Annotated in this window: 45 protein-coding genes and 1 pseudogene (1 of these 46 cut by a window edge); 18 read left to right on the forward strand and 28 right to left on the reverse strand. The window is 65.2% G+C overall.

The window, feature by feature from the left end; genetic code table 11:
- From RhoFasB10_RS05390 to RhoFasB10_RS05410, 5 genes are all read right to left on the reverse strand, one after another.
- On the reverse strand, nt 1–298 hold the 5' end (the start) of the coding sequence (locus tag RhoFasB10_RS05390; protein ID WP_167675532.1) for an FAD-dependent monooxygenase. The gene continues 1,286 nt to the left of window position 1, outside the view; the window shows 298 of its 1,584 coding nt (coding positions 1–298); its start codon is at nt 296–298; its stop codon lies beyond the left edge, outside the window.
- A 116-nt stretch (nt 299–414) separates the two neighbouring features.
- On the reverse strand, nt 415–1,185 hold the full coding sequence (locus RhoFasB10_RS05395) for an SDR family NAD(P)-dependent oxidoreductase (protein WP_167675493.1): 771 nt from the start codon (nt 1,183–1,185) through the stop codon (nt 415–417).
- A gap of 4 nt (nt 1,186–1,189) precedes the next feature.
- Complete coding sequence (locus RhoFasB10_RS05400; protein ID WP_240930904.1) at nt 1,190–2,524, reverse strand: MFS transporter; 1,335 nt, start codon at nt 2,522–2,524, stop codon at nt 1,190–1,192.
- A 40-nt stretch (nt 2,525–2,564) separates the two neighbouring features.
- A complete protein-coding gene (locus RhoFasB10_RS05405; protein WP_068427208.1) occupies nt 2,565–4,013 on the reverse strand; it encodes an FAD-dependent oxidoreductase in 1,449 nt (482 codons plus the stop codon).
- Nucleotides 4,006–4,830, reverse strand: a complete 825-nt coding sequence (locus tag RhoFasB10_RS05410) for an SDR family oxidoreductase (protein WP_068427145.1) — start codon at nt 4,828–4,830, stop codon at nt 4,006–4,008. Before RhoFasB10_RS05410 ends, RhoFasB10_RS05405 begins: the two co-directional genes overlap by 8 nt.
- 208 nt (nt 4,831–5,038) lie before the next feature.
- Here RhoFasB10_RS05410 and RhoFasB10_RS05415 point away from each other — a divergent pair, with 208 nt between their 5' ends.
- A complete protein-coding gene (locus tag RhoFasB10_RS05415; RefSeq protein WP_240930920.1) occupies nt 5,039–5,701 on the forward strand; it encodes a helix-turn-helix domain-containing protein in 663 nt (220 codons plus the stop codon).
- On the opposite strand, the gene fahA is transcribed toward RhoFasB10_RS05415, so the two are convergent.
- The 5 genes from fahA to RhoFasB10_RS05440 form a co-directional block, all read right to left on the reverse strand.
- On the reverse strand, nt 5,698–6,864 hold the full coding sequence (gene fahA, locus RhoFasB10_RS05420; protein ID WP_068427149.1) for a fumarylacetoacetase: 1,167 nt from the start codon (nt 6,862–6,864) through the stop codon (nt 5,698–5,700). The two genes, RhoFasB10_RS05415 and fahA, sit on opposite strands and share 4 nt — an antisense overlap.
- Before the next feature lie 55 nt (nt 6,865–6,919).
- On the reverse strand, nt 6,920–7,711 hold the full coding sequence (locus RhoFasB10_RS05425; protein WP_308115302.1) for a hypothetical protein: 792 nt from the start codon (nt 7,709–7,711) through the stop codon (nt 6,920–6,922).
- Entirely contained in the window at nt 7,708–8,901 is a 1,194-nt protein-coding gene (locus RhoFasB10_RS05430; protein ID WP_167675497.1) for a homogentisate 1,2-dioxygenase, read from the reverse strand. The genes RhoFasB10_RS05425 and RhoFasB10_RS05430 overlap by 4 nt, the downstream gene beginning before the upstream one ends.
- 79 nt (nt 8,902–8,980) lie before the next feature.
- Nucleotides 8,981–9,508, reverse strand: coding sequence for a MarR family transcriptional regulator (locus RhoFasB10_RS05435; protein ID WP_167675499.1), 528 nt, complete (start codon nt 9,506–9,508; stop codon nt 8,981–8,983).
- Nucleotides 9,509–9,550: 42 nt separating this feature from the next.
- On the reverse strand, nt 9,551–9,964 hold the full coding sequence (locus tag RhoFasB10_RS05440; RefSeq protein ID WP_167675501.1) for a nuclear transport factor 2 family protein: 414 nt from the start codon (nt 9,962–9,964) through the stop codon (nt 9,551–9,553).
- Between the two features lie 137 nt (nt 9,965–10,101).
- On the opposite strand from RhoFasB10_RS05440, the gene recC reads away from it, so the two are divergent.
- Genes recC through recD form a run of 3 tightly spaced genes read left to right on the forward strand, consistent with a single transcriptional unit; the run spans nt 10,102 to nt 18,505 of the window.
- A complete protein-coding gene (recC, locus tag RhoFasB10_RS05445; protein WP_167675503.1) occupies nt 10,102–13,371 on the forward strand; it encodes an exodeoxyribonuclease V subunit gamma in 3,270 nt (1,089 codons plus the stop codon).
- Complete coding sequence (locus RhoFasB10_RS05450; RefSeq protein WP_167675505.1) at nt 13,320–16,643, forward strand: UvrD-helicase domain-containing protein; 3,324 nt, start codon at nt 13,320–13,322, stop codon at nt 16,641–16,643. The genes recC and RhoFasB10_RS05450 overlap by 52 nt, the downstream gene beginning before the upstream one ends.
- Nucleotides 16,640–18,505 carry an exodeoxyribonuclease V subunit alpha gene (gene recD, locus RhoFasB10_RS05455; RefSeq protein WP_167675507.1) on the forward strand — a complete coding sequence of 622 codons (1,866 nt, stop codon included), beginning with the start codon at nt 16,640–16,642 and terminating at the stop codon, nt 18,503–18,505. The genes RhoFasB10_RS05450 and recD overlap by 4 nt, the downstream gene beginning before the upstream one ends.
- Here the strand turns inward: recD and RhoFasB10_RS05460 are convergent.
- The 3 genes and pseudogenes from RhoFasB10_RS05460 to RhoFasB10_RS05470 all read right to left on the reverse strand — a co-directional run bounded on the left by RhoFasB10_RS05460 (nt 18,467) and on the right by RhoFasB10_RS05470 (nt 22,349).
- On the reverse strand, nt 18,467–19,333 hold the full coding sequence (locus RhoFasB10_RS05460; RefSeq protein ID WP_206030543.1) for a hypothetical protein: 867 nt from the start codon (nt 19,331–19,333) through the stop codon (nt 18,467–18,469). The two genes, recD and RhoFasB10_RS05460, sit on opposite strands and share 39 nt — an antisense overlap.
- Before the next feature lie 117 nt (nt 19,334–19,450).
- A pseudogene (locus RhoFasB10_RS05465) lies at nt 19,451–20,813 on the reverse strand (sulfite reductase subunit alpha).
- Nucleotides 20,814–20,888: 75 nt separating this feature from the next.
- A complete protein-coding gene (locus RhoFasB10_RS05470) occupies nt 20,889–22,349 on the reverse strand; it encodes a DUF2079 domain-containing protein (RefSeq protein ID WP_346764357.1) in 1,461 nt (486 codons plus the stop codon).
- A gap of 202 nt (nt 22,350–22,551) precedes the next feature.
- Here RhoFasB10_RS05470 and RhoFasB10_RS05475 point away from each other — a divergent pair, with 202 nt between their 5' ends.
- A complete protein-coding gene (locus RhoFasB10_RS05475) occupies nt 22,552–22,776 on the forward strand; it encodes a DUF2510 domain-containing protein (protein ID WP_068427164.1) in 225 nt (74 codons plus the stop codon).
- Between the two features lie 7 nt (nt 22,777–22,783).
- Here the strand turns inward: RhoFasB10_RS05475 and RhoFasB10_RS05480 are convergent, their stop codons facing one another.
- Nucleotides 22,784–23,776 carry a S1 RNA-binding domain-containing protein gene (locus RhoFasB10_RS05480; RefSeq protein ID WP_068427211.1) on the reverse strand — a complete coding sequence of 331 codons (993 nt, stop codon included), beginning with the start codon at nt 23,774–23,776 and terminating at the stop codon, nt 22,784–22,786.
- Between the two features lie 74 nt (nt 23,777–23,850).
- Here RhoFasB10_RS05480 and RhoFasB10_RS05485 point away from each other — a divergent pair, with 74 nt between their 5' ends.
- Nucleotides 23,851–24,828, forward strand: coding sequence for a sigma-70 family RNA polymerase sigma factor (locus RhoFasB10_RS05485; RefSeq protein WP_167675512.1), 978 nt, complete (start codon nt 23,851–23,853; stop codon nt 24,826–24,828).
- Between the two features lie 42 nt (nt 24,829–24,870).
- Here the strand turns inward: RhoFasB10_RS05485 and RhoFasB10_RS05490 are convergent, their stop codons facing one another.
- Nucleotides 24,871–25,278 carry a VOC family protein gene (locus RhoFasB10_RS05490; RefSeq protein WP_167675513.1) on the reverse strand — a complete coding sequence of 136 codons (408 nt, stop codon included), beginning with the start codon at nt 25,276–25,278 and terminating at the stop codon, nt 24,871–24,873.
- A gap of 203 nt (nt 25,279–25,481) precedes the next feature.
- Between RhoFasB10_RS05490 and RhoFasB10_RS05495 the strand changes: the two genes are divergently transcribed.
- Complete coding sequence (locus tag RhoFasB10_RS05495) at nt 25,482–26,219, forward strand: SDR family oxidoreductase (RefSeq protein WP_167675514.1); 738 nt, start codon at nt 25,482–25,484, stop codon at nt 26,217–26,219.
- A gap of 94 nt (nt 26,220–26,313) precedes the next feature.
- On the opposite strand, the gene RhoFasB10_RS05500 is transcribed toward RhoFasB10_RS05495, so the two are convergent.
- The 7 genes from RhoFasB10_RS05500 to RhoFasB10_RS05530 all read right to left on the reverse strand — a co-directional run bounded on the left by RhoFasB10_RS05500 (nt 26,314) and on the right by RhoFasB10_RS05530 (nt 32,292).
- Nucleotides 26,314–26,577: a hypothetical protein gene (locus tag RhoFasB10_RS05500; RefSeq protein WP_068427171.1), complete on the reverse strand. Its 264-nt coding sequence runs from the start codon at nt 26,575–26,577 to the stop codon at nt 26,314–26,316.
- Between the two features lie 354 nt (nt 26,578–26,931).
- Entirely contained in the window at nt 26,932–27,693 is a 762-nt protein-coding gene (locus tag RhoFasB10_RS05505; RefSeq protein WP_114332155.1) for an aldolase/citrate lyase family protein, read from the reverse strand.
- Between the two features lie 14 nt (nt 27,694–27,707).
- Nucleotides 27,708–28,664: an aldo/keto reductase gene (locus RhoFasB10_RS05510; RefSeq protein WP_068427175.1), complete on the reverse strand. Its 957-nt coding sequence runs from the start codon at nt 28,662–28,664 to the stop codon at nt 27,708–27,710.
- Entirely contained in the window at nt 28,661–29,500 is an 840-nt protein-coding gene (locus RhoFasB10_RS05515; RefSeq protein WP_068427176.1) for an ATP-binding cassette domain-containing protein, read from the reverse strand. Before RhoFasB10_RS05515 ends, RhoFasB10_RS05510 begins: the two co-directional genes overlap by 4 nt.
- Complete coding sequence (locus RhoFasB10_RS05520; protein WP_068427178.1) at nt 29,497–30,342, reverse strand: ABC transporter ATP-binding protein; 846 nt, start codon at nt 30,340–30,342, stop codon at nt 29,497–29,499. The genes RhoFasB10_RS05515 and RhoFasB10_RS05520 overlap by 4 nt, the downstream gene beginning before the upstream one ends.
- Nucleotide 30,343: 1 nt before the next feature.
- A complete protein-coding gene (locus tag RhoFasB10_RS05525) occupies nt 30,344–31,276 on the reverse strand; it encodes an ABC transporter permease (protein WP_068427215.1) in 933 nt (310 codons plus the stop codon).
- A complete protein-coding gene (locus RhoFasB10_RS05530; RefSeq protein ID WP_240930905.1) occupies nt 31,273–32,292 on the reverse strand; it encodes an ABC transporter permease in 1,020 nt (339 codons plus the stop codon). Before RhoFasB10_RS05530 ends, RhoFasB10_RS05525 begins: the two co-directional genes overlap by 4 nt.
- A 284-nt stretch (nt 32,293–32,576) precedes the next feature.
- Between RhoFasB10_RS05530 and RhoFasB10_RS05535 the strand changes: the two genes are divergently transcribed.
- The 8 genes from RhoFasB10_RS05535 (at nt 32,577) to RhoFasB10_RS05570 (ending at nt 41,531) form a co-directional block, all read left to right on the forward strand.
- Complete coding sequence (locus tag RhoFasB10_RS05535) at nt 32,577–34,154, forward strand: ABC transporter substrate-binding protein (RefSeq protein WP_068427179.1); 1,578 nt, start codon at nt 32,577–32,579, stop codon at nt 34,152–34,154.
- Between the two features lie 19 nt (nt 34,155–34,173).
- Nucleotides 34,174–35,406, forward strand: coding sequence for an exo-alpha-sialidase (locus RhoFasB10_RS05540; protein ID WP_068427180.1), 1,233 nt, complete (start codon nt 34,174–34,176; stop codon nt 35,404–35,406).
- On the forward strand, nt 35,403–36,077 hold the full coding sequence (locus RhoFasB10_RS05545; protein WP_068427216.1) for an SDR family oxidoreductase: 675 nt from the start codon (nt 35,403–35,405) through the stop codon (nt 36,075–36,077). Before RhoFasB10_RS05540 ends, RhoFasB10_RS05545 begins: the two co-directional genes overlap by 4 nt.
- Before the next feature lie 91 nt (nt 36,078–36,168).
- On the forward strand, nt 36,169–37,350 hold the full coding sequence (locus tag RhoFasB10_RS26245) for a four-carbon acid sugar kinase family protein (RefSeq protein ID WP_068427181.1): 1,182 nt from the start codon (nt 36,169–36,171) through the stop codon (nt 37,348–37,350).
- A complete protein-coding gene (gene pdxA / locus RhoFasB10_RS26250; RefSeq protein ID WP_068427182.1) occupies nt 37,347–38,360 on the forward strand; it encodes a 4-hydroxythreonine-4-phosphate dehydrogenase PdxA in 1,014 nt (337 codons plus the stop codon). Before RhoFasB10_RS26245 ends, pdxA begins: the two co-directional genes overlap by 4 nt.
- Nucleotides 38,361–38,388: 28 nt before the next feature.
- On the forward strand, nt 38,389–39,150 hold the full coding sequence (locus tag RhoFasB10_RS05560; protein WP_254303537.1) for a DeoR/GlpR family DNA-binding transcription regulator: 762 nt from the start codon (nt 38,389–38,391) through the stop codon (nt 39,148–39,150).
- A gap of 49 nt (nt 39,151–39,199) precedes the next feature.
- Nucleotides 39,200–40,366 (forward strand): FAD-dependent oxidoreductase, encoded by a 1,167-nt coding sequence (locus RhoFasB10_RS05565; protein ID WP_068427187.1) that lies wholly within the window; start codon nt 39,200–39,202, stop codon nt 40,364–40,366.
- A gap of 70 nt (nt 40,367–40,436) precedes the next feature.
- On the forward strand, nt 40,437–41,531 hold the full coding sequence (locus RhoFasB10_RS05570; RefSeq protein ID WP_167675515.1) for a hypothetical protein: 1,095 nt from the start codon (nt 40,437–40,439) through the stop codon (nt 41,529–41,531).
- Nucleotides 41,532–41,588: 57 nt separating this feature from the next.
- Here the strand turns inward: RhoFasB10_RS05570 and RhoFasB10_RS05575 are convergent, their stop codons facing one another.
- The 4 genes from RhoFasB10_RS05575 to RhoFasB10_RS05590 form a co-directional block, all read right to left on the reverse strand.
- On the reverse strand, nt 41,589–43,028 hold the full coding sequence (locus RhoFasB10_RS05575; RefSeq protein ID WP_068427188.1) for a gluconate:H+ symporter: 1,440 nt from the start codon (nt 43,026–43,028) through the stop codon (nt 41,589–41,591).
- A gap of 76 nt (nt 43,029–43,104) precedes the next feature.
- Nucleotides 43,105–43,728 (reverse strand): bifunctional 4-hydroxy-2-oxoglutarate aldolase/2-dehydro-3-deoxy-phosphogluconate aldolase, encoded by a 624-nt coding sequence (locus tag RhoFasB10_RS05580; RefSeq protein WP_068427189.1) that lies wholly within the window; start codon nt 43,726–43,728, stop codon nt 43,105–43,107.
- Complete coding sequence (locus tag RhoFasB10_RS05585) at nt 43,725–45,320, reverse strand: D-aminoacylase (RefSeq protein WP_068427190.1); 1,596 nt, start codon at nt 45,318–45,320, stop codon at nt 43,725–43,727. Before RhoFasB10_RS05585 ends, RhoFasB10_RS05580 begins: the two co-directional genes overlap by 4 nt.
- An 8-nt stretch (nt 45,321–45,328) precedes the next feature.
- Nucleotides 45,329–46,600: an amino acid deaminase gene (locus RhoFasB10_RS05590; protein WP_167675516.1), complete on the reverse strand. Its 1,272-nt coding sequence runs from the start codon at nt 46,598–46,600 to the stop codon at nt 45,329–45,331.
- 126 nt (nt 46,601–46,726) lie between these two features.
- On the opposite strand from RhoFasB10_RS05590, the gene RhoFasB10_RS05595 reads away from it, so the two are divergent.
- From RhoFasB10_RS05595 to RhoFasB10_RS05605, 3 genes are read left to right on the forward strand one after another with little or no spacing between them, the layout of a single operon-like run.
- Nucleotides 46,727–47,734: a sugar kinase gene (locus tag RhoFasB10_RS05595; RefSeq protein ID WP_254303538.1), complete on the forward strand. Its 1,008-nt coding sequence runs from the start codon at nt 46,727–46,729 to the stop codon at nt 47,732–47,734.
- Complete coding sequence (locus RhoFasB10_RS05600; protein ID WP_068427192.1) at nt 47,731–48,525, forward strand: IclR family transcriptional regulator; 795 nt, start codon at nt 47,731–47,733, stop codon at nt 48,523–48,525. The genes RhoFasB10_RS05595 and RhoFasB10_RS05600 overlap by 4 nt, the downstream gene beginning before the upstream one ends.
- Complete coding sequence (locus RhoFasB10_RS05605; RefSeq protein ID WP_068427194.1) at nt 48,522–48,923, forward strand: RidA family protein; 402 nt, start codon at nt 48,522–48,524, stop codon at nt 48,921–48,923. Before RhoFasB10_RS05600 ends, RhoFasB10_RS05605 begins: the two co-directional genes overlap by 4 nt.
- A 40-nt stretch (nt 48,924–48,963) precedes the next feature.
- On the opposite strand, the gene RhoFasB10_RS05610 is transcribed toward RhoFasB10_RS05605, so the two are convergent.
- Both RhoFasB10_RS05610 and RhoFasB10_RS05615 read right to left on the reverse strand, forming a co-directional pair.
- Entirely contained in the window at nt 48,964–50,130 is a 1,167-nt protein-coding gene (locus RhoFasB10_RS05610) for a hypothetical protein (protein ID WP_068427195.1), read from the reverse strand.
- A 77-nt stretch (nt 50,131–50,207) separates the two neighbouring features.
- Complete coding sequence (locus RhoFasB10_RS05615; RefSeq protein ID WP_068427196.1) at nt 50,208–51,359, reverse strand: nucleotide pyrophosphatase/phosphodiesterase family protein; 1,152 nt, start codon at nt 51,357–51,359, stop codon at nt 50,208–50,210.
- Nucleotides 51,360–51,749: the final 390 nt, after the last annotated feature.

A 51,749-nucleotide genomic window follows, 5' to 3' on the forward strand; every position in this document is an offset into this window, starting at 1 on the left:
GCATCGCGAAGCCGTAGGGGACGTCCGCGGGCAACGAAAGCTCGATGCGTCCGACCTCGGAGCCGTTCTGGAACATGATCTGCCCGCGCATCATGATGGCCGCGTCGAGAACGGCGTGCAACACACCGATGTTCTCGAACACTTCGAGCGTACGAGGCTGAATGCCAACGGCTTTCGCGTACTGCGGCGGTTCCGTCAGCGGGTCGATCACACGGCACCCTATGCCCCGTCTGCGCAGCTCGATCGCGGCCGTGAGGCCGATCGGCCCGGCTCCTGCCACCAGTACCTCGACGTCCATGTCGCCACCCATCGTCTCGTGGTCCTTCTTGCCCGACATTGTCGAGCGGGGATACGGCTACGAGAGAGGTAAACGCCGGAAGTCATGCGGAACGGGTGAGGAGCCGGACCGGTGGGTCAGAGCTCGCTGGTGATGCGGTGATAGATACCGCCGGAGGTCAGGCCGCCGTCGACGACCATCTCTGTTCCGGTGATGTAGCGGGACGCGTCGGACAGTAGGAACGCAACCGACTCGGCGATTTCCGACGCGTCGGCGACGCGTCCGGCGGGCACCGACTTCAGGCTCGTGTCGACGAAATCGGACGACCCCGAATGCAGCAGGGGAGTGTCGACGAGTCCCGGGTGAATGGAATTGACGCGCACCCCGTGTTCGGCGAACTCGAGCGCGCCTACCTTGGACAGCCCGCGGACACCCCACTTGCTGGCGCCGTATCCGGCCGCGAAGTAGCCGACCATGCCCGCGATCGACGAGACGTTGACGATCGAGCCGCCGTCGCCCCTCTTCAGAAGCGGCGCACAAGCTTTCATGCCGTAGAAGACGCTGGACAGGTTGATGTCCATGACCCGTCGCCAGTCCTCGATCGTGGTGTCCTCGATCCCGAACCGGTGGCTGACGCCCGCGTTGTTGACGAGGCCGTGCAGATCGTCGTCGGCTGAGGCGATACGGGAGGCGAGTTCGGTCCACGACGCGGGTTCGGTGACGTCGAGCTGGAAGAACTCCGCCTGTCCGCCGCCCGAGACGATCTCGTCGACGACGGACAGCCCGGGTTCGACAGCGATGTCGGTGACCCACACCTTGGCGCCACGAGCGGCCAGCATCGACGATTCGACTCGTCCCATACCGCTGCCGGCACCGGTGACGACGATGGATCTGCCGTCGAAGTTCATGGCGCTATCCCGTCTTCAGCTCGGTGCCCCTGGTCTCGGTCACGAAGAAGACCGCGACGAAGGTGAGCAGCGCGCAGAAGACGAAGTAGCCGGCCGGGGCGAGGGCGTTGCCCGTCAGCGAGATCAGCCACGTCGCGATGAACGGAGCCGTACCACCGAGCAGCATGTTGGTGGTGTTGTTGCCCAGAGCGAGACCGCTGTAGCGAACCGACGTCTTCAACATCTCGACGTAGGTGACGTACGACGCGCCGTTGACCACCGAGACCGCGATGAACAACACCGACTGGCCGACGACGGCCTGCCACAGGCTTCCGCCCGCCATCATCATGAACATCGGAACGCCGAGGATGATCGACGCGAGGCTGCCGCCGAACAGCACGGGCTTGCGACCGTACCTGTCGGCCATGTACCCGGCGATGGGGAGCGTGATGACACCGAGCACCAGAGCCAGCGACGTCGACAGGAACGCTGCCTGCGCGCTCTGGCCACCCTCGGTCTTCAGATACGTGGCCGCGTAGACCGAGGCGATGTAGTAGCCGCCCGTGATGAGAGCACCGAGGAAGATGATCTTCACGACGCTTCCGCCGGACGTGCTCAGCAGCTCCGAGATGGGCAGCTTCTTCGTCTCGCCCTTGTCCTCGAGCTCCTTGAACTCCGGGGTGTCGTCGAGCCTGCTCCGAATCCAGATGCCGACGCCACCGATGACGAGACTGAGCAGGAACGGGATGCGCCACGCCCACGAGAGGACCTGCTCTTCGGTGAAGATCGTGTTCAGTCCGAGCGCGCACAGCGACGCCAGCAGCGATCCGAGGTAGGTGCCGGTATTGACCATCGACGTCTGCGTGGCACGCCAACGGGTGGGTGCGGACTCGGAGACGAACGCGTTCGCGCCGCCGAGCTCACCACCCGCCGCGAAGCCCTGCAGGCATCGGCAGAGCACGAGCACCGACGTCGCCCACACACCGAGTGTGACGTAGGTGGGAAGCAGGCCGATACCTGCGGTGGCGATGACCATCAGCAGGATCGTCCAGGACAGGGCGTTCTTGCGGCCGTACTTGTCGCCGATGTGTCCGAAGAAGATGCCGCCGGGCACGCGCAGGAAGAACGCGACGGCGAACGCCGCGAACGTACCGAGCAACGCTGCGGTCGGATCCTCGGATACGAAGAACAGTGCGGCGATCGTGGTGGCCATGTAGCCGTAGATGCCGAAGTCGTAGTACTCGACGACGGTTCCGACGACTGCTGCGCGGATCACCGTCAACGGGGATTGCTTCACCGTGGTCGGCCCATCGGCGTGGTTGCTGTGCTCGGGGTGCACGGCGCTCTCGTTCGTGGTCATGACTGCTTCCTCAAAGGGTCAAGGGTAGGGAGTGCGGGGATCAGATCGCCAGAGCAGCTGCGGTGGACTTCACGAGCGCTGCAGTGCGGCCTGCGATGCGGCCCATCGTCAGCGCGTTCGCGACGGCGTTGCCGCCACCGACGTAGCGAAGGCCGAGAACGCCTGCCCCTGCCTCACCGGCTGCGAACAGTCCGGGGATCGGAACACCGTCGGTGTCGAGAACGGCTGCGTTCCGGTCGATTTCGAGGCCGGCATGGGTGCAGACCAATTCGGCGGGAAGGATGCGTGCGGCGTAGAAGGGCCCTCGATCGATCGGGTCCGGATCCGTCGTACTGCCCTTGTTCGCCAACGTGCGATGGCGAAGGAAATCCGGGTCCTCACCGTTCGGCAAGTTCTGGTTCCACCGCGCGACCGTGGCCTTCAGGGTGTGTGCGGGTACCTGCATCGACGTGGCCAGCTCGTCGAGCGAGTCCGCGCGCAGGGTCCGTCCCGCCTCGGCTTCCTCGGCGACGCGGTCGGCGGCCCAATCGGCATATCCGACAGGCAAATTCAGGCGGGCGTTCTCGTCGAAGACAATCCACGCCGATCCACCCTGATGATCGATGATTCCCGTGGAGACCGCATACGAGGCGTCCTCGTCCATGAACCGTCGACCGGCGGCGTTGACGTAGACGCGCGACTTCGGCGGAAAGCCCGACTGCCAGTGGTGGTACCGCTGGAAGTAGACCGTCGGGAGCATGAGTCCCCAGCCGTCCCCGGTGATCGACGCGTCGACCGCGTCGGCGAACCGCAGATGGTCGCCGCGGCTGCCGTCGGCGGCGACGACGAACAACGATTCGCCCGCTTTGTTCGCAACCGGGTAGTGCTTGTCGACGAACGTCGGATCCTGCGCGAAACCTCCGGATGCGACGACCACGGCACCCGCTCGAAGTTCGACGTCGTCGGCGATCACACCGACGACGCGGCCGTTCTCGGTGAGCAAGGCCTGAACCCGGGTGTCGAGAACGACCTCGATCCCGTGCCGTCGTCGCGCGGCGTCGAGTACCTGGACGAGGCCGTATCCCTGATCCTTCGGCACGTGCCCACGCCAGACGTCCTCGACACCTGCCTGGCTGAGCCCCGGCTGGTGCGCGTTGCCGGACACCTTCGCCGGGATCTCGACACCGAGCTCGATGAGCCACTCGAGCGTCGGGCCCGCGTTCTCGCAGAACGTACGGATCAGTCCGGGAGCCAGCATCCACTGGTTCAGATCCATGTAGTGCTGGAAGAACTTCTCGGCGCTGTCCTCGATGCCGAGTTCGCGCTGGACGGACGTTCCGGCTGCGGTGAACAATCCAGCGGACAGGGCCGTCGAGCCTCCGAGCTCCTTCATCGCCTCGAACAGCAGCACGGACGCGCCGTTCTCGGCGGCGGTGACGGCCGCCGCGAGCCCCGCACCGCCACCACCGATGACGACGACGTCGTAGTCGATGTCGGTCGAATCAGACATGGCGCGATCCACCGTCGACGGCGATGCTGTGCCCGGTCACGTAGCGGGCGCTGTCCGACAGCAGGAACAGAAGCGGTCCGAAGACTTCCTCCGGGGCACCGAGGCGGTGCAGCGGAACCGCGTCGAGAGCCTTCGCGAGGGCCTCGGGATCTTCCTGGACCCACCGCGTCATCTCGGTGTCGATGTAGCCCGGCGCGATGGAGTTGACGCGGATGCCGATGTCGCCGAACTCGACGGCGAGCGACTCCGTCAGATGCGCGACGGCTGCCTTGGATGTGCAGTAGGCGCCGCGACCCTTACGGACGCGCAGAGCCGACACCGAGGACATGTTGACGATGGCGCCGCCCTCGCCCATGTGGCGGGCCGCGGCCTGGGAGCCGAACAGCACTCCTTCGACGTTGACGCTCAGCGTCGCGTTGATCTGCTCGGGCGTGATGTCGGCGGCCAGCGCGAACGGGAAGATGCCTGCATTGTTGATCCAGAAGTCGATACGACCGAACTCGGCCAGAGCCGTCTGCGCAAGAGCTTCGTGGTCCTCGGCAACGGTGACGTCGATGCGGGCGCCGACGACCTTGCCCGGCTCGGAGACGAGCGCGTCGGTGGCCAGCTCGCCGTTCAGCTGCTCCGCTGTTTCCTTCATCTGCGCGTCGTTGATGTCGGCGCCGACGACGTTCACACCGCGAGCCGCGAGGCCCTTGGCGAACACCGAGCCCATTCCGCGCGCCGCGCCGGTGACGACGGCGACCTTGCCCGCGAGTTCGGGGTAGACCGCGGTCATCGTGCGGTCGACGACGCGTCCGGGATTGGTGCCTGTCATGAATTCTCTCCTCGTGCAACAGATGTCTCGATCGGGTCGGTCGTGCGGTCCCGTCGGAGAGGGCTTGCGACGTCCCGAGATGTGTGCGATAATCGCACGCAGCGTGCGATACTATCGAACTGTAGGTGGTCCACCTCACACACGTCAATAGGGGCGACTCATGACTCACGTTCAGCCAGGTCGAGAGGCTGTTCAGCTCGACTCGGGCATGTCCAAGACGCTGCATCACGGCCTCGTCGTTCTGGAATTGCTGGCCGAGCGACCGAACGGTCTCTCGATCACGGAGATCGCCGACGGCATCGGGGTGCATCGCACGGTCGCTCATCGACTCGTGCGGACGTTGGAAGCGCACCATCTGTGTCGGCGCGACGACTTCAAGCGAATCACGTTGGGCGCCGGTCTCGTCGCGCTCGCCGAACCCGTCGAGCAGGATTTGCGGACCGTGGCGCGCCCGGTGCTCGAAGAACTCGCCGATCAGCTCGGCGCGACGGTGCACCTCGTCGTGCGCGAAAACAGTAGCGAGGTACGGGCATTGATGGTCGTCGAGCCGCGCGGAGCGAAGGTGCACGTCGCGTTCAAGGGCGGCCAGGTGGACCCGATCGACCGAGGCTCGGCAGGTTTGGCGATGTTGGCATCGTTGCCGGCCGTGGAAGGCGAGCGCGAGGAAGTGACCCGGGCCCGCGCCGTTGGCTACGCGGTCACCCAGGGTGAGGTCATTCCGTCGGTAGGTGGTGTGTCAGCGGTGATTCCGGGCCGCCGCGGGGACGCGTTGGCAAGCCTCGGCGCATCAGTCTTCGAGATCGACGACGAGAAGCGCCTCGGTGCAGCGGTCGTCGCCGCGGCGGCACAGTTGGGGCGGTTGTTGCGTTAGGCCGGAACGATACGGCCTCGGACGTCACCGAAGCCGATGCGGGGCCCGTTCGGTCCGGGTGCGCTGGCGGCGATGACGACGTCGTCGCCGTCCTCGAGGAACGTACGGGTCTCGTCGCCGAGTGAGACCGGTTCCCTTCCGCCCCAGGTCAGTTCGATGAATGCCCCGCGTTGGTGCTTCTCCGGACCGGAGATGGTGCCCGACGCGAACAGATCACCCGTGCGTGAGGTGGCGCCGTTGACGGTTTCGTGGGCGAGCATCTGGGCGGGGGACCAGTACATCTCGCGGTACGGCGGACGCGCGACGTCGTATCCGTTCCACGTGACCGTCAGATCGATATCGAGTGCCCAGGACTGTGTTTCGCGCAGATACTCGAGCGGCTCGGGATCCTGCACAGGCGTCGAGACACGAGCCGCTTCGAGCGCGAGCAACGGCACGACCCACGGCGAGATCGACGTCGCAAAGCTCTTTCCGAGGTTCGGCCCCAGCGGAACGTATTCCCACGCCTGGATGTCGCGTGCGGACCAGTCGTTGACGATCACAGCGCCGAACACATGCTCCGCGAACCGATCCGGGGTGATCGGTGCATCCGACGGGACGCCGACGACGAAGCCCATCTCGGCCTCGATGTCGAGGCGCGTGCTCGGACCGAAGGTCGGCGACGCCTCGTCGGGCGCTTTACGCTGGCCGTTCGGGCGCGTGATGTCCGTTCCGGACACGACGACGGTGCCGGAGCGGCCGTGGTAGCCGACGGGGAGGTGCTTCCAGTTGGGCATCAACGGTTCCGAATCGGGCCGGAACAGACGACCCAGGTTGCTGGCGTGGTGCTCGGACGCGTAGAAGTCGACGTAGTCGGCGACGTCGAACGGCATGTGCATCGTGACCGTGTCGATTGGATGTACCGCGTGCGCCGGAACCGAATCGCCGGTGATGGCGTCGGTGATCGCGTCGCGAACCTCGACCCATCTCGTGCGACCCTGGGCCATGAACGAATTCAACGACGCCTCGGCGAATACGTCGTCGTCCAGCGCAACGGCGAGGTCGACGACGTTGTCGCCGTAGCGGATTCCCACTCGCCGGTCCGTTCCTGCGGTGGAGAAGACACCGTAGGGCAGATTGTCGATTCCGAACTCGGAATCAGGAGAAATGTCGATGTGTGTCATGAAGGCTCCTTCGGAGCTCGTGAGCAGAAATGTGTAGAGGGCTATACATTCGCGCTCACGTGGGGTCGATGAGTCCTAGTGCGACGAGGTCGTCGAGGGGTTCTTGGATACTGCAGGTACCGAACGACAGAAACACTCGCTCGGTGTCGATCGCAGCGACTTCCTTCGCGACGACGTCAGGATCGCGGATCGCGAGGATGCTGCTCAGTTCGTCCGTCCCGGCGCCCCCTGCCGCGGCCTGCGCTGCCAGCAGCACGTTGAGATAGCCGTGCTGTTCGAAACCGTTGTCAGAGCCGGTGTTTCGGATCGCGTGATGCAAACCTGCAGTGGCTTTGAACCGAATTCCGCGACGCGACGCCTCGGCGATTCCGGCGGCCAGTTCCGCTTCGCCCGGATACAGATCGGCCGTGATGCCTCCGGTACGGAACTTCGCGCGGTAGCCGCGGCGTTCGACCGCGTCCAGCATCTCGGGTCGACGGTCGTCGCGGGGGATCTCGACGTAGACGTCGATGTCGTCACCGACGGCGTCGAGTGCACTCAGGTCGGTGCCGTCGGGAATCGCCACCTCGACAGCGACGACGGATACGCCCGAGATCGACAGCGCCGCTTCGATTCCGGGGACAACGCTCGACGGGCCCCCGGGCGCCGTCAGCGAGACGCGCACCGGCGACGGGACCGACGTCAGTTCACGCAGCCGGGGAATCGGGAACACGAACGGTCCGACGAGATCTGCAAAGGCCGCGTCGCGGTAGCTGAGGTGCTGCGGCACCGCGGCGCCCAGAGGTGCATTGCCGGGCGGGAACAGTGCTGCGTCGTCGCACAGACCACGGAAGACAGCAGGGATCACGACGCGGGTCCCCTGCCTGCCCACGTCCATGCGTACGCGGTGTCCTCGCAGGCGAGCGCGCCTTCTCCGAGTTCGAGCGGCCGGAACGTGTCGACCATGACGGCGAGCTCGTCGAAGAACTCGACGCCGATGCTGCGTTCGTACGCACCGGGTTGCGGGCCGTGTGCATGGCCGCCGGGGTGGATCGAGATCGAGCCCTGTCCGATACCCGAACCCTTGCGGGCTTCGTAGTCACCACCGACGTAGAACATGATCTCGTCGGAATCGACGTTGGAGTGGTAGTACGGCACCGGAATCGACAACGGGTGGTAGTCGACCTTGCGCGGCACGAAGTTGCAGATGACGAAATTGTCGCCCTCGAACGCCTGATGCGCAGGCGGCGGCTGGTGCACGCGACCGGTGATCGGCTCGTAGTCGGAAATGTTGAACGTGTACGGGTACAGGCAGCCGTCCCAGCCGACGACGTCGAACGGGTGGTTCGGGTAGCCGTAGCGGGTGCCGACGATGCCGGTGGAGCCGCGGTGCTTGACGAGGACCTCGACGTCGGTGTCCTCGACGAGCAGCGGTTCGCTCGGCCCGTGCAGGTCGCGTTCGCAGAACGGTGCGTTCTCGAGAAGCTGGCCGTACTTCGACAGGTAGCGCTTCGGCGGCACGATGTGGCTGTTCGCCTCCATCGCGTAGGCGCGGACCTCGCCGTCGGGAACCCAGCGGTGCGTCGTCGCGCGGGGGATGAGTACGTAGTCGCCTTGACGTGCCTGCAGTGCGCCGAAGACGGTTTCGACTGTGGCGCTGCCGGATTCGACGTACACCATCTCGTCACCGATCGAATTGCGATACAGCGGCGACGGTTTCGCTGCGACGACGTACGAGATGCGGATGTCGGCATTGCCGAGAATCAGACGACGGCCGGTGACCACATCGGTCTCCGCGACGACCTCCGGCGGGAAGAGATCGTGCAGCTTCAGGTGGCGCGGCTTGAGCGGGTGGTTCGGCGTCGTCGACTGATCGGACAACTCCCAGACCGTCGCATCGACGATCGCCGACGGGATGTGGCGGTGATAGAGCAACGACGAATCGGAGGAGAAGCCCTCCTCGCCCATCAGCTCCTCGTAGTACAAACCGCCGTCGGGAGTCCGATGCTGAGTGTGACGCTTCGGCGGTACCGATCCGAGTTGCCGGTAGTAGGCCACGGGAATCTCCTAAATGTATCCAGAGCTGATAATAAACACATTAACTAGTTGGACGTGACCCACGCAACCCCTCAGGGCGTCAGTTGCGCCCTCTGACATCGAACTGGCTGCGGTTGGTGATCAGCTTGTTCAGGAGCATCACCAGAATGCGCTGCTCGGGCTCGGTCAGCACGCTCGCCCATGCGTTCTCGCGTTCGTTCTGGTCGGCGAAGGACTCGACCATGCGGGCGTGGCCTTCCTCGGTGAGTGCGAGACGCACCGAGCGGCCGTCCGTTTCGTCCGGGGTGCGTGCGAGCAGGCCGTCGGAGATGAGGGTTTTCGACAGATTCGACACCGCGGCACGGCTCATGCCGGTCAGTTCGGCTGCGCGTTTCGGTTCGATCGGGCCGGCCAGCCACGTCACGAACAGCAGACGGAACGACGACCAGGACCAGCCGCGCGGCCGATGGATGGATGCCTCGAGGTCGTACGTGACGATGTTCGACGCGCGGTTCAGTGTCAGCAGTACCTCGGTGGCGAGCTGGTGCTCGAAACCGTATTCGGACGCGAGCTTGGTGTTGGCGGTCTCGATGAACGACCAGAAATCGGGATCGGCGGAATCGGTCACCCGACCACTGTAGTCAGTGACGGCATTTAGTTAACAGATATATCAAGCGTCGTCGCGCGACACGGTGCGGTTCGCGATGAGCCACCGGCCGTCCCGGAGAACGACGCGATCGTGCACGGCGGTGAAGCGAACGATTCGCGTGTCACCGCCGCGGGGAGTCGCGACGATCTGCAGGTAGCAGTCGACGGTCAGTTCGTCGTCGGTCACGCGGTCGATCGCCAGGTTCGTGATGACGTGGCGACGCCTCTCCTGGGCATCCGCTGCGCTGTCGGAGAACCGTTGCGCGAATGCGGTCAGGGCTGCGGAACCGACCTCGGGTTCGGGGTAGCTGGGCGAATCGAAGACGCCGTCCCCGGTGAACGTGGCGGCCCACTCGGCCGCTCGCCCCGAATCGATCGCGTGACTCTGGCGACCGTAGAGCAGCTGGACGGCGACGGCGGTGGCGGTATCGATCATCGGTGTAGTCCTCGAATCCGACGGCGTTGGTGCGATAAACGCACGCGCAGTGCGATTGAACGCGTCGAGAGTATGTCGGTGCCTCGAGTAGGGTCAAGTAGCCGGATCGGGGAGAAGCGGGAGAGCGGGGAACGACGTTGGTACTGAAGGTTCATCGCGCGGCACGGTCCAGCGCGCTCGCCTCCGGGCTGGTCGAGGTTCTGTCCACCCCGCTCGCCGATCCCTTCGTCGCCGAGGTCGTCGCCGTGCCTGCACGTGGTGTCGAGCGGTGGTTGACGCAACGGCTGTCGATGTCGCTCGGCTCGTCCAAGGCCGACGGAATCTCCGCCAACATCCAATTTCCCTCGCCCGCAACACTTGTCGATCAGGCTCTTGCTGCGGTCGACGGACTCGACGCAGACCAGGACCCCTGGGCCAGAGGCCGGATGCTGTGGACGATTCTGCAACTCGTCGACGAGTCTCTGGGGCAGCCGTGGTGTTCGGTACTGGCTGCCCATCTCGGCCACGGTGTCGACGAGGAGCGAGCGGGACGACGTTGGTCCACCGCGGCGCACCTGGCCGATCTGTTCCGAAGCTACGCCGCCGATCGACCGTCCATGCTCGTCGACTGGGCTGCAGGCGTCGACACCGACGGGCTGCGTGCATCGCTGACGCCGGACCTTCTCTGGCAGGCGGAGTTGTGGCGGGCGGTGCGGGCACGGATCGATTCGCCGAGTCCGGCGGAACGGTTGGAGCCCAGTTGCGCTGCGCTCGTTGCCGATCCGTCGGTTCTGGACTTGCCGGAAAGAATCTCGCTCTTCGGCCCCACCCGCCTGACTACCGATCAGCTTCGGGTGATCGCCGCGATAGCGGATCGACGCGACGTCCACATGTGGATTCCGCATCCCAGCCCTGCGATGTGGGACGGTCTGACCGCGGCGCCCCGACCGCGTCGTCGGCGCGAGGACCGGTCGGCCGTCGCAGTGTCGCATCCCCTGCTGTCGAGCCTGGCACGTGATGTTCGCGAACTGCAGGGGCGACTCACGAGTCTCGACGTCGCGATCGATCATTCCGTCGTGCCGGACGACGCGACGCGTGCGACGCTGCTCGGGCGGGTGCAGTCCGACATCGCACACGACCGGACGCCGACCCGTTCCGCGGAACCGGACGGCACCATCGCGGTACACGCCTGCCACGGCGCACCGAGACAGGTGGAAGTACTTCGTGAATCCCTGCTGCGCCTGTTCGACGAGGATCCGACGTTGCAACCACGCGACGTTCTGGTGATGTGCCCCGACGTCGAGACCTATGCGCCGCTGGTGCGGGCTACGTTCGGACAGCGTGGGCTCGGACATCCGGGACACGAATTGAGGGTTCGTCTCGCCGACCGCGGTTTGCGGCAGACCAACCCGTTGCTGGCAGTCGTCGCGGCGTTGCTCGACCTTGCCGTCGACCGGGTCACGGCAAGTCAGGTGCTGGACCTCGCGGCCTTCGAGCCTGTGCGACTGAGGTTTTCGTTCACCGACGACGACCTGGAACGGCTACGTGAGTGGACGCAGGCATCCGGTGCGCGGTGGGGGATCAATTCGCGCCAACGCACGAGATACGGGCTGGGCGACTTCGGTCAGAACACCTTCAATTTCGCGATGGACCGGCTGCTGCTCGGCGTCGCCGCCGACGAGACCGCGCACGAATGGCTCGACCTTGCACTTCCGCTGGACGACGTGGACGGCAACGACATCGATCTCGCCGGAAGACTTGCGGAATTCGTCGACAGGCTCGCCGTCGTCGTGCGGGATCTGCAGGGGCCGCAGGCGACAGCGAGGTGGCGAACCGCTCTCGTGCGTGCGCTCGACCTGCTCACCGACACGACCAGTGCTCAGTCATGGCAACGGGCACAAGCGCTTCGAGAACTGCACGACGCGACCCAGCACGGTGACGAATCCGAACTCCGGCTGGCCGATGTGCGCGCGATGCTCACGCGGGCGCTGGCCGGACGACCGTCGCGTGCCAACTTCCGTACCGGAGAGCTGACCGTGTGCACGATGGTGCCGATGCGCTCGGTTCCGCACCGGGTCGTCGTGCTCCTCGGTCTCGACGACGAGGTATTTCCCCGCGCGGGTGGCGTCGACGGCGACGACATCATGGCCCGCAATCCAGCTCCCGGTGAACGCGACGTTCGCAGCGAGGACCGCCAATTGTTGCTCGACGCGGTGATGTCGGCAGGCGAGAAGTTGCTGCTGTTCTACACGGGCGCCGACCCGGTGACCGGGATGGTCAAGCCGCCCGCGATTCCGCTCAGCGAATTGCTCGACGTCGTCTCCACCACGGCCGGCGCCGACGTGGTGCGTCGGCACCCGCTGCAGCCGTTCGACGCGCGGAACTTCGACCCGCGCGCACCCCTCAGTTACGACCGTGCAGCGCTGGACGGCGCGCGTGCAGCGGAGCAGGAACCCGTACCCGCACCGGCATTCCTTGACGCTCCTCTGCCACCGAGGCAATCCGACGACATCGATCTGAACGAACTCATCGCCTTCGTCGAGCATCCGATCGCGGCATTTCTGAAGCAGCGCATCGGAATTCGAGTGCCTGATCTCGAAGACGACGTGTCCGACTCGCTGACCGTCGCGCTGGACGGGCTGCAGAAGTGGGACATCGGCGACCGGATGTTGGCCGAGAGGCTGGCGGGAACTCGGGTCGAGGATTTCCGCGCTGCGGAGTGGCGTCGGGGAACGCTGCCGCCGTTCGCACTCGGAGAGGCGCAGCTGCAGGACATCACGCGGGGTGTCGATGCGCTGGTCGAGGTCGCCGAAGACGTGCACGGTGGTGATCCGGACGTTCTCGACATCTCGATCCGTCTCGAATCGGGGCGGCGAATCACCGGCACCGTCACCGGAATTCACGGCAGCACGATTGCCAGGACATCGTACTCGCGGCTGGCAGCGAAACATCGCATCGCCGCGTGGGTGCGGGTGCTCGCCGCGCAGGTTCAGGACGATTCACGTCGGTGGACGGCCGTCACCACCGGCCGAGGACCGGGTCGTCGTGCAGCGTGGCGGTCGACGATCGACGCGCCGATGGATGCTCTGGACCAACTCGAACGGCTCGTTCGACTCCGCGACGCCGGACTGGCAAGCCCATTGCCGGTCGGTCCTGCTGCGTCGGCTGCGTACGCAGAGAGGCGTTGTCGCGGTGCCTCTCACGACGAAGCGATGGACGCCGCCGAGAAAGCCTGGAACGACAAGTTCGGCGACGTCACCGACAAGAGCATCGGCTACGTGTACGCCGGCGCCCCGTTCACGGCCGTTTCCGACTCACCGCCCCGTCCTGACCTGCCGCGATGGGGTGACGAGACGACGGCGTTCGGAACGGTCGCATGTCAGCTGTGGAGTCCGCTTCTTGCCGCCGAGACCGAGGGGCAGCCGTGAACGACTTCGATCTGCTCGCACCGTTGCCCACCGGCACGACGGTGCTCGAGGCCAGCGCGGGAACGGGCAAGACCTATGCCATCGTCGGTCTCGCGACCAGGTACGTCGCGGAGGGCGGCGCAGACATCTCGCAGTTGCTGCTCGTGACTTTCTCGCGTGCGGCGACGCAGGAACTGCGCGAGCGGACACGCAATCGCTTCGCGGAAGTGGCTGCAGCGCTGCAGGATCCGTCGGCGTCGACGCACGCGGATGCGCTCGTTCGCTTTCTGGCGGACGCGTCGGAGCACGAGGTCTCCGTACGTAGGCTCCGGTTGGTCAGGGCGCTGTCGGACTTCGACTCGGGCACCATCGCGACGACACACAGCTTCTGTCAACGCATGCTCGACGGTCTCGGCATCGCCGGAGAGCGCGAGCCCGAGGCAACATTGGTCGAAGCCGTCGACGACCTGACCGCCGAGGTGGTCGACGACATCTATCTGCGGCGGTACGCCCGGTCCGAATTCGACCCGCCGATCGGACCGGCCGACGCGCGGCAAGTGGCGCGGCAGGCAGTACGGGACAGGCAAGCTCGGCTGGTTCCCGAACCGGGCGAGGAGTTCGAGGCAGGGCATCGAGTTCTGATCGCGGAAGAGGCTCGCGCGGAGGTGCAGCGGCGCAAACGGGCTGCCGGAGTGCGCGATTTCGACGACTTGCTCGGCCTTCTCCACGGCGTACTGACGGACCCCGAACACGGCGAGTCCGCGTGTGCCCGAGTGCGGGAGCGATTCCGAGTCGTCCTCGTCGACGAATTCCAGGACACCGACCCGCTGCAGTGGGACATCTTGCGACGCGCGTTCCACGGGACGTCGACGCTGCTTCTGGTCGGTGACCCCAAGCAGGCAATCTATGCCTTCCGCGGGGCCGAGGTGCTCAGCTACCTCGACGCCGTCGCCGTCGCGGATCGGCATCTCGAATTGAAAACCAACTGGCGCAGCGACTCCGGATTGTTGCAGGCGCTCGAGACCGTGTACGCGGGTGCCGCGCTCGGCCACGACGACATCGTCGTCCACCCCGTCGGATCGAGCAACGACGGGTCACGAATGGCGGACGCCCCGCCGCTGAGGGTGCGCTACTTGCCCAGAACTGGGGCCGGTCCGCTGGGCCGAGCGGGCTTTCCCGTCGTGGGTGTGCTGCGGGATCGCGTGGCCGACGACGTCGCCGCCGATATCGTCGACCTGCTCGAATCCGGGACGCAACTGACGCTGAATGCGTCGGGACGCGCCGTCGAACCCGGTGACATCGCCGTACTCACACGAAACCGCGGGCAGATCGCGATGGTGCGTGACGCGTTGGATCGGGCGGGAGTGCCGTCCGTTCTCGCCGGTGGCTCCAGCATCTTCGAGACCCCGAGTGCGACGCAGTGGCTGTGGTTCCTGCAAGCGTTGGAGCAGCCGCATCGATCCGATCGGGTGCGTCTCGCCGCGCTGACCCCGCTACTGGGTTGGACCGCGAAGACTCTCGACGAGGGCGGCGACGATGCGGTGGCCGACGTCAGCACCAGCCTGCGTGAATACGGAATGCTGTTCGCGCAGGCCGGGTTCGCTGCCGTGTTCGAGAAGTTGTCGTCCGAGACGCGTCTCGAGGCGCGCCTGCTCGGATTACGTTCCGGGGAGCGCCATCTCACCGATCTCCGACACGTCGCGCAGCTGCTCAATCGTGCGGCGGTGGAAGAATCGTTCGGTCCGAGCGCGCTGACGCGATGGCTCACCGACCGCATCGAGGATCCTGCGTCGGGCAGCGTCACCGATCGCAGTCGGCGGCTCGACAGCGACGCGGCCGCCGTCCAACTGGCGACGGTACACGCCAGCAAGGGGTTGGAATTCCCGATCGTCTACATCCCGTACGCCTGGGACGCGGCGAAGAATCCTTACCCGAGCACCCTGCTGCTGCACGATGACGACGGTCGCCGCGTTCTGGACGTCGGTGGGCGCACCGGACACGGGTATGCTGCGCGAAAACTCCTGTCGGACAAAGAGGAAGCCGGGGAAGAGCTTCGCTTGCTCTACGTCGCGTTGACGCGTGCACAGTGTCAAGTCGTGCTGTGGTGGGCGCCCTCGTTTTCGACATCGGCATCCCCGCTCCATCGGCTGCTCTTCGCGCGCGTTCCCGGCATCGCTCAACCGGACGAGAAGTCGAAGGTGCCCGACGACGCCGCCGTCGGACACCTCTTCGAATCCTGGGCCGGATCGGCAGGGGGACTGATCTCGGTCGAAGCCACGCGGGGAGCGTCGCCGCGGCCGATTCGGGCAACGTCGGCAGGTGCCGGCATCGAACTCGATGCCGCGACATTCCGCCGCACGCTCGACATGCAGTGGCGTCGGACGTCGTATTCGGCGTTGACGGCGTCGGCGCACGACGCGCCGGGTGTCTCCAGCGAACCGGAATCGCCCGTCAAGGACGACGAACCCGAGGAAGCGCCGCCGATCGACGACGCACTGGACGGAATACCGTCGCCGATGAACGGACTACCTGCAGGTGCGGCGTTCGGCACGTTGGTGCACGAGATCCTCGAGCATCTCGACACGTCGGCCGTCGATCTGGACGCCGAGGTGCTTGCGAGATGCACCGAGGCCGTCGACGAGCGTCTCGCGGACATCGACCCGCGCGCGCTCGCCGACGCGCTCCTGCCGGTGCTGCGTACACCGCTCGGCTTCGGCACACTCGCCGACATCGCGCCGACGGACCACCTGGCGGAGTTGGACTTCGAACTTCCTTTGGCAGGTGGCGACGACCCCGTCACGAGGATCGTCACCCTTCGCGGCATAGCTGCGCTGATGCGCGAACACCTGCCGTCCGACGATGCGCTCTCCTCGTACGCCGAGCAACTCCAGCACCTCGAATCCTCGCCGCTGCGTGGATATCTCACCGGAAGCATCGACTCGGTGTTGCGCATCGCCGGTCCGAGGTACGTCGTCGTCGACTACAAGACGAACAGACTGTCGCGGGGTGATCTGACGGTCATGCATTTCACCCGCGAACGCATGGCGCAGGAAATGCTGAGGTCGCACTACCCGCTGCAGGCGTTGTTGTATTCCGTTGCGCTGCATCGGTATCTGCGATGGCGCCAACCCGGATACGATCCCACGCGGCATCTCGGCGGTGTTCAGTACCACTTCGTCCGGGGCATGGTCGGTCCCGAGACCCCGGCGGGTTGCGGTGTGTTCGACTGGAACCCACCCGTCGAACTCGTGACATCGGTATCGGATCTATTGGCGGGAGTCGAACCATCATGATCGACGCGCAACTCGTGCAGCGAGCCAAGGGCCGGCTGCGTGTGTTCAACGAAGCGGGCGTGCTCGCGGCCGCGGATGTCCATGTCGCATTGCGGCTCGCCGCTCTCGGGGGAGAATCGTCCGAGGACGTCATGTTCGCGACGGCGCTCGCGGTCCGCGCGGTACGATCCGGCTCGGTCTGCCTCGACCTGCACCGGCTGCGCGACATTCCGGTCGACGAGGATTCCGACATCGATGTCGACGCCCTGCCGTGGCCCGAGTTGGCCGACGTGCTGGCCGCGCTGCGCGCGAGTCCACTCGTCGTCGGCGGACAACGGGGTCCGCTGCGGCCACTCCGGTTGGTCGACACGGACGAAGGTGAGCTGCTCTACCTCGATCGGTACTTCCTGCAGGAGCGCACCATCCGGCACGTGCTCGACAGCAGGGGACTCACCCGGCCGAGCGTGGACGCCGAAGTGGTTCGCGCGCAACTGGATTCGCTGTTCGTCGACGCTACAGGTGCACCGACTCCAGCGCCGGATCGCCAGCGGATCGCCGCAGCGCTCGCGGCGACACAGTGGACTGCCGTCATCGCGGGTGGTCCGGGAACGGGCAAGACACACACCGTCGCGCGAATCCTCGCGATGTTCGTGCGCCAGCTCGGCCCGTCGATCCGTATCGGTCTCGCAGCGCCGACCGGCAAGGCCGCGGCTCGTCTGCAGGAATCGGTGACCGAGCAGTCGGCGGAGCTCGGGCTCCCCGACGGTCTGACCGCGATGACCCTGCACCGGTTGCTCGGATGGCAACGAGGAAGCAAGAGCCGATTTCGGCACAACGCGTCGAACCGGTTGCCGTACGACGTCATCGTCGTCGACGAGACGTCGATGGTGTCGCTGACGATGATGTCTCGACTGCTCGAGGCCGTCCGAGCCGATACCCGGTTGATCCTCGTCGGCGACCCCGATCAGCTGACGTCGGTCGATGCAGGCGCTGTGCTGGCCGATCTCGTGGCGCGACCCGTGCGCGCAACCACGAATCCGGCGCTCGCCGACGTCATCGCCGAAGACCTCGACGCGCAGGACGACCCGAACGAGGCAGCGCTGGCGCCGGTCGAGCGACACCGTCTGAGCAGCGGCGTGGTCCGGCTGAGCCGTGGGCGACGGTTCGGCGGTGCCATTGCCGAGCTCGCCGTCGCCGTGCGCGACGGTCGGCCGGACGACGTGATGACGTTGCTCGACAGCGGCCACGAGCAGTTGTCGTTCCACGCCCCGACGGACTTGGACGCCCTGCACGCCGACATCCTGAGCACCGCAGCCGCGGTCACCGACGCTGCGCGCGCAGGTGCCGCGTCGGATGCGCTGACGAGACTGGAGTCGCATCGATTGCTGTGTGCGCATCGGCAGGGCCCGTTCGGCGTGCAGGACTGGGCACGCCGGGCGATGGAATGGGTGGGGGAGGCGTCGGGCGCTTTTCTCGATCCCGCCCGCTGGTACGCAGGTCAGCCCTTGCTGGTCACGGCCAACGATCACGAGGCGCGGATCTACAACGGTGATACCGGAGTGGTGGTCGACGTCGGCGACGGTTCCCTGATGGCAGCTTTTCAGCGGGGTTCGCAGCCCCAACTGGTCCATCCGAACGTGTTGTCGTCGGTGCAGACGGTGTACGCGATGACGATTCACCGCAGCCAGGGAAGCCAGTACGACACCGTCTCGGTGATGCTCCCGGCTCAGGCGTCGTCGCTGCTGACGCGAGAGCTGCTGTACACCGCGATCACCCGCGCCCGACGACACGTGCGGATCATCGGTACGGAAGCCGCGGTGCGGGCGGGCGTCGAACGTCAGGTGCTACGAGCCAGCGGACTTCGCCGCACTGTCCGGCCCTGACGAGGTGGCGCTGCCACCGACCCGCAGGCTGTCCGCAGTGTGCGACCACGAGCGGGCCTGGCGCCGCCACACCCGCGAGGACATCTCGGATCCGTCGGTGCGGCAACGGTCGGCGTGCTCTGCGCATTCGCGGGCATGAGCGCGGGCGAGAATGCGGAGTTCGCGCAGATCGGCGGTGCCGCAGACCGATCTGACGGTCGCCGAGTCCACGATCGATCCGACGAGCTCGCAGAAGGTGTGCAGCGACCGAAGGGGGGTCGGCAGCGAGTCGACCGACGGTGTGACGGATCGCGTGGTGGCTGCACGAGGACGGACGTCGTCGGTGACGTGTGTCAGCGCAACCGGGCCGCTGCCTTCTTCGCCGGGGCCGACCGTCCACGCGCTGAGAAACGACGGATGCGGGACGTTCCAGACTTCACGGAACGTGGCAATTGCGACGGTTGCGAGCAGGTCGGCCTCGTCTCGTGGGCCGTCGAGCGTGCAGTCCATGACCGTTCCGTCGACCGTCGGCCGGCCGGGCTCGGACCATCCGAGGCCGTGCAGCCTGCGATCGCACGCGTCGCGGTCCGGGTCTTCCGGATACAGGTAGGACGGGAGAGCCGCGACGCACACCATGCGCTCGGCGTCGACCGCCACTACGTCGACGTACGGGCGCTGACCACGTTGGCCATGTGATGCCTGGGCCGATGTGATGGTGATGTAGGTGCCCTCCGGCATGGTCGCGACGTGCACCGCGAGATTGCTCTCGAATCGATGCCATGCATCCGACACGACCGCGTCGAACCCCGCGTCGAACCCGCCGACGCGGCCTTCACGTCCAGCACCCACATGCGCTCCTTCGTCGATCACCGTGTGCACTCTCGAAGTCCAGCAGAAGTGAAGATAGCCGGTGGGTCCGACAAAAAGCGTGAGGCGCTCGCGGTGGCGAGCAGGGGGGACGAGGACTCAGTAGACGTCGCGCAGGTAGCGCTTGTCACGCTTGAGTTCGGCCACGTAGTCGTCGGCCTGATCGGATGTGCGCCCACCGTGCTCGACGATGACATCGTGCAGCGCGGCGTCGACGTCCTTGGCCATGCGCGTCGCGTCGCCGCAGACATAGAAGTAGCCGCCCTCTTCGAGCCAGGCGTACAGTTCCTTGCCGCTCTCGTGCATCCGATGCTGGACGTAGATCTTCTCGTTCTGATCGCGCGAGAACGCGAGGTCGAGCTTGGTGAGCACACCGTCGCGCGAGAAGCCGTCCAGCTCGTCCTCGTAGAGGTAGTCGCTGCCGCGATGCTGGTCGCCGAAGAACAGCCAGTTGCGTCCCGACGCGTTACGCGCACGTCGTTCGTGCAGGAACGCGCGGAAGGGCGCGATGCCGGTGCCGGGCCCGACCATGATGACGGATGCATCGTCGTCGGTGGGAAGCCGGAAGGACTTGTTGGCCGACAGGAACACTCCTACCGTTGCGCCCTCGGGTACTCGGTCCGCGAGGAATGTCGAACACACACCACCGCGATCGCGCGCGGCCGACCGGTAGCGCACACTCGACACCGTCAGATGCACGGTGCCTTCGTGCGCGAGCGGCGACGACGAGATGGAGTACACGCGGTGCTGCAGCGGTCGCAGGAGGCCGAGCAGTTCCGCCGGTTCGAGCGCCAGCTTGTCGTCGAGAGCGAGCACGTCGAGGACGTCCTTACCCCAGGTCCACGCGTCGAGTGCTTCGCGGTCTCCGGTCGACAGGACATGGCAGAGCTCGTCGTCGCCGGTGCGCTCGGCAACCGTTTCGAGGAGATCCATCGACGGAACGCCGATCTCGTACGAATGGGTGAGCAACTCGTCGAGTCGTTGTTCGGCGCCTTTCACGGCGACGGTCGTATCCGGTGACACGCCCACACGGCCGATCAACGCGTCGACCAGTTCGGGATTGTTGACCGGCTTCACACCGAGGCCGTCGCCGACTTCGTAGTTCAGGCCGCTGTCACCGAGCGCGAACGCGTAGTGCCGTACTTCCTTGGTGGACTCGGGGCCGGACAGGACACTGTTGGCCAGCACCGTCGCTCGGTACGGGTTCTTGCGGTTCCACGGCGAGCGCTTCGAGGCGGCTCTGGCAGGCGTGGCCGCAGGTGCCTCCGGCGCGACGTCGCTGTTCGGACGGTCGACCGTCCTGGTTGCCCCCTGTGCTTCCCGTCGTGCGTCGATGTCTCGTCCCGCCTTACCGTATTCGTCGCAGCTGGTCTCACCCAGCGCCACTGCGAAAACAACTTATCCAGTGTAGGGGCTGAACCGGTGGCCACAGCGTCTGGGAACGTTGTGTGTTGTCCGGCATTTTCTCGTCGACCTCGGTGCACGTCACAATCGGTTCCGCAGGTCGGCCGGCTCGGTGATCTCGATTCGGCCGCGACTACGGCTGTTCCCGCTGCAGAACTTCGATGCCGTGGGCTTCGGATCGGACCACGTAACCCGACACCAACGCCGCGTCGACGGCTTTCGCATCGCCCTTCGCGTCCGTCGGCCATCCGGCGGGATCCGCGCGATTGACGACGATCCAGTCGGGCGTCGTCGTATCGGTCGATCGCTGTGGGAACACCGAGACATCGTGCGTCGCGACGAACTGCGGAACGAGGTTGTTCGACGCGGCGATCGCCTCGTCGTCGGGAATCATGCGTGCGACCTCGGCGGTCTCGACAGCCTGCGGGTCGATCCGCCAGCCGTCCGGAGTGACCAGGCGCGCCATCGGTAGGAACGGCAGCGCGACGAGTGCGACGGCCGCGACCGCAGTGAAGATCGTGCGTTGACCCCGCAACGACAGTTGTCCGTGGCGTCGACTACGAGCGACAGCATCGACGAGTGCCGCGAACACGACGACCATCAGGATCGCGTTGTAGTGGAAGATCGGTTTCCAGAAGTTGGAGTTGTCGCTCAGGAACCGCCACGCGACGGTGGGAACGGCGACGAGCAGCAGCGGCGACCGCAGCGCCGCGAAGGCGGTCACGGCCAACAGAAGAAACGCAGTGGCGGCGCGGGAGTCCCCGTCGACGAAGCCGTGGGCCGTGTCTGCGATCCCCGATCCGAGCGGCGGCATCTTCGAACCCTGGCCGTACGAGTCGTTGCTGCTCAGCAACGGAATGATGACCTTGACGGCCAGAACGAGCCAGCCGAGGCCCCACACGATGGTCAGCAGGCCGAGCAGGCGGTTGCGGCCTACGGTCCAGAACGCCACCAGGGCGCCGATGACGGCGACCGTCAGACCCATGTCCTCCTTGACGAAAACGAGAGGTAGCGCCCACAACAGCGCAGGCAGCCACTTGCGTTGCCCGAGAGACACCATCGACATGGCAAGCAACGGCATCGCGAACGCGATCTCGTGGAAGTCGAAATTCAACGCAGCCTGTACTCCCCACGACAACCCGTACGCGACGGCCACGACGACGCCGACAACCGTGCTGAATTCACGGACCGCCCAGCGTGTCAAGGGAATTGCCGCAGCCGCGAACAGCACGGCCTGGGCGACCAACAGCGTCTCGGCCGACGGAAAGACCCGATAGACCGGCGCCAGCAGCGCAGTGATGGGGGAGAAGTGATCTCCGAGGGTGTTGTACCCGGTACCGAGCAGATTCGACGTCGGGGCATGCAGTTCCGCGTACGACGAGATCTGCTGAACGAAGATGCCGAGATCGAAGCCGGACGTCCGCAACTGGCGGTGTCCCATGACCGACAACATCGCGTACAGCGGCGCGAGCAGCACGAACGCTGCAGCAGGCACCACGCGATCGGCGGTGAGAAGGCGTCCGGGCGTACCGACGGACGGCGAAACAAGTTCTGGTTCGGCCGTCGTGAGCTGGGGTGCTTCGGTGGCTGTCACAAAGAGTGCTGTTTACCGGACGGACCTAGGACGAACCTGAGAATCGCAGGTAGAAGGGGTGATCGGTCCTTCGATGTCCAGATCGGGCACCCTCGCATCGAAGATGTGTCACTATGGCGCGGAGAATTCGGGCCGATGGGGAGTCGGCGGGGGCGCTTCGGTGAGCACAGGATCGTGCGCGTGCGTAGGGCGGGGGAAGTAGATGGATCTGTTTCAGATCGTCGTGATCACCATCGTGGCGGTCGCCTCGGTTGCGGTCATCGCCGGTTTCCTGGTGATGGTGGTCGGCAGCGAGCGTCGGGCCACCGGGCGGGCGAAGACACGTATCGCTCCCGGCTGGTACCCGGATGCGCACGACGAGTCGCTTCTGCGGTACTTCGACGGCCGCGTGCCCACACAGAAGACCGCCAAACGCGAGGTGATCTGACGACCGGTCAGGCGTCCTGCTCGGCTCGTCTCCGTCGTCTGCGTGACCGTCGTGACGGGGGTTGCGACGAAAGATGGTAGTAGAGGGCGTCTTCGGAGTCCTCGACCACGACACGCACCTCGTCGCCGACCTCGAGATAGTCGTCGACGGCGATGCGATCCTTGACGCCGATGACGGCCTTGACCGAACGAGCAGGGATGAGTCCGCGCCTGCCGTCGGGCCCGACGGCGAGGGCGTATCTCGGGCCCGTCCGCGTCACACGCGCCGAGATGATCTCCGGATCCTTCGGCACCGGCGTCGGCTCGGCGACCGGATCGCTCGACACGGCCGTTTGCGAATCCAGTTGCGCTGCAAGCTCATCGGCCATCAGATCGACCTGCAGCAGAAGTTCCGCCATCTGCCGTGCGCGGTCGACATGCTTCTTCGACGCCTTCAGCGGCTCACCGGGTTTGTACATGTCCTCGTGCGTCAGTTCGCCCCACGCGTCCTGCAGCCGCGTCTTCACCTGAACCTCGACCTTGACGTCGAGGTCACCCTGATGCGTGGCTACCCGCACGAGCAAGATCGCGTGATAGGCGCGATATCCGTTCGGCTTGGGGAATTCGACGTAGTCCATCGGTTCTCTGGCGAACCGCACGGAACAGTCGGGGTCGTGGCACGCGGCCTCCAACGCGTCGACGAAGGCGTGAAGATCGCGGGGACTCTTGCACAGAACCTTGATTCCGATCAGATCGCCGAGCGCGTCGACGACATCGTCGACGTCGGTCGGCGGAGCAATACGTCCCTCGGCGATCTTGCGTCGCAGTTTGTCCGCGGCACGTGCGGGATCCTTGATGCGTGCGGTTCCTGCGTTGAGACGGTCTCGGTCCACGTTGTCGAGAATCTCGTCGGCGATGGTCTCGAGAAAGTTCTGAGCAGTCACGAGCGCCGCCTGCCAGGCTCGCCCTCGCTGCAGATAGAGGTCGTCGACGAGTTCGTCGATGGTGCTCGCCGCGGTCACCTGACGAAGGCTAGCGTAGGGAACCCGAATTCTTTCCTCCCACGTGTCGGTCTCGAGCACTATCGTGTTGAGGCATGACGGCCACGGTTGCTGAGGGTGACGCGTTCGTTGCACAGTTCGACCCGTACCGGCGCGAGCTGCTCGCGCACTGTTACCGGATGACTGGGTCGATCCACGATGCCGAAGATCTCCTGCAGGAGACCTACATCCGAGCCTGGCGCGGCTACAGCAAGTTCGAAGGCCGATCGTCGATGCGGACGTGGCTCTACCGGATCGCCACCAACACGTGTCTCACCGCGCTGGAGGGAAAGTCGAAGCGTCCGTTGCCCACCGGGCTCGGTGCGCCCAGTTCCGATCCGACCGACGACCTCGTCGAACGGCACGAGATTCCGTGGCTCGAACCCATTGCGGACTCCGACTTGAGCGACTCCGGTGACCCCGCATCGATCGTCGTCGGACGCGAGTCGATTCGCTTGGCGTTCATCGCTGCACTGCAACACCTTTCGTCCCGTCAACGGGCCGCGCTACTGATGCGCGAAGTACTCCAGTGGAAAGCGTCGGAGGTGGCCGAGGCGCTGGCGACGACCACGACGGCCGTCAACAGCCTGCTGCAACGTGCGCGCGCCCAGCTCGACGAGATCGCGCCCTCCGAGGACGGCGTCGTCGAGCCATCGTCGGCGCAGACACAGGAACTACTGACGAAGTATGTCGACAGCTTCGAGAACTACGACATCGCCCAACTCGTGGAGCTGTTCACGCAGGATGCCGTCTGGGAGATGCCGCCGTTCGTCGGGTGGTACCAGGGTGGCGAGAACATCGGCGCCCTCATTCGCGGGAACTGCCCCGCCAAGGGCGCAGGCGACATGCGGATGGTCGCCACCTCGGCCAACGGGCAGCCGGCGTACGGGCTCTACATGCGCGACGCGTCGGGAACCCATGTGCCGTTCCAACTGCACGTGGTCGACATCGCCGACGGCAAGGTCTCGCACGTCACGTGTTTCTTCGATCTGACTCTGTTCGAGCGTTTCGGATTGCCCGAGCGTCTTCGATAGGCGGCGCGCCGGGCTCGCTACCGAGCCCAGCGCCCTGACGACCTACTCCGACGGCACCGCGCTGGGGTCCATCCACATGACCTCCCAGACGTGATTGTCCAGGTCGCGGAACGCGCGGCCGTACATGAAGCCGTGGTCCTGTGCCTCCATCCACGAGGTACCGCCGGCGGCGATGGCCGAATCGACGAGTGAATCGACCTCGTCCCGGCTGTCGGCCGAGATGCACATCAGCACCTCACGCGATCGAGTGGTGTCGGCGATGTCGTCCGAAATGAAGTCCTTGAAACGGGCGTCGGAGAGAAACATCACCGTCGCCTGGTCGCTGATCACCATCGAAGCAGCGTTCTCGTCACTGAACACCTCGTTGAATTCGAAGCCCAGTGTCGAGAAGAAGTCTTTCGTCGCCGCGACGTCCTTGACCGGCATGTTGGCGAACAGCATTCGTGCCATGGGAACAGCTCCTCAATATGTGATCGTGTGGGTGAGAGCCGCGATTGCCCTCGCTCGTATGGACGGGACCACATCCGGAAACTCATCGCAATTCGGGCAAGCAATTTTTCGCAGCATTCGGCGGTGCGACGAGTCTGTAGCAAGATGGACCCACGGGAACGAGCCGACGGCGCGTTCCCGTTGTTCGTCGAAGAGGAGAATTCATGGATTTGGGACTGGCGGGTAAGGCGTTCGTCGTCACGGGCGGAACCGAAGGACTGGGTCTGGCCAGTGCGCGCGAACTACTGCGCGAGGGAGCGAAGGTGACGGTGACGTCCCGGTCTCAGGACAAGGTGGACGACGCCGTCTCGGAACTCGGAACTCACCGGCCCAACGCGGTGCATGGAATGGTTGCCGACAACGGCCATCCCGCGACGGCGGGGTTGTTCGTCGACTCGGCCCTCGCGCACTGGGGCAAACTCGACGGCCTCGTCGTCAGTGTCGGAGGGCCACCGCCCGGTACTGCTCTCGGTTCCTCGGATGCCGACTGGCAGAACTACTTCGATTCGGTCTTTCTGGGGGCGGTCCGACTGGTCCGCAGCGCAGCAGCTGCGATGACCGAAGGCAGTGCCATCGTCCTCGTCTTGTCCAGTTCGGCAAAGAGTCCGATCACCGGATTGGGAATCTCGAACGGTCTTCGTCCTGGTTTGGCGATGGCGGCAAAAGATATGGCCGACGAACTGGGCCCGCGTGGAATTCGCGTCGTGAGCGTGCTTCCGGGTCGGTTCGACACCGCGCGCGGCGGCGAAGTGAGCGGCGAGGCCGCCGCGCAGATCCCGCTGGGGCGAATCGGTGATCCCGAAGAGTTCGGACGGACGGTGGCGTTCCTTGCATCGCCTGCGGCGTCCTACATCACAGGGTCGGCGGTTGCCGTCGACGGAGGCGCACTCCGCGCCCTGTGAGCGCGTCCTGAAACTACTCAGCCCCGGAAGACAGTCGACTGTCTTCCGGGGCTGATGTGCGCACGAAGGAGGGGGATGGGGATGCAGCGGGGGTTTAACCTGCCACCGAAGCGATCCGAGCCAGCATGCGCTTGAGCACCGATCCGTCGGTTCCGAGACCGTCGAAGGTGGAGCCGGTCTCGTCTGCGCCGTTCGCGGTCTTCGCGGCGAGCTGTCGAACAAGTTCACTGCGACGTTCGATCGCGCCGAGAATATCGGCGTCGAGTGCGACTACCTGCTCGTGGAGCTTCTCGATCTCCCCTGCACCCGACGGGGTCTCGTCGGCGCTGACATCGAGTGAATCGATCTGCAAAGTCACATCGTCTCCTTTTGTTCGCGTCCTGGGGAGGAAGTCGCTCTGCCCCGTGGATCTGTTACATGGTCGCTCTATGTGTCAACGATGTTTCGTAGCCCTTAACAACATGCCCACCGAGATGGCCTGCGCCAACCCTTCGACGGTGTGATGCTGCCAACAATCCGAACCGAGAGGCCCGGGTCGGCTTTCGACAACCCAGTCCCACAACGCACCGAAGGCACGGAAGTAATCCCGTGCCTCGCGTGCGTGAGTCGTTCCACAGTCTGTATTCGGAGCCGAGCGCGATGTGTATTGCGACCGTCGTGCGCAGAAATGTAGAGCCCGCTCTACATTTCTGCGCACGGGTGCCGGCGGCGCCTACCCTCGGGCGGCCTTCAGGTGATCCGACGACACCGCCTTCAGGTGCGTCAGATCCGACGCGACGGTGGCGAGCGTGTATCCCTCGGCGAGCCGACGTGCCGCGACGTCACCGGACGGTGTGTGAATGCCCGCGGCAATTCCGGCAGCAGCTGCCGCCTTCTGCACGCGGACGAGTGCAGCCTCGAAGGCCTCGTCGACCGAGGTGTCGCTGGGAGATGCCCCACCGACTGCCAGGCGCAGGTCCGACGGTCCCACGTAGACGCCGTCCAGACCTGGAACCGCGCAGATCTTCTCGACGTTCTCCAAGCCCTGCGGCGTCTCGATCATCGCCAGGACGACGGTGTCGCGGTTCGCATCTGCCGGCGTCGGACCGATGCGCAGCTGTGAACGCATGGGTCCGTACGACCGGATTCCGGCCGGAGGGTAGGTAGCTGCCGACACCGCGGCGGCTGCGTCCTCGGCGGTGTCGATCAGAGGGACGATGACACCTGCGGCTCCCGCGTCGAGCGCACGGCCGATCGCCGTCGCGTCGTTCGCCTCGACGCGAATCATGCCGGCGGGCCCGTTCGCCGCGTCGATGGCGGTGAGTCCGGCGAGCATTCCCGAGTAGCCGATCAGTCCGTGCTGAAGATCCAAGGCGATGTAATCCCAGCCGACGTGGGCAAGCCATTCAGTGGAGACCGGGCTGTCGATGACGGACCAGTATCCGAGGATGCGCTCCCGGTTTCGGACGCGGGCGGCGAATTCCTGTGCAGTCATGTCTGGTGCGCCTTTCAGCGGTTGTAGTTCGGCATCGGCCCGCGCAGCGCGGCACCGACCTCGTCGCATGCGGTGACGACGTCGTCGTCGAGTGGACCCTTGCGGACCGCCGCGATGTTGGCGACGAGATGGTCGACCTTCGAGCCCCCGAGGAGAATCGGCCCCGTCGCAGGCTTGGACACGAGCCAACGCATCGCGAGTTCGGTCATCGGCATCCGCGCGTCTTCCGCGATCTTCGTCAGCTGTGCGATCGCGTCGAAAATTGCTGTGTTCCAGTACCGTTCGCGGTACATGGCCGCGAGTCGGGAATCGCCGAACCGGCCGTCGGTCGGTTCTGCTTCGAACGAGTGCTTTCCGGTCAGCAACCCCCCGCCGAGCGGGTTGTAGACCATCGTGACGAGGCCGGTGACCTCCGCGAACTCGGCGTACTCCTCTTCGATCCTGCGAGCGAGGAGGTTGTACAGCTGCTGCGCGACGATCGGTCGCGGCGCACCGACTGCGTCGGCGACGTGGTTGATCTCGCCGATCTGCCACGCCGCGAAGTTCGAGACACCGAGCGCGCGAATCTTGCCCTCTTTCACCAACTCCGCCACCGTGGAGAGCGTGTCGGCGAGGTCGGCCGCGCGATCGGGCTGATGCAGATAGAACAAGTCGACGTAGTCGGTGTTCAGTCGCGTCAGGCTGGCCTCGACGCTGAGGCGAAGTCCGGCGGGGGAGAGCGGACTGTTGTCGCCTGCATCGGGATTCGGCATCCCTGCCTTCGTCGCGACGGTCACCTGGTCGCGTCGTGACGCCAGAAGACCGGCGAGGATGCGCTCCGATTCGCCTCCGGCATACCCGTTCGCGGTATCGATGTGGGTGATGCCCGCATCGAGCGCGGCGTCGACCATCCGGGCTGCGCCGTCCGCGTCGACGGTGTCGCCGAACGTCATCGTTCCCAGAACGAGGGGCGAGATGTCGAGCGAAGTCATGCTGTTACTCCTACAGAGGTCTGGGCGAGACGCGAGACGATGTGTCGCGGCTTGATTCCGTGCATCGCGGCGGGGTCCAGAGCCGCAGCGCGCAGTGCACGAGTGTACGGCTCCTTCGGCCTGGCGAGAACGTCGTCGGTGTCGCCTGCTTCGACGATTCGGCCCTTCGACATCACGACGACGGTCTCGCTGATCTCGCGCACCACACCGAGGTTGTGCGAGATGAACACGTACGTAAGGCCTGTGTCGCTCTGGATTTCGCGCAGCAGATCGAGTACCTGCGCCTGCACCGAGACGTCCAGTGCGCTCGTGGCCTCGTCGCACACGAGGATCTCCGGTCCGGCGGCGAGCGCACGCGCGATACCGATGCGCTGACGCTGACCACCCGAGAATTCGACGGGCCGACGATTCAATGCGGTCTTCGGCAATCCGACGCGGTCGATGAGCTTGGCGGCCTTCTTCGCTCGCTCGGACTTGTTGCGAATGCCCTTCAGTCGCAATGGCTCACCGACGATGTCGACCGCGGTCAGATGAGGGTCGAGTGAGCCGTACGGGTCCTGGAACACCATCTGCACACGAGACCGGAACGGGCGCAACGCCTTTTCCGACAGCTGAGAAATGTCGGTGCCGTCGACGACGATCTTTCCCGACGTCGGCGTCAGCAACCGGACGATCGATTTGGCGATGGTGGACTTGCCGCAGCCCGATTCGCCCACGACGGCCAGCGTCTTGCCCTTGTCGACGGAGAAGCTCACCGAGTCGACGGCACGGAAGACGCCGTCACCGACGGGGTATTCGACGACGAGATCTTCGACGGACAACAGTGGCGCGGTCATACTGCTACCTCTCTCGGTGCGGTGCCGTAGGGAGCGGGGTCCGGCGATCCGTCCCACGACCCCAGGTGCGGAATCGCGTCGAGCAGCTTCTTGGTGTAGGGATTCTGCGGCGCTGCGACGAGTTCCTCGGCGGCGCCGTTCTCGACGAACACACCGCTCTTCATGACGTAGATCCGATCGGAGACGAGCCGCGCGACGCCGAGATCGTGTGTGATGACGAGCATTCCGATGCCGGTGCGTTCCTGTAACTCCAACAACAGGTCGAGAATGCTGGCCTGAACGGTGACGTCGAGGGCGCTGGTCGGCTCGTCGGCGACGATCAGCTCGGGGCCCGACGCCAGTGCGCTCGCGATCAGCACGCGCTGCAGCATGCCGCCGGACATCTGATGGGGATACTTCTTCAGCTGCGTCGACGGATTCGGGATGCGCACCTGCTCGAGTAGTTCGATGCACCGAGCCGTCTGCTTCGCCTTCCCGGACACACCGCTGTGCCTGACGGCTTCGGCGAGCTGGCTGCCGATGGTGTGGACCGGCGACAGTGCCGTCATCGGATCCTGTGGGATCAGTGCGATGTGCTTGCCGCGAATCTTGCAGAGCTGCTTGGTCTTACCGAGGATTTCGGTGTCCTTGAAGGTCACCGATCCGGAGAGCACCGCGAGATCCGTCGGAAGGAGCCCGAGCAATCCCATGGCCGTCGTCGACTTTCCCGAGCCCGACTCGCCGATGATAGTGACGGTTTCGCCGGCGTCGATGCAGAAGGAAACGCCGTCGACGGCGCGCACGACGCCCTTGTCGGTGACGAGTTCGATCTGGAGGTCGTCGACCTTCAACAGAGTGCCCATGTCAGGCGCCTTTCTTGAAGCGGGGGAAGATTCCGAAGCGGCCGAGTCCGGCCGGGCGGTCTCGCAGGCCGTCGCCCAGTAGGTTGACGCCGACCACGAGCAGCACGATGACGAGGCCCGGCAGGGTGACGAGCCACCACGACGTCGTGATGTAGTCCTGGCCGTCGGAGATGATTCGGCCCCACGTCGCGAACGGGCGCTGCGGTCCGGCACCGAGGTAGCTCAGTGCGCTCTCGAGCAGAACGGCCTGGGCGAGGAGGAGAAGAACGACGAGCGACGCCTGCTTGAAGATGTTCGGCACGACGTGGCGAAGGAGAATCGCGACACGTCCGAGGCCCAGTACTCGCGCGGCGGCCACGTACGGCTTCTCACGTTCGACGAGCACCAGAGAGCGTGTCAGACGGGCGATCTCGGGCCATTGCGCGATCGCGATGACGAACGTGATGACGGGGATCGACGGACCGAACAGTGCGACGACGAGCAGAAGCATCATCAACAGCGGAAGCGACAGCTGTGCTTCGAGCAGTCGGGACACGACGGTGTCGACCCACCCGCCGAGGAAGCCTGCGAGCGAGCCGAGGGTCAGCCCGATCAGGCCGGAGACGAGTACGGCAAGGATGCCCACGGTGAGCGACACCTGTCCGCCGTAGAGGACACGGGAAAGAAGGTCGCGACCGAGTTGGTCCGTGCCGAACAGATGTCCGTCGGTCAACGGTGGCAGCCGACGCTTCGCGAGGTCGGTTGCGTCGGGAGATGCGAGCGGAAGCACCCGCGCCAGCGCGACGGGCAGAATGACCGCCAGGGCGCAGAGCGTGCCGACCCAGATCTTGACGCGGCTGTCGCGGCTGCGGCGCGTGGCACCTGCGGTGGCGAAGTCCTTGGCGGTGACGGCACTGGGCCGGGAGGTCTTCGGGGTGTCGACGACGGTCATCAGTTGGCTGCCTTCCCGAGTCGGACGCGGGGGTCGAGGAGTGGGTAACAGAGGTCGACGGCCAGCTGTACGAGCACCGCGAGAACCGCGGTCACCAGCACCGTTGCCTGGATCAGCGGATAGTCGCGTGTTTCGAGTGCGCGGACGACCAGGGAACCGACGCCGGGCCACGCGAACACGACCTCCACGACGACGACACCGTTGAGCATCGACGCGAAGCGCGTACCCAAGGCGGTGACGACGGGGATCGACGAGTTGCGGAGCGCGTATCGCCACGTGATCTCGCGCTCGGAGACGCCGCGCGAGCGAGCCACGGTGACGTAGGGCGACGCGTATGCGTTCACCATCTCGCGTCGGACCATCCTGGAGATGAGTGCGATCTGCAGTACCGCGACTGTGAGGGCGGGCAGAAGCAGGCTCGACCATGTCGTGAACCCGGCGGCCGGAAGCACCGGCACCAGGACGGCGAAGAACGTGAGAAGCATCAAGCCGGTCCAGAAGTCGGGCATCGACTGACCCGCGATCGTGACGATGTTGGCGCCGAGTTCGCGGCGGGTGTCGGCACGACGCGCCATCCAGATTCCGAGGGGAATCGAGACGATTGTGGTCAGCAGTATCGCCGCGAATGCCAGCGTGACCGTGTACGGAATGCGTTGCAGGACGACGTCGAGCGCAGGGGCCTGGAACGAGTACGACGTACCGAGGTCGAGAGTGAACAGACCCTTCAGGTACAGCAGGTACTGGGTGAAGACCGACTGGTCCAAGCCCAGGTTCGTGCGAATCTGCGCCAGATCCTCGGTGGTGGCGAGCGGACCGGCCATCGAGTAGGCCGGATCACCCGGGGCCATACGAATCAGCACGAACACCGTCGTGAGTGTCAGGAAGATGGTCAGAAGGCTCTGTCCGAGCCGGCGCACCACGTACCGTGCCGTCGGCGCGGTGAGGAACGCCGGGAGCGCCGAGTCCTTGCGGGACTTGGCGGCGGGAACGCTCGGGGGAGCGGCAGTGAGCTGCGTCATTTCCCCACCTTCGTTCCGCGAAATGCCTGGGTCATCGTCGACCTTTCGATAACACTGCTGCGTTCGAATACTTCGCGGGTGGCACGCACGTGCCACCCGAACGTTTGTAACTCAGCTCACAATGTCACTACTGCGCGATTTGCGCAAGTCCGAATTCGTTTCTGCGTATTTCGAGCAATTCGGTGTAGAGTCTGGGTTGTGTCCACGATCACTTTCGTCGAGTCTGCCCACGCGGCATCGATTCGACGCCCACATCTCGATGTGACAGTCACGAGGGGTCAACGATGACCGAAAGCTTTGTCAGTCAACCGTTCTCGCGACGGAGCCTGTTTCGCGGCGGGCTGATTCTCGGCGCGGGCCTGTCGCTGGGCGGCGGGCTGACCGCGTGCGCAACACCGACGGGCAAGCCCGGTCCCGACACCGTCAGTCTGGCGATGAACCGTTCGATGGTCAGCCTCGACAACAAGCTCCTGCAGTTCGACGCGGCCCTGACGGTGCAGCGGGCGGTGCGCGAGGCGCTGACGACGATCGATACGTCGCTGAAGGTGCAGCTCGTTCTCGCGGACAGCTTCGAGCTCGTCGCCCCGACGCAGTGGCTCGTCCACCTGCGCCCGGGCGTCACCTACTCCGACGGCAGCCCGGTGCGCGTCGAGGACGTCGACACCGCACTGAAGATGTACAGCCAGGTGAGTGGTTCGTTCGTGGGCGGCTTCTTCCCCGAGTGGCCGACCGTCGGCAAGATCGACGAGTCGACCTTCACGCTCGACACCGAACGGCCGGTGCCGGTGCTGGACTACTTGATGTCGAACATCCTCATCACGCCTGCGGCTCAGAACGTTCCGGAAGACCTGCAGGGTGGCGTCGGAACCGGCCCGTACATCGTGACCGAGGCGGATCGGGGCACCGGCAACTACTCGCTCGCCCGCAACACGAAGTACTGGGGTGCGGCGCCGTCGGTCGAATCGGTCAACATTCGTTTCGTTCCGGACGAGTCCAACCGGGTCGTCTCGCTGCGCAGCGGGGAGGTCGACGTCATCGACGCGATCACGCCGGACGCGGCCGACCAGCTGGCCGGGCTCGCGGGAGTGACGGTGGAACGCGTCGACGGGGTTCGGTTGAACCAGCTGTTCTACAACTTCCGCAAGCCGCAGGGGCATCCGCTCGCCGACGCGCGAGTCCGAAAAGCGTTGAGCTATGCGATCAACGGCAACGCGCTCATCGATCAGGTGATGCAGGGAGCGGCGACGCCGTCGCGCGGCGTCGTACCGGGGATTCTGGACGGTGCGATCGAGACCGGCGAATACGTCTACGACCCCCAGCGCGCTCGGGCTGAACTCGATGCGCTCGGTGTGCGTGATCTCGAACTCAAGATCATCTGGGAGACGGGTGAATTCGCCGCCGACACCGACATCATGGAATCGGTGCTGCAGATGTTGTCGGCGGTCGGCGTTCGCGCGACGCTGCAGCAGTTCGAGCCCGGTGGCGACATCTCGACGTGGCGACAGGGCAAAGCCGGCGACTGGGACATCCTGGGTAACGGCTTTCCCAGCCCGACGGGCCTCGCGGTCACGATCATGCAGGGCATGTACGCGGGAACGGCCGCGAAGGAAGAGACGCGAGACACCTACCACGGCTACATCTTCCCGGAGATCTCCGCGCTGATCGCGAAGGGCTCGGAGGATCCGAATCCGGTGACGCGCAAAGAGACTCTCGCCGACGCGCAGCGTCGCATCTGGGAGACCTGGCCGTGCCTGTGGTCGTTCGTGCCGAAGACGGTCATCGCACGCAACAACCGAATCGACGGAATCGGTCTGCGGCCCACCAACTCGTACGACATGGCTGCGGTCACCCTCCGAGCTTGATCGAAGAAGAAAGAAGAACATGAGCGACACGAGCTTCCTCACCCCCGGCGACCTCCTCGCCGACGGCGTACTCCGCGACACCGACGAGACGGGGCGTTCCGACGCGTTTCTTCCTGCCCCGCAGGTGCAGAACCACGCCGCGAATCTGGCGGTGTTGCCCGACGGGTCGCTCGCGTGCGTGTGGTTCGCCGGAACGCAGGAGGGTGTCCCGGACATCAGCGTGTGGTTCTCGCGATTGGAATCGGGGGCGCAGGTGTGGAGCGAACCCGTGCAGCTTTCCGACGATCCGACGCGGTCCGAGCAGAATCCTGTTCTGTTCGTGCGTGATTCGGGCGTCGTGTGGCTGCTGTGGACGTCGCAGCATGCAGGCAATCAGGACACGGCACGTGTACTTCGTCGCATCTCCACCGACGGTGGCCTCAGCTGGGGTGATGCTCATGTTCTGATTCCCGAGACGGATGCCGGTGGCGTGTTCGTGCGTCAGCCCGTCATTGCGCTGTCGTCGGGTCGCCTGCTGCTACCGGTCTTCCACTGCGTCAAGATCGAGGGGCGAAAGTGGGTCGGTGACCGCGACTACAGCGGCGTGATGATCTCCGACGACGACGGTGAGACCTGGCGTGAGTCGGTCGTGCCGGACAGCCTCGGGTGCGTGCACATGAACATCGTCGTTCGCGAGGACGATTCGCTGGTCGCCCTCTACCGCAGCCGGTGGGCCGACTTCGTCTACCGCAGTGTCTCGACCGACGGTGGTGAGACCTGGAGTGTTCCTGTGCCGACCGAGCTCCCGAACAACAATTCGTCGGTTCAGGCGGTCGGTCTCGACGACGGACGGTTGGCTCTCGTCTACAACCACTCGTCGGCGCTCGACGCCACGTCACGTCGTACGTCTCTGTACGACGAGATCGACGACGACGGTCTGGCGGAAGGCGGCCAGGCCGACGGTTCCGCCGCGGCGATCGAGGCCCCGATCGACGACGGGGACGCGCGTGCCGCGTTCTGGGGCGCTCCTCGGGCGCCGATGACGCTCGCGGTCTCGTCGGACGGCGGAGTCACCTGGCCGGTTCGACGCAACCTCGACGAGGGCGACGGGTTCTGCCTGACGAACAACTCGCGAGACGGCTCGAACCGCGAGTTCTCGTACCCGTCGATCACCGAGACCGCTGACGGGCGAATTCACGTCGCCTACACGTACTTTCGTCAAGCGATCAAGTACGTGCAGCTCGACCGAGCGTGGATCGGCGGGTCGGAGTGAGCGGACATGCCATCGTGACGGGAGTGAGCAGCGGCATCGGCGCGTCGATCGCCGCGAAGCTCCTGGGCGAGGGCTGGCGTGTGACGGGTCTGAGCCGGACGCGCCCGTCCGAAGGATTCGGCGGCGACTGGGTGGGGATCGACCTGTCCGATACTGCGGCCGTCGCAGATCTCGTTGCGACACTGGATGATCCGACGGCGGTGATTCACGCCGCCGGCGTCCAGCGATCGGGCCGCCTCGGTGCTCTGGACGCCGCACACGGCGAGCAGATGTGGCGCGTGCACGTCGCTGCTGCGGAAGTTCTGGTGAACGGATTGGCGGACCGGATCGCCGACGGTGGGCGCGTCGTGTTGATCGGCAGTCGCACGATGACCGGCGTTGCCGGTAAGAGCCAGTACGTCGCAACCAAGTCGGCACTGGTCGGCATGGCCAGGTCGTGGGCGATGGAATTGGTCGACCGCGGCATCACCGTCAACGTCGTCGCCCCCGGTCCTACCGACACGCCGATGTTGAACGACCCCGGCCGCAAGAGCACTCCGCCCGTGACGCCACCGCTCGGGCACTTCATCGATCCTGACGAGATCGCCGAGTTGGTCGCGTTCCTGCTGTCCCCGCATGCGCGGAGCATCACCGGACAAACCATCGTCCAATGCGCTGGGACGTCGCTATGACGGGGCGGTTTTCGAAAATTCTGCGCGAAACGCGCAGAAGTGGTAGCTTTATGTGCGCGGAAAACGCAAAATCGGAAGGGAGGGCACGTCGATGAGCGGCGAGCGTCCCGACCTCCTCGTGCTTGCCGACGATCTTTCCGGCGCCGCGGAGTGTGCTGCGGTCTTTCTGCATCGAGATGTCGACATCGCGCTCGACATCGACCGACTGCAGTCCGAGGCCGACGTCCGTGTTCTCGATCTCGGGACGAGGATCATGACAGCTGCCGACGCGGCTCGGCGACTGCGAGAAGTGCTCGACGGGGTGCCCGGGGACGTCCAGGTAGTCAAGAAAATCGATTCGATGTTGCGTGGCAACATCGCGGCCGAGCTCGAAACGCTCTCCGAGACAGGGCCTGTCGTAGTTGCGGCAGCATTGCCTGCACTGAACAGAACCACCGCGAACGGCGTCCTCCACATCGACGGTGTCCCACTGCATCTGAGCGGTCGGTGGGGCATGGAACGAACAGCACCACCGGAGTCCATCGACGACTTGCTCCCCGGAATCGCGACGGTTTCGCTGGGTGTCGGGGTGACCGAGGACGAGTTGCGCTCCGCGCTGTCGTCGGGTGCCGTCGCGGTGTGCGACGCGTCGACGGACGAGGATCTCGATACAGTTGTCGCCGCAGCGGCCTCGGTACCGGGCGTACGTCTCGTCGGCACGGCTGCGCTCGCTGCCGCCGTGGCCCGCACACTGCCGACCCGTACCGTCGACATGAGAAATCCGGAGCCTGCCCCGGCGCTGGTCGTCGTGGGAACTGCAGAAGCCGTTGCCGTCGAACAGGTTCGCTACCTCGAGCGCTCCGGCGCAACTCACGTGCAGGTCGACGTCGACGACCTGCTGAACGCACGTACCGATCCCGACACCGTCCGATCGGCATTGGCCCTCGGTGTCGCCGTACTGACGGTGTCGGGTCCGGTGGAACCGAGCAGGGCTAGCTCGGTGGCCTCGGCCCTCGGCGAACTCGTCGCAGCGGTGGTGCGCGGACGCTCGGTCGGTCTCGTTCTTACCGGAGGCGAGACCGCCCGGCGCGTCATCGATGCACTCGGTATCACGACCTTGGAACCCGTCGCCGAAGTGCACCGCGGCGCGGTCGTGTCGCGGACGAGCGACGGCACCCGAATAGCAACGCGGCCAGGCAGTTTCGGAGACCACGACAGTCTGGTCTCGATGAGCAACCATCTGCGCGGCATCGACGACAACGTATTCTTTTCTCACAGTGAGGCATTGGCATGACAACAGCTCTTCCGCCCTACATCGCGGTGACCATGGGTGACGGCGCCGGAATCGGCCCCGAAGTGATCGTGCCCGCCATGATCGACCCGGCGACACTGGAACGCTGCCGTCCGGTCGTCGTCGGCGACGCCAAGCGGCTGAGGCTCGCGGCCGAGGTCCTCGGCGTCGACGTCGAGATCGCGGTGGTGAACGCGGTAACCGAAGCCGAGTTCACGCCGTCGCGCATCAACGTGATCGACCTGGACCTGCTACCCGACGACCTGCAGTGGGGCGAGCTGTCCGCGGTCGCGGGCGACGCGGCCTACCAGTACATCCGGGTGGCGAGCGAACTCGCCGTGCGCGGCGAGGTCCAGTCCATCTGCACCGCGCCGCTGAACAAGGAGGCGCTGCACGCCGCCGGACACATCTTCCCGGGTCACACCGAGTTGCTGGCGCATCTGACCGGTACCGAGGAAGTGTCGATGATGTTGTCGACGCCGAAGTTGAAGGTCATCCACGTGACGACGCACATCGGTCTCCTCGACGCCGTCGCGAAGATCGAGCCGGGCTTGGTGGAGCGCACGATCCGGCGCGGCCACGAGGCGCTCCTTCGATCGGGCACGGCGAACCCTAAGATCGGAGTCTGCGGAATCAACCCGCACGCAGGCGAGAACGGGCTGTTCGGGTACGGCGAAGAAGATCTGAAGATCGTGCCTGCCGTCGAGAAGTTGAAGGCCGAGGGCATCGACGCCGTCGGGCCGCTGCCTGCGGACACCGCGTTCTTCCTCGCCGGCCGCGGTGACTACGACCTCATCGTCGCGATGTACCACGACCAGGGGCACGGACCGGTGAAGGTGCTGGGAATCGAGGCAGGCGTCAACATCACGGTCGGACTTCCTGTCATCCGTACGTCCGTGGACCACGGAACAGCTTTCGACATTGCAGGTAAAGGAATCGCCGAGGCCGGTAGCATGGTCGAGGCACTGCGGCAGGCTGCCGAATTGGCAACCAGCCCAGCGTTACTGAGCTGAATCGAACGCCGGACAGGCAGGGGTGGCGGTGCGGGAATCGGAGATCAGGCGGAACGAGATCGTCAGGCTGGCCAAGAACGGCGGCCTGACGAGCGTCGACGAATTGTCCTCGTTGTTCGAGGTCACCGCGTCGACGATCAGGCGCGACCTCAACCACCTGACCGAACGCGGACTGCTCGCCCGAACATACGGCGGCGCCATTGCGTTGAACGGGCACCACGAGGCGTCGATCAAGCAACGGTCGCTCGAAGGCTACGACGCGAAGCGCATCATCGCGGCGTGGGCTGCCGAGCAGGTTCTGCCCGGGGAGACGGTTCTGCTCGATGCCGGAACGACCGTCGGCGCCATGGGTGAATTCCTCCGTGGTGCGACGGATCTGACGGTCATCGCCGCAGGCCTGACCGCGTTGGAAGCGCTGGCCGACGCGGAGTCGGTGCGCGTCGAGTGCCTCGGCGGCACACTGCGGCACCTGAGCCAAGGTTTCGTCGGACCGTTGGCTGAGGCGTCGCTGCAGAGGGTGTCGTTCGATCGTGCGTTCCTCGGAGCCGATGCCGTCACCGCCGAGTTCGGTATCTGCGAGGCGGGTTACGACCAGACTCGCCTGAAAGAACTGATGATGGAACGCGCGGGCAAGATCTACGTTCTCGCTCATTCGACGAAGCTCGGGCAAAGGCCTTTTCACGCGTGGGCTCCCATTCCGGCGGGGACGACGCTCGTCACCGATTCGGGCGCCGCACCTGAGCAGATCGAACCGTTCGAGAAAGCTGCGATCGACGTGGTGATTGTCTGACGTGCATCCGGGGTAGCCAACACCCGTTGTCTACTGCAAGGAGTGCACGATGCGTTATGACTACCTCATCGTCGGGGGCGGTATGGTCGCCGACAACGCAGCACGCGGTATTCGTGAGAAGGACAGTTCCGGATCCATCGGGATTCTGAGCGCCGATACCGACGATCCGTACACCCGCCCCGCGCTGTCCAAGAAGTTGTGGACGGACAAGGATTTCGGGCGCGATCAGGTTCCGCTGAACACGGTGGCCGACACCGGCGCGGAGATCCACAAGTCGACGCGTGCCACGGCGGTCGATCGCGAAAATCGTTCCGTCACAACCGACTCCGGCGAAACGTACGAATACGGCACCCTGCTGTTCGCAACCGGAGCGTCGCCCGTGCAGTTGGAACTGGCGCCCAGTCCACGCGTCATCTATTTCCGAACCTATGCGGATTACCGTGCGCTACGCGAACTGTCGAAGACCGCGTCGCACATCGCCGTCGTCGGTGGCGGCTACATCGGTACCGAAATCGCGTCGGCACTGTCGCTGAACGGAGTGAAGGTCACCCTCGTCACCTCCGACGACGTGCTCGGCGGGCACATGTTTCCCGAAGTCCTCGCGGCCTCGTTCGACGAAGGTTTCACCGAACACGGCGTCACCGTCCGGCGCTCGGTCAAGGTCGAATCCGGAGCCGAGGCGTCGGCACGCGTCCAGTTACAACTCGACGACGGGTCGAGTGTCGAAGCCGATGGCGTCGTGTTCGGACTCGGTGTGCGCCCGAACGTCGAACTGGCCGAGGCCGCGGGCCTCGAGGTCGACAACGGAATCATCGTCGACGAATACCTCCGCACCGGCGATCCCCACGTGTACGCGGCAGGCGACGTCGCCAACTACCCGGACGCCATCCTCGGGCGTCGTCGGATCGAGCACGTCGACAACGCCAACGAGATGGGCAAGGCCGTCGGACGACTCATGGCCGGTGGCACGGACCCCTACACGTACACGCCGTACTTCTATTCCGATGTCTACGACGACGGCTATCAGGCCGTCGGAACCGTCAGCACGTCGCTGAAGACGGTGGAGGACTGGAAGACCAAGCCCAAGGAGGGCGTCGTCTACTACGTCGACGACGACGGCGTGGTCAACGGCGTCCTGATGTGGAACGTCTGGGAGGGGCTCGACGAGGCGAAACAGCTCATCGCCGACGGCGCGAAGCCCCCGTCCGGCAACTAGGCTCCGTTCGCGGCACGCGGCGCACGAATCTGGGACAGTGGACAGGGTCCAGGAGACCCAGGAGCCGAACATGACCGAATATCCCGCGCTCGGAAGCGACCGAGAGCGCGTCGAAGAGCAGGTACGACGGTGGTGCGACGACGCGCGCCTCGACGGGCGGCGCCCACCACTGTCCGACGCCGCGGCCGTCGCCATCGCCGCGGGCAGGCTGGACGAACCGACGCGGACGATTCTCGCGGCACGACGCCGCGCGGGAAGGACACTCCCGTCGATCGGTGGGTTCGCTGCGATTCGGGTGCTCGCCGACGAGCGTGAGCGGTGGCTCGCCAAGGACACCCGGAACAAGCCCGGGTCGGCGATCGTCTACCGCATGCGGGCAGCCGAGCTGGGTAAACGGCTCGACCATCTCCGTACCACCGTCGTGATGTCCAACAAGCACTACGCGAACGGTGTCCGTGCCGTCCGACGCGAACGCCGCGACGGACTGCATCTGGACCTCGACCAACGGGATGCCTTGTTCGATGCACTGCGTCACACGCCGGTCCCCAAGGCGGAGGCAGGAACGGTCGTCGAACGCGCGGGGTTCTCTGCACTCGACTCCGCCGCCGACAAGGTGGTGGACGCGTCGAGGAACACTCGGTTCCGTGAACTCGGCGACCGTGCGTCCAGCTTGATCACGCAGTTCACCGATCGGCGCGACGACGTGTTCGACGACAGGTACGAGACGCTGCTCTTCCTCGCGGGCTCGTCGTACGACCGCGTGCAGGCGTCGCCTGCGTGGCGTTCGGAACATTTCGTGGTGCAGCGCACGCAACTCGATCTCGCGGACGAGCTGACCCAGGTTGCCGTCGACGCGAACGCGCTGCGCGAGATCTCCTCGGAACTCGAAGGCGTCGCCACGATGATGTTCGACGACGTCACGCGCGACCAGGTGGCGACGCGTCGCACCGCGTTGGACGCCGTGTGGAGGCAGTTGATCGATCGTGTCGCGGCGCTCGTTCGGGTCGCGGACCTGGTGACCCGTGCCGAGGGGGAGGTACGCACGATGGACGTCGTGCAGAAGGCACGCAGTCTCGACGACCGCATCGACGCACTCATCGCGCGTGCGGGCAATCGCGAATTATCCGCGGACAACACGCATTTCGTGGGCGATCAGCTGCGGTGACCATGTGCGCGAAAATACATAGCGGGCTATGTATTTTCGCGCACATGACTGCCGGCCCTAGGCGACGATCGCGAACAGCACCGCTGCCACCGCGAAGCTGACCACGGACAGGATCGTCTCGAGCACCGTCCATGTCTGCAGCGTCTGCTTCACCGTCATGTTGAAGAACTTCGCGATGATCCAGAAACCGCCGTCGTTGACGTGGCTCAGGATGATCGATCCCGCCGCGATGGACATCGCGACCAGTGCCGTGGCCATCGGCGAGTAGTTCTGTGCCGCGACGAGCGGTCCGACGATGCCGCCGGTCGTCACGATCGCGACCGTCGCGGAACCCTGCGCGATGCGCAACGCGCAGCTGATGACGTAGGCCAGGACGATGATCGGGAGTCCCGCTGCGGACATCGCGTCGGCGAGCGCGGTGCCGATGCCGGTTGCGGAGATGACCTTGCCGAAGAACGCGCCTGCGCCGACGACGAGAAGCAGCATGCCGACGGGCCGCAGCGATTCGCCGGTCAGTGTGCTCAGTTCCTGGACTGTGGACCCACGCCTGATGCCGAGCACGTAGAACGCGATCAGGACGGCGATCAACAGTGCGACGGCAGGCGTGCCGAGGAACGTGAGAACCTCGAGCAGATTGCCCGGCTCGAGCAAGATGCTGCCGAACGTCGCTCCCAGGATGAGCACGAGCGGCACCGCGATGATGGCCCCGATGACGGCGACGGACGGGGGAGTGGTCACGACGGGACGCTTCGTGGTGACCGACGTGCCGCCGCCCGCGCTGTCGCCGTTCTCGTCGGCCTCGTTGATGAAGTCCTCGGGCACGTCGACGATGACGCGCTTGCCGATCCAACTACCCCACGCCAGACCTGCGGCGAGGAATCCGGGTATACCGCACACGAATCCCATCAGGATCAGCCAGCCGAGGTTGACCTCCAGCAGACCACCGAGCGCAACGGGTCCCGGGTGCGGGGGCAGGAACGCGTGCGTCATCGACAGGCCGGCAAGCATCGGCAGGGCATACAGCACCAACGACTTTCCGCCTTGGCGCGCGGCCACGTAGACGAGCGGGGCGAGAACGAAGATGCCGATGTCGAAGAAGACGGGGATGCCGAAGATCAGGCCGAGCAGACCCATCGCGACAGGTGCACCACGCTCACCGAAGATGCCGAGAAGTTTCGACGTCAACGCCTGTGCGCCGCCGGATCTTTCGAGGATTGCGCCGAGCACGGTACCGAGTCCGATGATGACGGCGATGTGCCCGAGGATCCCTCCGAATCCTGTTTCCAGCAGGGACTCGTTGCTCTTGATCGCCGTGCCGACGATCTCCGAAACAGGTAGGCCCGCTGCAAGAGCCAGGCCGAGACCCACGATCAGCAGCGCGACGAACGGTTCGAGTTTGACCTTGATGATGACGACGAGAAGCACTGCGATGGCGACGCCACACAGTACGAGAAGGCCAGGTGTCGACGTCCTGAGCCAATCGACGACGCTACTCATGGGGTGCCTTTCGATAGCGGGAGTGGAGCCTGCGGAACGACCCGGGTGGGCGGGAGATGAAGCGGAGAGGTGGGGTTCATTGCTGGGGACCGAGAGATTCGACGAATGTTCGTGCACGTGAGGCGATGTCGTCCCAATTGCTCGCCGCGACGCTGGCAGGGGGGACGACGTCGGTGCCCGCGGTCACCGCGACGGCACCGTGCTTCAGGAACTCGGCCGCGTTGGACGCGTTGACGCCCCCGGACGGCACGAGTCGGGCGTCCGGAAGTGGGCCGAGAAGGTCCTTGAAGTGCGCAGGCCCGAGTGCACGGGCGGGAAATATCTTGACTGCTGCTGCGCCGAGGTCGATCGCGTTCATGACCTCGGTCGGAGTCAACGCACCCATCATGACCGGAATATTCTGTGTTGCAGCCACTTCGGCCACTTCCGGGCGCAACCCGGGAGTGACGAGGAATTGCGCACCGGCGTCGATCGCCGATCGCGCCTGCTCGCCCGTCAGGACGGTACCCGCACCGATGACGGCGCCGGCGTCGGCTGCGTCCCGAAGCAGCTGCAGAACCCCCGGCGTCGTGAACGTGAGTTCGACGGCACGTATCCCGCCGCGCGCCACCGCGTCGGCCAGAGCTGCGGGGTCGGAGATCGACGGGGCTCGCACGACGGCGAGTGCACGGTCGTCGAGAATGGTCTGTAGTGCGTTCATGTCATCCGTCTCAGTGAATGACCGGCCAGGTTGCCGGTCGGTTGTCCGTCGTCGATTGCGAGTGCGCCGTTGACGATCACATGGCTGATCCCCACGGCCTGTTGTTTCGGCTTCTCGAAGGTAGCTGTGTCGGAAACCGTTGCGGGATCGAACAATACGAGGTCTGCGGCGTTGCCCTCGGCAATGGTGCCGCGATCGCTCAAACCGAGACGTCCGGCGGGCCGGCCCGTCAGATGGTTGATGCAGTCTTCGAGTCCGAGGAGTCGTTCTTCCCTGACATAGTGTCCGAGGTACCGCGGAAACGTGCCCCACGCGCGAGGGTGGGGGCGTTCTCCGACGAGGATCGCGTCGCTGCCACCCATGTGGTGCGGGTGCGCCATGATGGCACGAACGTTGTCCTCGTGGCCGACGTGCTGCAGGATGGTCGTCGCAAGTTGGTCCTTCTGCAGGATGTCGAAGAAGACGTCGACGGGGGCTTCGCCACGGTCGGCTGCGATGTCGATCATCGTCCGTCCGACGTAGCGGTCGAGTTCCGGATTCGCGACGCCGCTGAGTTGGATCGTCTCCCATTCGACCGTGACCCCATGGCACCCGTCCGAGCCGTTGACGTCGACGTCTTCGGCGATGCGGGCGCGCATCTCCGGGTCGTCCATCCGGGCCAACGCCTGGTCCGGCCCTCCCGACATCGCCCAACTCGGCAGGAGCGCCGACAGAGTGGTCGCACCGGGAAGATACGGATACGTGTCCAGGGTGACGTCGCACCCGTCGGCGATGGCAGCGTCGACCATGGCCAGAAATTCACCTGCCCGACCGCGGTTCACCCCGAAGTTCATGGTGGCGTGGGTCAGGTGCAGGGCGCATCCCGTCTCGCGGGCGAGATCGAGCATCTCCTTGTAGGCCTCGAGCGCACCGGCACCGTACGACCGGGTGTGTGGTGCGTAGAAGCCGCCGAACTCCGCGACCACTTCACACAGCGCACGAAGCTCGCTCGTGTCCGCGTACATACCGGGGGTGTAGGTCAACCCACTCGACATTCCGACGGCACCCTCGGCCAACCCTTGCGCGAGAAGCTCTCGCATGTGGGCTGTTTCGCGTGCGGTCGCGGGTCGCTGATCGCCGCCGACGGCAAGGTATCGCAGCGTTCCCTGCGGAACGAGGTACGCCGCATTCGGGGTGATGCCTCGGTCGAGACGCGCCAGATATTCGGCGACGGACCGCCACGAGAAATCGAGGTCCGACGGGTTTCCGTTCCACCCTGCGATCTGTCGACGAACGATGTCGAGTGTCGCGTCGTCGATGGGTGCGTACGCAATTCCGTCCTGGCCGATGACTTCGGTCGTGACGCCCTGGCTGATCTTGGGGAAGTGACCGGGATCGGTCAGCAGCCCGAGATCGGAGTGCGCGTGCATGTCGATGAACCCGGGCGACAGGACGTGTCCCGGAGGCACGTCGATGATGCGATCCGCCCCGTCCAGAAGTCCTGGAGCGGTGACGGATTCGATCCGTCCGTTCTTCACGAGCACGTCGCGCCGGGTACGCGGGGCACCGGTTCCGTCGACGACGTCCGCACCGCGAATGAGTAATTCGGTCATGGTCGGTCCTAGAAGAAGGTGTGGACGAGGTCGACGACGCGAGGGTCCTCGGCATCGGCGTCGTCGATCACAGGAATAAGCCGCCATTTGTCGAATGCCGTACAGGGATGCGAGAGACCCAGTCGTACAACGGATCCGATCGGTGCAGCTGCGTCGTCGTCGGGGAAGCGGAGGAATGCGTGCTGATCGTTGAGGGCGGTGACCTCGGCCGCATCGATCGACTGAGGCGTCGGAAGGCCCTCGTCGAACGGCAGGTCTCGCTTACCCGCGTCGAGCAGCGCCAGACCGGGCTCCGGCCGCGAGACGACGCGGGCCCACCCGTGCATCGCCGACGTCAGCGCATCGTCGGAGCGGGCAGGGATCATCGGCGAAATCTGCGAGTAGAAACCGTCGTCGTGGATGATGTACGCCCCGGAACGGAGAACGACCGACGTCGGAACGCCTCGCGCACCGTCCTCGTCCGCGAACGACGCCAACCGCTCGACCACGAGATCCTGATACGCGCTGCCGCCTGCAGTGATGAGCGCGGTGCCGGAGTAGAGGCCGGCAGCGTCGAGTTCGCGGTGCAGCGCGCCGACGGCGTCGAGATACGTGCGAACCGCCTCGAGGCCGCTGTCCGATCGGTCGTGGCTCAGTGCCCCCTCGTATCCGCCGACGCCGACGAGGTTCAGTCGAGGAGAGTCGGCGACAGCTTTCGCGACGGACCGCGCCTCCTCGATGGTGCGCGCGCCGGTACGGCCGTGTTCACCACCGAGTTCGACGACGATGTCGACGGGGCGCGTGCCCGTGGTGTTGTCCAGGATGTGGTTCATGGCGCGAACCGTGTCGAGGCCGTCTGCCCAGCAGACGAATTCGAATTCCGGGTGCTCGTCGAGTTCGCGCGCGAGCCACGTCAGGCCGACTGGGTCGACGAGCGCGTTGGCCAGCATGACCCGGTCCACACCGAAGCTGCGTGCGGTCTGAACCTGCCAGATGGTTGCGAGTGTGATGGCCCAGGCGCCGGATTCGAGCTGACGTCTCCACAGGGTCGGCGCCATCGTCGTCTTGCCGTGCGGGGCGAGCTTCACGCCGGATTTCTCGGCCCACGTCGCCATGACGTCGACGTTGTGCTGCAGTCGGCCGTCGTCCAGCGTGAGCAGCGGGGTCTGGAACTGGCTGAGAGTCGGTCGCGTCGCGAGGAATTCGCGGATTCCCAGTCCCCACGCCTGCGGGGGAACAGATTTGTGTTCGGGTCCGAGCAACCGCGACGCAAGGGCGTCGACGACATTCGAGTCGATCAAGACAAGACCTCCAGGCCTGACTTCGCTATGCGTTGCGCATTTTGCAACGCAAGTTGCGCAAAATGTTTGTGCTCAGTAGTGTGCAACGAACTGGGGGAAAGTCGCAAGCATTCGAAGGAGATCGATGTGACGTCGCCGCGAGCGATCTGCGTCGGCGAGGGGTTGGTGGTCCTCGTTGCGGAACCGGGCCCATTGGAGAATTCCGAAACGTTCACCAGGTCGGCCGGTGGTGCGGAAGCCAACGTGGCGAGAGTGCTCGCTCAGTTGGGCGTGTCGTCCTCGTGGATCTCGAGAGTGGGCAACGACGGCTTCGGCCGTTACCTGTTGACGCAGCTCGTCGACGCCGGCGTCGATGTTTCCGCTGTCGTCCTCGACGAGACCCGACCGACCGGCATGTACGTCAAGCAGCGCGGCGGTGGAACGGGGTCCGAATGGGATCTGCCCGACGGGGACAGTCGGATGACGTATTTCCGGACCGGCTCCGCTGCAAGTGCGTTGTCGCCCCGCGACATCGGCGGGGGAGCTGCTGCGGATGCGATCGGGTCGGCCGAAATCGTGCATTTCTCGGGCATCACGGTCGCGTTGTCCGAGTCGGCCGAACGGATGACACGCGCGTTGATCGCCGGTGACGGTCTCGTCAGCTTCGATCTCAATTACCGGCCCGCGTTGTGGGCCAACAGGATCGACGACGCATCGCGAGTTCTCGCCGACCATGTGCGTGGCAGCGACGTCGTCCTGATGGGAGCCGATGAGGCGGGCGTGGTCTTCGGTCTCGACGATCCGGCCGCGCTGCGCGCCGAGTTTCCCGAACCGCGACATCTCGTGATCAAGAACGACGCGCATGTCGTGACGGCGTTCGACGGCGACGAGCGTGTCGACGTTCCCGCCCTCCGGCTCGATGTGGTGGAGAAGATCGGTGCGGGCGACGCCTTTGCCGGCGGATTCCTCGGTGGCTTGCTGAACGGGGTGTCGGCGGAAGGGCGAGTCCGCCTCGGGCATCTGTGCGCGGCGGGTGCGCTCACGGCTCGGGGTGACGTGGCGACGATTCTCGCCGGGCCCAGTCTCGATGCAGCAATCGGTCTGTCGGCCGACGAATGGACGCGAATTCACTACGGGGAGTTGGTGAGTGTATGAGTCAGAGTCTGTCGCGAGCGTTGACGATCCTCGGTCTGCTCGGCGACGAGGGCCGGTCGCTGGATCAGCTCGCCACCGAACTGGGTGTCCACAAGACGACGGTGCTGCGTCTGCTGCGGACGATGGAAGCCGACCGGTTCGTCCAGCACGACGCGGAGCATCGGTACATGCTGGGATCGAGATTCTTCGAACTGGCCAGTCACGCGCTCGAGCAACGTGACGTCAGGACCGTCGCGCGCCCGCATCTGGCTGCGCTCAACGCGTCGACCGGTCAGACCATCCACCTCGCCACCTACGAGAACGGCGAGGCCATCTACATCGACAAGTTCGACGCCAAGCAGAGCGTGCGCATGTACTCGCGCGTCGGCAGACCCGCAGCCTTGCACTGCACCGCGGTGGGCAAAGTCCTGGTATCGGCGAGGCCTCGGTCCGAACAGGTCGAGATCGCGAACAATCTCGGTTACCAGCGATTCACCCACAAAACGATCGATTCGGCCGAGCGCTACCTCGCCGAACTGGAACTCGTTGCGCAGCAAGGCTTCGCGGAGGATCACGAGGAACACGAGTCGTTCGTCAACTGCGTGGGCGTGCCCGTGCGCAACGGAGTGGGCGACACCGTGGCCGCTGTGTCGATGTCCGTCCCCGACATGCTGTTGGACCACGCTCAGGTACTGGCAACGCTGCCCGAGATCTTGGCTACCGCAGCGGCGATATCGGCAGACCTCGGGTGGAGGTCTGCCACAGAAACTTCGACCATCGAAGACAACATGAACGTGAAAGGAATCCGATGAGCGAGAAGATCGCAGTCCGCACCGATGCAGCTCCCGCACCCGCACACACCTTCTCCCAGGGCGTACGCAAGGGCCCGTTCGTGCAGGTGTCGGGGCAAGGACCCGTCGACCCCGAGACCAACGAGTACCTGTACCCGGGGGACGTCGCTGCGCAGACGACGCGCACGCTCGAGAACGTGCGCGCCATCGTCGAGGCGAGTGGAGCGACGTTCGACGACGTCGTCATGCTCCGCGTGTACCTGACCAAGCGCGAGGACTTCGCGATCATGAACGACGCGTACGGCGAGTTCGTGCAGAAGCACACGAAGGGTGACGTGCTGCCCAGTCGTACGACAGTGTTCACTGGGCTGCCCCGCGAGGAAATGCTGGTGGAGATCGACGCGGTGGCCATCGTCTGACGCACTACGCGTTGCTGATGCGTCGGGTGTTCCGACCGCATCAGGCGTTGTCGAAGAACGCGGCGGTGCGGAGCGTGAGGCGGAGTGTGGCCACGATGCGGTCCCATGGAACGGCCTCCGCTTCGTACTCGTCCATCGCGTCGGTGTCGCCGCGTTCTTCTGCTTCGAGTGCGCACTCACGCCACGACCGAGCTTGGTCGGAGCAGAACGCTTCGTAGCCGGCGATCTTGGTCCTGTCCTGGCCGCATACCGATACGACGAGTTCCACGTCGACGGCACCCTCGGCCGCCGAGTCCAACTCGAGCAGAGCCAGCAAATCGGGCGGCACGTCGCAGTCGCCGTCGTGGTGCGCATCGTCGTCCGAGGCCGTGAAATCCGGTTCGGGGCGGGGATCCGGTCCTGTGTACGCGACGACTCCGCCGAGGTGGTCGGCGAAGGACGCGTCGACGCGCATGACGAACTCGGCCAAACGATGGAAAGCGGCGTCGAGATGTCGAGGCACTAGAGGTTGTGCGTCGACGCTGGCCGCGACGTGCACACGGTCGTCGACCAGGAGGAATTTCAACCGGGAGTGGCGGCGATTGAGGTCGGCGACCAATTCGGCTGCACGCGTACGACCCGAGATCCGCTCCACGACCGGCGCGTGGATACGTACTTCGGTCGGACCGGCCACATAGACGTATGCGGTGACCAGCCCCAACATGATGGCGACGCTCTTGTCGGCGGAGAGCTCGACGTCGAGTCCCGTGACGTTGCGCAAACAGCTCAGAACCACGCGCTCGAGTTCGTCCTCGCGATCGGTCATCACGGCAGTGGTCGGGTCGTATGCTTCGGCGCCCCTGGAATCCTCGTCACCGTCGAGAAACGCGGGGTGCGGAACGCCCCACACGGTTCTGATTTCGCCGACGGCCAGGAATGCCAGATGATCGGCCCACGCGGCCGACTTCTCGACGACGTTCGTGGACGATTCGGCATCGTGCGCCCATGGAGGAACAGGCGCCGACAACGCGGTCGTGGTGCAGACGATCGTGTCCGACGGCGTCCTGCGAAAGGTCATGGTCGGCCGTCGTCGGTCGTCCGGAACGAATGCCGGACACAGCGTGATTTCGGCGGTGCCGTGCGCAAGCCGATCCGCCAACCGGCGAGTGAATGCACCCCAGTCCTTCCCGGTCGCCTCGTCAAGATCCAGCCCATCGAACGTCGACATGTGTTCCCCGTTTCTGCCGCTTCGGACTTCTCGAACGGGTGGGAAGGTAGACGGGGGTACCGACAGGTTCAGGGCAGTCAGTGACTCGGACGGACGACCAGCGCTGGAACCAACAGCTCTGCCGACGTCAACGAGCCGTGATGACCGCGGAGTCGAGCCGCTATCGACTCGGCATCGGTTCGCACCAAGGCGGATCGATCGTGCGCGAGCGCAAGTAGGTCGCCGATCCGCCCGTACGCGGCCCGCGACACGGCCGGGCCGAACCAGCCGTTGTCGACGGCCTCGTCCTTGGTGACGACAGTGAAACTTCTCCCCAGTTCGGCCTTCCACGCGTCGTACACCTCCGACGTTGCTCCCTTCCGGGTGTAGACGTACCTCATTCGTGCTTCGCCGCCCAGCTGTCCGACGCCGGCGCGTAGGGCAGGCGACGCGTCGTAGTCGACACGGTCCCCGACCTCGACCATGCCGTGGTCCGAGACGACCACCAACGCTCCGTCCGTCGGAACCGTCTCGGCCAACGATTGTGCGAGCCGATCGACCTGACGGAGCTCCGCCCGCCACGCGTCGGAACTCGGTCCGCGTACGTGTCCGACGAGATCGAGGTCGCCGAAGTACGTATAGGCCAATGTCGGACCAGGGGAGGACAGAACGTCGGCGACATTCCCGACGAGGTCACCGGATGTGATCGACGTTCGGAACGACGCCCCGCGCAACGATGCACGCGTCAGACCGGACCCGTTCTGCAGCGCGGGGCCGACGTGGAAGATCCCGACGCCCGACGCCACACCGTGTTCGAACGAGGTGCGTGTCGGTTGAAAAGTCTCCGGAACGAGGTCGGGGGAAAGTTCGTCAGAGCTCGACGACCCCTGCAGTGCCCACTTCAGGGAGTTCATCAGCCCCTTGTGGCCGGGTGGTGAGACGAGATAGCCGACGATTCCGTGCTCACCGGGAGGTAAGCCGGTGCCCAAGGAGCTGAGACTCGTGGCGGTCGTGCTCGGAAAGCCGGCGGTGATCGAGTTGCTCGTGTGCGAGGTCAGAAACGGCGCGTCGTCCGGGTGTGCCGCTAACTGCTCGGCGCCCAGGCCGTCGACGACGAGAAGGCAGATGCGTCGGGCGCCCTCGAGTTCGAAACCGATTCTGTCGGTCGTGTCCGGGACGCCGAGATGGGCGAGGATCGATGGGACGACGTCGGCAAGCGACGCGGATCCATATCGGGGTTGCAGAAGCATGCCACCACCGTAGGACGCCGGGGCAACCGCTCGCTGTGTGTTGTTAACAGTTTCAGCGCGCTGACCAGGCGATTTGCGCAAGTGTTCTCGTTGGCGTAACTTTTGTCGAGTCAGAGCGACACGGACACCGACCCGAGCCGAGAGGCGCGGGACACGAGGTTGGACGAGGTTAGCACTGACGCCCCCGGATAAGGTAAGAAAGTAACCGCGTCCGGGATACGAACGTGTAAGCCCCAGAGCAAACGCTAAAGCGAGAGCGATGGTGTGCGCGTGTTCTTTGAGAACTCAACAGTGTGTCGATGAATGTCAGTGCCGAATGTTTTTGGCGCTCATGCCTTTCGGGGTGTGGGTGTGACGTCTTCTTGCTTCATTCTTCCCGTCTGGGGTGAG

The sequence above is a fragment of the Rhodococcus sp. B10 genome (assembly GCF_011770055.1).
GTDB lineage: Bacteria > Actinomycetota > Actinomycetes > Mycobacteriales > Mycobacteriaceae > Rhodococcoides > Rhodococcoides kyotonensis_B.

Bases quoted from the DNA above. Each gene is read 5' to 3' on its own strand.
- RhoFasB10_RS05395 (WP_167675493.1), bottom strand. From the start codon at position 1,185: ATGAACTTCGACGGCAGATCCATCGTCGTCACCGGTGCCGGCAGCGGT.
- RhoFasB10_RS05400 (WP_240930904.1), bottom strand. From the start codon at position 2,524: ATGACCACGAACGAGAGCGCCGTGCACCCCGAGCACAGCAACCACGCC.
- RhoFasB10_RS05405 (WP_068427208.1), bottom strand. From the start codon at position 4,013: ATGTCTGATTCGACCGACATCGACTACGACGTCGTCGTCATCGGTGGT.
- RhoFasB10_RS05410 (WP_068427145.1), bottom strand. From the start codon at position 4,830: ATGACAGGCACCAATCCCGGACGCGTCGTCGACCGCACGATGACCGCG.
- RhoFasB10_RS05415 (WP_240930920.1), top strand. From the start codon at position 5,039: ATGTCCAAGACGCTGCATCACGGCCTCGTCGTTCTGGAATTGCTGGCC.
- fahA (WP_068427149.1), bottom strand. From the start codon at position 6,864: ATGACACACATCGACATTTCTCCTGATTCCGAGTTCGGAATCGACAAT.
- RhoFasB10_RS05440 (WP_167675501.1), bottom strand. From the start codon at position 9,964: ATGATCGATACCGCCACCGCCGTCGCCGTCCAGCTGCTCTACGGTCGC.
- RhoFasB10_RS05450 (WP_167675505.1), top strand. From the start codon at position 13,320: ATGTCAGCTGTGGAGTCCGCTTCTTGCCGCCGAGACCGAGGGGCAGCC.
- recD (WP_167675507.1), top strand. From the start codon at position 16,640: ATGATCGACGCGCAACTCGTGCAGCGAGCCAAGGGCCGGCTGCGTGTG.
- RhoFasB10_RS05475 (WP_068427164.1), top strand. From the start codon at position 22,552: ATGGATCTGTTTCAGATCGTCGTGATCACCATCGTGGCGGTCGCCTCG.
- RhoFasB10_RS05485 (WP_167675512.1), top strand. From the start codon at position 23,851: ATGACGGCCACGGTTGCTGAGGGTGACGCGTTCGTTGCACAGTTCGAC.
- RhoFasB10_RS05490 (WP_167675513.1), bottom strand. From the start codon at position 25,278: ATGGCACGAATGCTGTTCGCCAACATGCCGGTCAAGGACGTCGCGGCG.
- RhoFasB10_RS05495 (WP_167675514.1), top strand. From the start codon at position 25,482: ATGGATTTGGGACTGGCGGGTAAGGCGTTCGTCGTCACGGGCGGAACC.
- RhoFasB10_RS05505 (WP_114332155.1), bottom strand. From the start codon at position 27,693: ATGACTGCACAGGAATTCGCCGCCCGCGTCCGAAACCGGGAGCGCATC.
- RhoFasB10_RS05510 (WP_068427175.1), bottom strand. From the start codon at position 28,664: ATGACTTCGCTCGACATCTCGCCCCTCGTTCTGGGAACGATGACGTTC.
- RhoFasB10_RS05515 (WP_068427176.1), bottom strand. From the start codon at position 29,500: ATGACCGCGCCACTGTTGTCCGTCGAAGATCTCGTCGTCGAATACCCC.
- RhoFasB10_RS05520 (WP_068427178.1), bottom strand. From the start codon at position 30,342: ATGGGCACTCTGTTGAAGGTCGACGACCTCCAGATCGAACTCGTCACC.
- RhoFasB10_RS05530 (WP_240930905.1), bottom strand. From the start codon at position 32,292: ATGACGCAGCTCACTGCCGCTCCCCCGAGCGTTCCCGCCGCCAAGTCC.
- RhoFasB10_RS05535 (WP_068427179.1), top strand. From the start codon at position 32,577: ATGACCGAAAGCTTTGTCAGTCAACCGTTCTCGCGACGGAGCCTGTTT.
- RhoFasB10_RS05540 (WP_068427180.1), top strand. From the start codon at position 34,174: ATGAGCGACACGAGCTTCCTCACCCCCGGCGACCTCCTCGCCGACGGC.
- RhoFasB10_RS26245 (WP_068427181.1), top strand. From the start codon at position 36,169: ATGAGCGGCGAGCGTCCCGACCTCCTCGTGCTTGCCGACGATCTTTCC.
- pdxA (WP_068427182.1), top strand. From the start codon at position 37,347: ATGACAACAGCTCTTCCGCCCTACATCGCGGTGACCATGGGTGACGGC.
- RhoFasB10_RS05565 (WP_068427187.1), top strand. From the start codon at position 39,200: ATGCGTTATGACTACCTCATCGTCGGGGGCGGTATGGTCGCCGACAAC.
- RhoFasB10_RS05570 (WP_167675515.1), top strand. From the start codon at position 40,437: ATGACCGAATATCCCGCGCTCGGAAGCGACCGAGAGCGCGTCGAAGAG.
- RhoFasB10_RS05575 (WP_068427188.1), bottom strand. From the start codon at position 43,028: ATGAGTAGCGTCGTCGATTGGCTCAGGACGTCGACACCTGGCCTTCTC.
- RhoFasB10_RS05580 (WP_068427189.1), bottom strand. From the start codon at position 43,728: ATGAACGCACTACAGACCATTCTCGACGACCGTGCACTCGCCGTCGTG.
- RhoFasB10_RS05585 (WP_068427190.1), bottom strand. From the start codon at position 45,320: ATGACCGAATTACTCATTCGCGGTGCGGACGTCGTCGACGGAACCGGT.
- RhoFasB10_RS05600 (WP_068427192.1), top strand. From the start codon at position 47,731: ATGAGTCAGAGTCTGTCGCGAGCGTTGACGATCCTCGGTCTGCTCGGC.
- RhoFasB10_RS05605 (WP_068427194.1), top strand. From the start codon at position 48,522: ATGAGCGAGAAGATCGCAGTCCGCACCGATGCAGCTCCCGCACCCGCA.
- RhoFasB10_RS05610 (WP_068427195.1), bottom strand. From the start codon at position 50,130: ATGTCGACGTTCGATGGGCTGGATCTTGACGAGGCGACCGGGAAGGAC.
- RhoFasB10_RS05615 (WP_068427196.1), bottom strand. From the start codon at position 51,359: ATGCTTCTGCAACCCCGATATGGATCCGCGTCGCTTGCCGACGTCGTC.